Here is a 43,780-nt window from a genome sequence, read left to right as displayed (position 1 = left end):
GACCTACACTATACCGTCCAGCCGGTACAGTTCCTAACCCACGTACCCGTCCGCGTCGGTGATCCGTGTCGCACCCCGCCGGGTAGGCTCACGCCATGCCGCCGGCCGAGCGCTCCACCCGCGACCGTGTGCTCGACGCGTTCGAGACGCTCCTCGTCACCCAGGGCAGCCGCGCGGCCACGCTCGACGCCGTCGCCGCGCAGGCCGAGGTCTCCAAGGGCGGTCTGCTGTACCACTTCCACAGCAAGGACGAGCTCGTCGACGGCATGCTCACCCGGCTGCGCGAGCAGGGCGCACGCGACGCCGAGGCAATGAGCGAGGCGCCCGAGGGGCCCGTGGGCTACTACCTCGAGACGTCCGTCGACTCCGGCTCCGACTTCGACCGTGCCCTCATCGCCGCGGGTCGCATCGCGCAGGAGAACGACACCCGCGCCTCGGACGCGCTGGCCGACCTGCGCGAGGGGTGGTTCGTCGTGCTCCGCGAGCACCTCGGCGACGAGTCCCTGGCCCGCACCATCCAGCTCATCGGCGACGGCCTCTACTTCGACGACACCACCGGGCTGGCGGAGAAGAACGCCCTCCAGCACGTGCGCGACGTGCTGCAGCGCCTCGGCGCCCTCTGACCGTCATGTGATCGGCGACGCGATGTCGCCCGATGTTCACCCGCGGCGGCTGCCCTGGTGTCATGAAGCTGCTCGCTGTCAGTCTCGCCGCCGCCGGCGCGATCGCCACCCCCAGCGTCGCGGTCGCCACCCCGGTCGCGCCCACGCACGACAAGCCCGTCGTCCAGCACGGCAAGAAGCCGACCCGCACCGTCACCGTCTTCGCCCACCGCGGTGCGTCGGGCCACCGACCCGAGCACACGCTCGCCGCGTACGAGCTCGCCATCCGCCAGGGCGCCGACGTCATCGAGCCCGACCTCGTCAGCACCAAGGACGGCGTCCTGGTCGCCCGTCACGAGAACGAGATCAGCGGCACCACCGACGTCGCCTCGCACCCGGAGTTCGCCGACCGGCGCACGACCAAGGTGATCGACGGCGTCGACGTGACCGGCTGGTTCACCGAGGACTTCACGCTGGCCGAGCTCAAGACGCTGCGTGCGGTCGAGCGTCTCCCGCAGGTGCGGCCGGGCAACACCGTGTACGACGGGCGCTTCGAGATCCCCACCTTCGAGGAGGTGGTCGAGCTCGCGAAGCGCGAGAGCCGCGGCCGCCGCACCATCGCGGTCGCCCCCGAGACCAAGCACCCCACCTACTTCCGCTCCATCGGGCTCGACCTGAACCGTCCGCTCGTGCGCGCGATCCGCAAGGCCGGCTGGGACCGACGCAACGCACCGATCGTCGTCCAGTCCTTCGAGACCTCCAACCTCAAGGAGCTCGCCCGCTGGACCCGCGTGCCGCTCGTGCAGCTGACGTCGGCGTCGGGCGCGCCGTACGACCTGGTGTCGCGCGGTGACGACACGACCTACGCCGACCTGACGACGCCGCAGGGTCTGCGCTCCGTCGCCCGCTACGCCCGCTGGATCGGCCCCGACAAGAGCCAGGTCATCCCCCGCGACGCGAAGGGCGCGCACACGACGCCGACGTCGCTCGTGGCCGACGCGCACCGCGCCGGGCTCAAGGTCGTGGTCTACACGATCCGCAACGAGAACCAGTTCCTGCCCACCGACCTGCGCCTCGGCACCGACCCGAACGCCCCGGGCGACGTGCGGACCGAGCTGTTCCGCTACTTCGACGCCGGCGTCGACGGCGTGTTCGCCGACTACCCCGACTCCGCCGTCGCCGCCCGCGCCGCCTGGCAGAAGCGCCGCTGAGCCTCGCGCTCAGCCGGCGCGGCGACCCAGGACGTCGTAGTGCGCGACGACGAAGGCCCGGTTGCGGTCGACGTCGCGCAGGCGCAGGTCGAAGCGCGCCGGAAGCAGCGGCTTCCCTGACCCCAGCGTGACGGGCGCGATCGAGACGATCAGCTCATCGAGCACTCCCTCCCCGGCCAGGTCGGCGGCGAGCGCACCTCCCCCGACGACCCACACGTCCCGACCGTCGGCCGCTGCGACGACCTGCGGCCACCAGTCGGTCGGCGTGCCCTGGACGAGCCGCACGCTCGTCGAGGCGCGGTCGGGCGTCCGGTGGGTGACGACGAAGGTCGGCTGCGGGTACGGCCAGCGCTCGCCCGAGCGCGCGAGGTGCTCGACGACCCAGCGGTAGGTCGTCGCCCCCATCACGAGGGCGCCGGCACCGTCCATGTGCTCGTGCCCGCCGGGACCCTCGGGGTCGTGGTCCTGCTCCAGCAGCCAGTCCAGCGAGTCTTGCTCGTCGGCGAGGAAGCCGTCGAGCGTGGTGGCGGTGACGTAGCGGACGCGGGGACGTTCGGTCATCGGTGGAGGCCTCTCGGGTCGTCGTGCCCGGCACGGCGGTGCCAGAGGATCGGGTCGGGGTCGGGCAGGTCGGTGACGCCGGCCTGCGCGAGCATCCACCGGGCCGCGTGCCGACGCTGCGTGGAGAACGTCAGGACGTGCGACGCCACCTGACCGAGGCGGAACGACTCCGGGGGTTCGCACAGCGCGTCGACCACGGCGTCGCCCCAGGCGGAGCGTCGCTGTACGTCGCGGACCCAGGCGAGCCAACGCGGGGACAGCTCGTCGTGCCGGCCGACGAGGTCCGCGACGCTGGCGACGCCGGGGTCGGACGGCGCCGCCCCGCCCTCCAGGACGGCCAGCCACGGCTCGACGCCGAGGGCGAGGTGGGTGAGCACGGCGCGCAGGGTCTCCTCGGGCCCGTGCCAGTCGGTGACGCGGTGGCCCGGCATCCGCACGGCGTCCAGCGCCTGCGGCCCGAGCAGCCGCGACGCCCGCAGCAGCGCCCGGACGTCGTCGATGTCGTGCCGGACGAGCATCTCCAGGACGTCGCCGGCGGGGTGCTCCCGCGCCTCCCCCGCGGCGACGTAGAGCACCGACGGGCCGTGGAAGTGGATGCCGTTCGGTGCCGGGAGCCAGTGCCCTCGCTCCACGGCGGGCGGCAGCTGCGACGGCGGGTGTCCGAACGCGCGGCCGAAGGCGCGGGCGAAGCCGTCGACTGAGTCGTAGCCCGCGGCGAGGGCCACGTCGGTGACGCGGGCGCCGCGCTGCAGCTGCCAGGCCGCCCGCTCCAGCAGCACCCGGCGGCGCAGTGCGACGGGCGGCTCGCCGGTGGCCGCGCTCAGCTGGCGCGAGAGGTGGAAGGCTGACAGGTGCGCGCCTGCGGCCATGTCCGCCAGCCGGGGACGCTCGTCGGCCAGCACCGCGTCGAGCAGGGCGACGAGGCGGTCCGGTGCAGGAGCGGGCATGCGACCAGTCTGGACGCCACGACCCGGGCCGCGCCCGACCGTTCTTGCTGACCTACCGCCAGGTCTCGCCGACCGTCGAGACGTCGCCGCGTCCCGACGTCAACGAGGCGACGGTCGCGCTCACCTCGCCGTCGCGGTCCGGCTCGACGGCGAGCGTCAGCACCACGCGCGTCCCGTAGACGACGTCGACGACGTCCCACCCGGCGCGGAGCCGGTTCTCGACCACGCCGACGAGGTCCACCGGGACGGTCACGTCGACGAGGAACCGACGTCGACGCACCCGCGTGCCCGCGGCGTCGAGGGCGAGCATGGTCGCGTCGCCGTAGGCCCGCACCAGGCCGCCGACGCCGAGCAGCGTCCCGCCGAACCACCGCGACACGACGGCGACGACGTCGCTGACGCCGCGCCCCGTCAGCACCTCCAGCATCGGCCGGCCCGCGGAGCCGGACGGCTCGCCGTCGTCGTTCGAGCGGCGCAGCCGGGCGTCCGGGCCGACGACGAAGGCCGTGCAGTGGTGGCCGGCGGTCGGGTGACGTGCACGCACAGCGGCGACCACCGCACGAGCCGCATCCTCGTCGTCGACCGGGGCGACGTGCGCGACGAACCGCGAACGGCTGACCTCGAGCTCGACGTCGGCCGAGCCCGCAGGCACCAGGTAGTGGTCGGCGGTCAGCGGCGGCGCAGCTCGAGGAAGATGCTCGGACCGAAGTCGCGCGACGCGAGCCGCTCCTGCAGGGCCTTCTCGACCGAGACGAGCAGACCGGTCGGGAGCGCCTTCTTCAGCTTCTCGCTGCGCAGGTTCGAGACCGACAGCTTGCGCTCGAGGTGCAGCCCTGCGGATGCGAGCTGCTCGACGACGGTGTCGACGTTGTGGTTGACGAACGCGATCGCGTCGGGCTCCTCGGCCGTGGCCGTGCGGATGCTGACGGGCTCCTTCGGCAGGGCCTTGCCCTCCTTCTTGAACCGTCGACGGTTCTTGAAGTGGCCGTAGTTCGCGACCTCGATGAGGGCGGTGGCGCCGGGCTTCAGCACCCGCGCGATCTCGGAGAACTCGGTGGTCGGCTCGGGGATGTGGTGCATGACGCGCACCATCGTCAGCAGGTCGAGCGACGCGTCGTCGAACTGCAGGTCGTCGGCCTGCATCTGCACCTGCGCGATGTCGGTGCCGGCGAGCACACGCTCGGCCGCCTCGAGCTGAGTGCGGCTCGGCTCGGCGAGCGTGACGTGGTCGGCGTACTCGCGCAGCAGCAGGCAGAGCCGGCCGAAGCCGCCACCGACGTCGGCCGCCCGGCCGAAGTGACGGCCGTCCAGCAGACGACGGATCGCCGCCTCCTCGGCAGCGTGCTCGTAGTCGCGGTTGTCCCAGTAGGCCGTGTAGTCGTAGCCGCGGTCGTACTGGTCGGCAACCTTCTTGCGCTTCTCGTCCGTCACGCGCGCCAGCCTAACAACGCACCCCGCCCCCAGCCTGCGCGGTGCGCCCCTCCCCCGGGAAAGCCCGGAGTGGTCTCGATACGCCCGAAGCACGCTCGTCCCTCCCGGCTCCGCGCTCCTCGACCAACGGTAGGTTCCGCTGGTCGAGTAGTCCGAGCGAGCTTGCGAGGCTCGGACGTATCGAGACCACCCGGCAACGGCCCAGCGCAAACCGACCCCCAGCGACCGCTCGGAGTGGTCTCGCTCCGTCGCGGCTACGCCCTTGGTGCGACGGCTCCAGCACCTCCCCTCGCTGGCGCTCGTGGAGGCACTCGACCAGCGGAAGGTTCCGCTGGTCGAGTAGTCAGGACGAGCTTGCGAAGTCCTGACGTATCGAGACCACCCGGCAACGGCTCAGCGTCACCAGACCGGGCGTGCCTGGGTCTGGACACTGCCGAGGTCTCGATACAGCGGGACCGGCTCCGCCGGTGCACCACTCGACCTGGCTTCACCGTTCAGGCGCTGGGCGCCTTCAGGTTCAGCCAAACGTGCGGGGGCCGAACTCCGGCTGCTCGCGCTTCAGGCCCGCCTTGCGGGCGATCGCGGTGTTCGGGGAGCGGAACATGGCGAGCTGGTAGAGGCGCTCGCGGCGGAACGCGGAACGCAGGCCGCCGAGGCGCACCTGGTTGAGCAGCTTCTTGCTGGCGGCGACGGAGTCGGGTGACCGGGCGACGATCGCGTCGACCAGCTCCAGCGCCGGCTTCAGCGGGTCGTCGGCGACGCCGGACGCCAGGCCGATCTCCGCGGCCTCGGCACCGGAGACGGTCTCGCCGGTGATCGCGAGCCGCTTGGCGACGTCGGCTCCGACCAGCTCGACGAGGGGCACGGTGCCGCTCATGTCGGGCACGAGGCCCCACTTGGCCTCCAGCAGCGACCACTGCGCGTCGGGCGTCGTGAAGCGGAAGTCGGCGGCGAGCGCGAGCTGGATGCCCGCACCGAACACGTGGCCGTGCGTCACGGCGATCACGGGCACCGACAGCTCGCGCCAGGCCCACAGCGCCTGCTGGAACCCGTTCGTCGCCCGCCAGGGCAGGGTGAGGAAGAACCGGGCGACCTTCGCCCGCTGCGGCTGCACCGACGCGAAGTCGAGTCCGGCGCAGAACGAGTCGCCCTCGCCCTGCAGCACGACGGCCCGGACGTCGCGGTGACGGCGCACCTCGGCGGCAGCGTCGAGCAGACCCTGCAGGACGTCGAAGTCGACGCCGTTGAGCTTCTCGGGCCGGTTGAGGCTGACGTACGCGACGGGTCCGTCGATGCGGGTGAGGACGGCAGACGTGGTCATGGATCAAGGCTAGACCTCGCCCCGACGAGGTCGCGGTCAGCGCACGCGGTCGAGGACCTTGCGCACGGCGGTGCCGACGTCGGCGGCGACCTCGGGGGCCTCGGTGCCGTAGCGGATCCGCAGCTCGTCGGGCCAGCCGGGAGTGGCCCGGATGAAGGCGGCGCGTCCACCGTTCTCGACGTGGTGACGCACGATCCCCGCCGAGTCGCCCGGAGCGTTCCAGAGCACGACGACCGACGGTGACAGCCTCCAGGCGAGGTCGAGCACCTCCCGCGGGCCGATGTCGGGACCGATGACGCGCAGCACGACGTCGGCCTGCGCGAGCGCGGCCGCCCAGGCGACGAACGGGAGCGCCTGCGACTCCTCCGTGAACGTCGCGAGCAGCACCTGCGGCTTGAGCCCACCCTGGGCGGGCGGGGCGCTGGGCCCACGCACCTCGAGCAGCGCGTCGAGCACCGCCCGCAGCGTCAGGGACAGCGCGTCGCGCTCGAGGTTCCCGCGGGAGGCCTCCTGCGTGAGGCGGCTCAGGGTGGGAGACAGCACGTCGCGCCACGCCTCGAGCACGGACGAGGACTCCAGCACGCCGGTGACGAGCTGCTGCAACCGCGTCTCGTCGCTGGCGGTGGCCGCGGCGAGCAGGGAGTCGAGGACGTCGTCGGTCTCGACCGGAGCCGTGTGGCCGGTCTCGCCCCGCAACGCCGACGCGAGATCGTCGCGGTCGAGGTGCCGGGCGACGCGGGCGGCGTCCTGCGCGGAGACCCCGCGCGAGACCATGCGGCGGACCAGCTCGACGCGGGTGATGTCGCGCTCGGTGTAGCGGCGGTGCCCGCCGTGCGTGCGGTGGCTCGGACCGATGCCGTAGCGACGCTCCCAGGTGCGCAGGGTCGACGCAGCGACACCGAGTCGCGAGGAGACCGCTCCCACGCCCCACGTCAGGTCAGTGCCGGCGTCGGCGACGTCGCTCCACTGTCCCGCGGGCTGACGGGGTTCCTCGGGACGTCCTGGTGTTTCCTTCACCTACGCCACCTCCCAGCCTTCCTGGGTAGGTTGCTCATGTTACGGAGGATCCAGGATCTTGCCATTCTGCTTCAAGGTGCATAGATTGTGAGCAAGTTGTGTTTCTGGTCGGAGCCTCTCCGTCCCGGAGCCCATCAAGGTCGCCGGAGACTCCGACGCGACCGAGAGGGGGCACGAAATGGTCAACATCAGACGCCTGCCGATGCCGCTGCAGGAGACGTACGACTGGCAGTACGACGGTCTCTGCCGTGAGGTCGATCCGGAGAGCTTCTTCTCGCCGGAGGCCGAGCGCGGAGCGCCGAAGGCCCGCCGAGAACAGGCCGCGAAGGCGCTCTGCCTGCGCTGCCCGGTGATCGAGCAGTGCCGTGAACACGCGCTTTCGGTGCAGGAACCGTACGGTGTGTGGGGAGGGCTCAGCGAGGCCGAGCGGCGCGACATCCTCAGCCGCAGCCCGCACCCTCACCGCGCTGCCTGACCCCCACCGAGAGGACTCCCCGTGTCCGATGCATCCCTGTCCGGCAAGACGATCGCCTTCCTCACCGCCGAGATCGGGGTGGAGAAGCCCGAGCTCGAGGAGCCGTGGAAGGCGGTCGTCGAGGCCGGCGGCACACCCGTGCACGTCGCGCCCGAGGCCGGCACCGTCCAGTCGATGGTGAACGACACCGACAAGGACGCCACGTTCGAGGCGACGGTCGCCGTGGCCGACGCCTCGGCGTCCGACTACGACGCCCTGGTGCTGCCCGGCGGCACCGTGAACGCCGACAAGGTGCGCTCCGACGAGACGTCGGTCGCCCTGGTGAAGGCGTTCGTCGACGCCGGCAAGCCGGTGGCCGCGATCTGCCACGCCCCGTGGACGCTGGTCGAGGCCGGCGTGCTCCCGGGCAAGACGCTCACGTCGTTCCCGTCGCTGGCGACGGACGTCAAGAACGCCGGTGGCACCTGGCAGGACGCCGAGGTGTTCCACTGCCCGGCGAACGGCTGGGACCTCGTCACCTCCCGCAACCCCGACGACATCCCGGCGTTCAACGCGAAGCTCGTGGAGGTCTTCGCGGGCTGAGGCTCGCGATCCCGAACGACGACGAAGGCGCTGTCACCCGACCGGGGTGGCAGCGCCTTCGTCGATCGTGGGACTTTCGTCGTCCGCGAGGTGCGTCAGGAACCGGGCCACTCGCCGGTGACCTTCTCGAACGTGCGGGCGCCCTGGCGGTTGATGACCGCCTTGACGACGGCGTAGATCGCGCCCTGCAGCGCCGCCGCGACGAGGATCTCCTTGATCGGGTACTCGCTCTCCAGCGGACCGGGCGCGTCGGAGCGCTGGTCGCTGCTCGGGCTGACGCGCTTCCAGATCTGCTTGAAGATCAGGCTCGACAGCAGCCCGCCGAGGATCGAGCTGACGATCCCCACGGGCCGGTAGAGGAGCTTGGCCGAGGTGCTGGGCTGCTTCGAGGGTGCGCGACTGGGCATGGGACCGACGGTAGCCATCCGCACCGACGGCCGCACCCCGGCGACGGTCAGGCGTCGTCCCGACGGCGGACCACGTCAGGACGGGTGAACGCCGACCCGAGCAGCGCGGTGGCCACGACCTGCTGCACGCGCCGTCGGCGTCGGCCGTGCGCGGCGCGGCGTCGGTTCGCCGACGTGAACCGGTCCACGGCCTACTCCGTCCGCAGGTGCAGTGGGCGGGCCGCATCGACCGCCACAGGCCTGACGAGTCGGGCGGCCGCCCAGGCCGCGAGGCTGACGCACGCCCAGGTGCCGAGGATCCCGACGACGACCGCCACGAGCCGGGTCCCGCCGAGCGACTCCCCGACGAGCAGGAGGCCGGAGTAGCCGAGCGCGCCGATCGTCGCGCCGGTCACGCCGAGCGGGACGGCGACGAGCCGCACCTGACGCAGGAGCGCCCGGTCGAGGTCGACCTGGGTCGTGCCCGTGGCCGCGAGGAACGCGATCTCCCGCCGCGACTCCCAGATGGACTCGACGGCGTGCACGGCGAGGGAGCCCGCGAGCACCGCCAGCGCGACGAGGGCCGCCACGGCGGTCGCGACCGCGCCGATGTCGTAGGTTCCGTCAGCCTCCCACTGGCCCATCGCCATGACGTCGCCGGAGAAGACGGCCGTAGTGCCGAGCGCGAGGCCGATCGCGCCGACGCCTGCCGCCGCCCTGCCGGCGGCCCCGGGGGCCACGAGCACCCGCTGTGCCGCCAGCAGGTCGGGTGCCGTCCTCGCACGACGGACGACACGACGGGCGACGCCGTAGGCGACCCAGGGCGCGGAGCCGACCAGGCCGAGGACGATGAGGCCCAAGGCGAGTGCCCAGCGGGTCGTCCTTGCCCGCTCGCGCGCCGACACCGGCGCCGACCAGGGCGACGCCGACGAGGACGAGCGGGACGACCCACAGGGGTGGGAAGGACGTCGGGGCGAGGAAGCCCGGACCCGCGAGCAGGGACCGGAGCAGCAGGAACGTGGGGATGCCGAGCACTCCTCCGACGAGCGCAGGCAGCGCCACCTCGAGGGCCGCGAGGGCTCGCACGTCCCGCCGCGTGGCCCCGGCGAGCCGGAGGGCCGCGTCACGTCGCTGCCTGGAGGCGGCGCCCAGCCGCACCGCCTGGTCGAGCAGCAGCAGCGGGGGCAGCACGAGCACGATCGCGCCGAACAGCACGCCGCCACGCGTACCTGGGTCGGCGACGATCCAGTTGACGGACTCGAGGTCGGTGCCGTAGCCGCGGGCGTCGATGACCAGGTCCGAGGGAATGCGCTCGAACCAGAGCATGGCGATCGACGCGGCCGCCATGAGCACGGCGGTCGCGACCGCGGTCGCGGCGACCACGACGAGAGCGCGCGACCCTGCCCCGGCGCGCAGGAGCGCGGGGACGACGCTCCTCATCGCGCCGCCTCCTCGCTGACGACACGACCGTCGCGCAGCACGACCTCGCGGTCGAGGGCTGCGGCGACGCGGTTGTCGTGGGTAACCACGACGAGGGCCGCACCGGACTCCGCCGTAGCGGTGCGCATGACGTCGAGCACCTCCTCGGCGGTGACGGTGTCGAGCGCGCCGGTCGGCTCGTCGGCGAGCACGAGGCGCGGCGACGTGACGAGCGCGCGGGCGATCGCGACCCGTTGCTGCTCGCCGCCGGAGAGCTCGCCCGGTCGCTGACCGGCGAGGTCCCCGACCCCGAGCCGATCCAGCCAGTGGTGGGCGGCGGCCTCGGCCGCGTCTCGCGCCGACTTCTCGAGCAGCAGCGGGAAGGCCACGTTCTGCAGGGCCGTGAGCTCGGGGACGAGCTGCCCGAACTGGAGCACCAGACCGATCTCTCGCCGCCGCAGCCGCGTGCGCTGCGCGTCGTCGAGGGTGTCGAGGTCGTGCCCGACGACCTCGACCGTCCCCGACTGCGGCCTGAGGACACCCGCCAGGGCGAGCAGCAGCGTCGACTTGCCGGACCCGGACCGCCCGGTGACCGCCACCCGTTCGCCCTCCACCACCTGGACGGAGGCGCCTGCGAGGGCGAGGGAGCGGCCGTAGGACTGGTGCACCTCGTGGGCGCGTGCGACGACGGCGGGCGGGGTCGTGGTCATCGGGTGGCTCCTGCACTGGAGGGGCGTCGGGGTTCGAGGGAGGCTCGCGCGAAGCGGTCGGCGGCGGCCTGGAGCCACTGCAGGTCGGCGTCGAGGTGGGCGACGGCGTGGTCGACGCTGACGCGTGCGGCGACGTCGGTGGCGGCGTCGCGCTCTCGCACGAGTCGGCGCATGGCCTCCAGGTGGGCCTCGCGCTGTCGGCGGAGGTAGGCGACGGCGTCACCTCCGGCATGGAGGGCGGTGATCGTCTTGCGGACGACGTCGTCCGCGGCCGCAGGGGCGGGAGGTTCGACGTCGTCGAGCCACGCCTGCAGGCGGTAGCGACCTTCGTCCGTCAGGGCGTACGTGGTGCGCTCGGGACCGCCGGAGGGGTCCGCAGTCTCCACCACCTCGACCGCGCCGTCGTCCGACAGCTTGCCGAGCGAGGCGTAGACCTGCCCGTAGGCGAGCGGCTTGGCTGCCGGGAAGCGGGCGTCGTGGGCGCGCTTCACGTCGTAGCCGTGCGCGGGTCCGTCGGCGAGGATGCCGAGCAGCACGTGGGCGAGAGCCATGGCGCAACTATACACATCATGTATTCATGTGGTGAAGAGTCGCGCACGACCACGCGGACGCACGACGCCCTCCCACCCGCGGGGTGGGAGGGCGTCGACATCGCTGTGCGGCTCAGTCCTCGCTGACGCGGATGGCGAGCTTGCCGTGGACGTGGCCCTCGCGGCTGCGCGCGAACGCGTCGGCGAGGTCCTCGAGGTCGTAGACGTCGTCGACCTCCACGCGCACGGTGCCGTCGTCGACCAGGCCGACGAGGCGGCCGAGGTCGTCGGCGTCGGGGCGCACCCACAGCCACAGGCCGCCGTGCTCGAGCGCGTCGGGGTCGGCGATGGACGCCGACGCCGCCGCCGGCGCCGTGGACGAGCACGGTGTCCTCGGGGCCGACCTCGAGCCGCTCGAGCGCCTGGAACGCCGTGAGTCCGGCGAGCGGCAGCGACGCCGCCTCCTCCCAGGACAGGTCGCGTGGCTTGCGGGCGGCGGCTCGCACCGGCACCGTCGTCAGCTCGGCGAAGGTCCCGCGGTGCACGTAGTCCTGGCGGTTGTAGGCGACGACCTCGTCACCCACCGCGAACTCGGGGGTGTCGATGCCGACGGCGGAGACGACGCCGGCGACGTCCCAGCCCGGGACCACCGGGAAGCGGACGTCCATCATCGCGTCGAGGCCGCCACTCATCAGCTTCCAGTCGACCGGGTTGACCGAGGCGGCGCGCACCTCCACGAGGATCTCGCCCGGCCCGACCTTGGGGGTCGGCTGGTCGGTGAGCTCGAGGACGTCGTCGTCGCCGTACTGGGCATAGGTCATGGCACGCATGGAGGTGTCAACGGACGCGACCGGTGGACCATTCCGCGGCGTCTAGGCTCGGGGCATGGCCACCCCGGACTTCGTCCTCGCCCTGCGCGCCAAGATCGGCACGGACCCGCTCTGGCTGCCGGGCGCCATCGCCGTCGTGTGCAAGGACGATCTCGTACTGATGGTGCGCAGATCCGACACCGGTGCGTGGACGCCGGTGACCGGCATCATCGATCCCGGCGAGCAACCTGCTGCGGCAGCCGTGCGCGAGACCCTCGAGGAGACTGGCGTGGTCGCCGATCCGATCCGACTCGCCTCGGTCGACGTCAGCGGCGAGGTCGTCTACCCCAACGGTGACCGAACCCGGTTCGTCGACCTGACGTTTCGACTGGCTTGGGTCTCGGGCGAGCCCTACCCGGCAGACGGCGAGAACACGGAGGCTCGCTGGTTCCCGCGCGATGCGCTGCCCGAGATGACCGCGGAGATGCGCACGCGCGTCGACGCGGGGCTCTCGGACGAGGTGTCCGCTCGTTTCAAGACGTCGCCGCCCGACTGAACGTCGCTCGCGAGGACCGTCGGGGATCTCAACCCTCGGCGGCGAGGGCGGTCGCGAAGCCGAGCATGACCACGCCCGTGCCGCCGTCCACGCCGCGGCGGAAGCCAGGGCGGGCGATGCGCGACGCCGCGCCCGAGGCGGCCACGACGACCGCGAGCAGCACGACCGCGCCGACGACCACGAGCGTCAACGCGTAGGCCGCGAGCACCGCGACCCCCTGGTCGTGGCCGACGAACTGCGGCAGCACGGCCAGGTTGAACGCGAGCACCTTCGGGTTCGTCACGTTGCAGACGAAGCCCTGCCGGAAGGCAGTCCGGCGGCGCACCTGGGCGCGACCGGAGCCGACGGTCCAGGCCGACCCGTCGCGACGCAGCGCCGCGCGCAGGGCCCCGACGCCCAGCCACGTCAGGTAGACGACGCCGGCCCAGCGGATGGTCTGGAACACCGGCTCCGACGCGGCGAGCACCGCGCCGAGACCCATGGCGGCCAGCAGGCCCTGCAGCGCACCGGCCGTCGAGATGCCGGCCGCGGTGAACAGGCCCCGACGTCGTCCGCCGACCACGCTGGCGCGCAGGGTCAGGAAGGTGTCGGGGCCCGGCGCGACGGCGAGGAGCGCTGCGAACGCCAGGAAGGAGAGGTAGGTCGCCACCCGAGGATCGTAGGCCTCGCGGCCGGTCGCGCGGACCGCTTCACGACCTCGCGCGACTCGCCTCACACGACCCGCGCGGAACTCGACCCAGCAGTCGTTCGTCCCTCACACGTACCGTCCACGTACCTCGGGGGTTCCCATGTCCACCATCGCTCGCACACTCGACCACCGCCGACACGCCACCGCGCAGGACCTCGGCCTCCTCATCGGGCGGGCGGTCGTCGGCGTCACGTTCGTCGTCCACGGCTGGCAGAAGTGGTCCGGCGGCATCGGCGGGACGCAGGACGGCTTTGCCGCGATGGGCGTGCCGCTGGCCGACGTGGCCGCGGTCGCGCTGGCCACGCTCGAGGTGGTCGGTGGCGCCCTGCTGGTGCTCGGCGCGCTGACGACGGTCGTCGCCCCGCTGCTCGGGCTCGGCATGCTCGGCGCGGCCTGGTACGCCCACCGCGACGCGTTCCTGGTCTCCGACGGCGGGTCGGAGTTCGTGCTCGTCCTCGCGGCCGTGGCGTTCCTGCTCGCGCTCGTCGGACCCGGCCGCTGGAGCGTCGACGCGCTCGCCGCGCGTGGCCGCCGCTGAGGGCTACGGTGGGAGGGACCGACCAGGAGGAAGCATGACCACGATCGTCGCCGGATACGTCCCGACCCCCGAGGGTGAGGCCGCGCTCGCGTGGCTGGCGGAGGCCGGCGTCGAGGGCGACGTCGTGCACTTCCGCGGCGCCGGCGGTGCCGCCGACTCGATCCTCGACCACGCGAAGGGCGACGACGTGTCGCTCGTGGTCATCGGCCAGCGACGCCGCTCGCCGGTGGGCAAGCTGGTGCTTGGCAGCACCTCGCAGCGCATCCTCCTCGAGGCCGACGCGCCCGTCGTGGCCGTCAAGGCCTGACCCTGAGCGACGCGGGCCCCTCGGACGGCCCTGCCGAGGACGAGCACTACTTCGTCGTCAAGGGCCGACGCTGGCGCCGGACCGACCCCTCCCTGCCCGACGACGTCGTCGAGCGGCTGACGTCGCACCTGGGTCGCGGCCGTTCCGGCGTGCGCGTGGCGAAGAAGGCGGGCGACGACGACGCGGTGGCGGCCGCCCGGCACCGCGTCGGCCTGGCGAAGCATGGTCTCGGGGAGCGCGGACCCCGCTGGTGGGACGACGAGCCCGCCGCCCGCCTCGCCCGAGCCCGCGAGGCGCTCGACGAGCTGGACGCGCTCGACGACTGAGCGCCGGGACTCTCAGCCGCCGACCACGCGGGGCGACGTCGAGCCGACCTGAGCGAGGACGCGGACGAGTCGTTGGCCGGTGGTCGCGTCGGTCGATCCACCGAGGACGGCGGCGTGCACGCCGCGGACCCCGGCGACGATCCCGACGGCGAGGTGGTCGGGGTCGTCGTCCGGGCCGAGCTGGCCGAGCCGCTGCGCCTCGTGCAGGAGCCGCGCGACCACGTCGACGAACAGCTGGTGCCAGCGGCCGGTGTCGACGACCTCGCGCGGGAGGCCGACGTCGCAGAACAGCACGTGGGCGCCCTGGACGGCGTAGACGCATCGCGCCGCGACCACCAGGAGCTCCTCCAGCTGCTCCAGGGGCTCCGGGCTGAGGTGGCGAGGCGTCTCCTGCGCGATCCGCTCGATGATCTCGGTCGCGGCCGCGTCGACGGCGGCACCGAAGACGTCCTGCTTGGTGTCGAAGCGCTGGTAGGCGGACCGCACGGAGACCCCGGCGCCGCCCGCCAGCATCTTCATGGTGACGGCCGCGTACTCGTGCTCGCGCAGGAGCTGCTGGGCGCTGCGCACCAGCCGGCTCGACACGTCCTCGTGCCCGTCGGAACGCTGCTCGGCGCGGCTCCCGGTGAGCTCTCCCGCCCACCGGTAGATCGTGGCGGGGTGGACGTCGAGCTCGGTCGCGACCTGCTCGGGGCCCACCCCCTCGTCGAAGGCGCGGGCGACCGCGGCGCGACGTCGCGCGACGTCGAAGCGGGACGGTCGGCTCACGGGCTCAGCATAGGGACGACGACGACACTGACCGCCGGCCGTCAGACGGGGAACGCGAGACCCACCGCCTGCTCGGAGGCCGACCAGAGGCGCGCGGCGAGCTCCTCGTCGTGCGCGCGGGACGGCATGCGCACGAGGACGGGGCGGCCCCGGGTGTGGCCCGGCCACGAGGGTCCGACGCAGTCGCCCGACGAGAGCGTGGGGTCGAGGGCGGCTCGCAGGATCGGCTGGGCGCCGGCGTGCGCGCTCTGCAGACCGGGTCGGATCGCGCGGGTCAGGAGCCACCCGAGCACCGGGTGGCCCATCGCCATGCCGGTCTGCGTGATCTCGGTCGCGGCCAGGCCGGGATGCGCCGCCACGGCCGTCCGCGCGCTCGCGCCTGCCGAGAGTCGTCGGGCCAGCTCCCGCGTGAACAGCAGGTTCGCGAGCTTGGACTCCGCGTAGGCGCGCCACCGCCGGTCACGGCGTCGCGTCGACGACGCAGCCCACGCGTCGAGGTCGAGGCGTCGCGCGCTGGCGGCGGCGACCGAGCTCACCGTGACGACGCGGCCGGCGGGCGCCAGGTGGGTCCACAGGTGCGCGGTCCAGGCGAAGTGGCCGAGGTGGTTCGTCCCCATCTGCAGCGGGAGGCCGTCGACGGTGCGGACGTCGGGCGCGAGCATGATGCCGGCGTTGTTGACGAGGACGTCGACCGACGGCGTCCGCTCCCGGAGCTCTCGCGCCGCGCGCTCCAGCGACCCCAGGTCGGCGAGGTCCGCCTCGAGCAGCTGCATACGCGCCTGCGGGGCTTCTTCGGTCAGCCGCTCGACGAGCCCGGCGCCGCGGCGGAGGTCGCGCACGGTCATGTAGACCTCGGCCCCACGGTCCGCCAGCGAACGTGCCACGTGGAAGCCGAGGCCGCCGGTGGCACCGGTCAGCACGACGCGTGTGCCGGTCACGTCCGGCGGAGGTGTCCAGGTCATACGACGAGACGGTAGAGCAGATCCGTGAGTTTTGCGAATGACGTTTGCGTCGTGCATAGTTCGCATCAAGGAGCCCGCGGCCGAGGCCGCCAGAGGTGAAGGGTGGACGCCCATGTCGGACCTGATCGTCGTGACGAGCGCTGCGGGCGGGGTCGGTCGACCGCTCGTCGAGCGCCTCTCCGCCGCGGGCGAGCACGTCCGCGCCTTCGTCAAGAACGATCAACAGGCGGGCGTCGCGCGGCGGGCAGGCGCCGCCGAGGTCGTCGTCGGCGACCTGCGCGACGCGTCCGCCCTGACTGACGCGCTGCGCGGCGCTGGTCGCGCGTACCACGCGGCCCCGACGCAGATCATCGACGAGCAGCCGCTGCTCGACGCCTTCATCGACGCGGCGACGAGCGGCGACCTGCGGCACCTCGTGTTCCACTCGGTGGTCCACCCCGACCTGCACGTCCTCCCGCACCATCACCAGAAGGACGTCGCCGAGCAGCGGTTGAAGGAGTCCGGGATCCCGGTCACCGTGCTGCGGCCGTCGCACTACATGCAGAACTACCTCGAGCTGTGGGACTTCATCCGCGTCGGATCCATGCCCTACCCGGTGAGCACGCAGAGCGTCATGGGCGTGGTCGACGTCGAGGACGTGGCCGAGGCGGCCGTGCGGGTGCTGCGCGACCCGTCAGGTCACGTCGGGCAGACGTACGACCTGTCGGCGCAAGAGCTGACGCGCGAGGAGATGGCGACCGCCTGGTCGGAGGTCGTTGGGCATCGCGTCACGGCAGTGCGGATCCCGCCGGCGTCGATCACGAACCCGCTGCGGTCGGTGCACGTCCTCCCGCAGCTGGTCGCGGCCCTCCCCTCGCCGCGGGCGACGTCGGTGGTGCGTCTGCTCAAGGCGCTCGACGGTGCGCGGAACGTCCGGGGGATCAACACCTGGAGCAGGGACGCCGTCGACACGTACCGGACGATGATGAGCCACTACGACGAGCACGGCCTGCCGGCCGGCGACCTCTCGCACCTGCCGACCCTGCTCGACCGGGCGCCGACGTCGTACGAGCAGTTCGCGCGTCGCGAGGCCGCGCGCCGCGGCGTCTGAGGGAAGGGGCCGGGCGATGGGTCGCGAGGTCGAGTGGGAGAGCAGCGAGCGCACGGTGCAGGTGGGCGGCGCGGACCTGCGGCTGGTCGACGTCGGCGACCCGGACGCCGAGCGCGTCGTCGTGCTGCTGCACGGCATCGCGGCCAGCTGGCGCTGGTTCACGCCGGTCATCCCGGCCTTGTCCGAGCGGGCACGCGTGCTCGCCGTCGACCTTCCCGGCTTCGGGCGCTCGGCCATGCCGCCCGCCGGGCTGACGTTCGACGCCATGGCCGCCGCGGTCGACGAGCTGGCGGACCAGCTGGGGCTGGGCGCCGTCGACGTCGTGGGCCACTCGATGGGGTCGATCGTCGGCACGCGACTCGCCGTCGACCACCCGCGGCGGGTCCGGCGCCTCGTGCTCACCGGGGGTCCGGTGCTCGCCCTGACGGACCTCCCCCGGCACCCGCTGCGCACCCTGACCAGCGAGCCGCGCGCGGTGACCACCCTCGTCAAGCAGCTCGCGACCATCGGGCTCCCGCTGCCGTCGGCGGCGGCCGATGTCGTCGCGGAGTCGGCGTTCGTGCGGCGCGTCCTCATGCGCGGCTACGTCGCCCACCCCGAGGACCCTGTCGCCCGACGTCGCCCGCGACGTGATGCGCGAGCTGGGCGCCCGCGGATCGCTGCCGACGCTGCTGTCGGCGTTCACGAGCGATCCCTCAGCCGGCCTCGAGCACGTGTCCGCACCGACGCTGATCATCCGCGGCGCCCAGGACCCCCTCTCCACCGCCCGTGACGTCGAGCGCTTCGCCCGCACCGTCCCCGACGTCCGCGTCGTCACCCTCGACGGAGTCGGGCACCTGCCACGAAAGCTGACGGCAGATCATCGCTACCGAGCGTGCCGTCAGCGGCGCGCCCTCGGCGAGCGAGGCGGCTTTCCCAAGGCCCCCACGATTCGTGAAGTTGGTCCTGCCGCCGCCTCGATGCTCCGGACGACTTTCCGTTCCCGAGGCATCGACTGTCCATGGTCGAGCTCTGGGTCCCTGCGCAACCTTACTGCGGCTCGAGACCCGTCGGATTCTCAAGTCGCCCCAGCCTGAACGCGTCTAGTAGCGCCGGGAACCCTCGCCGCGGCGGTTCACAGTCTGGCAGGAAGTGCGCAAGCAGCATGCGTGCCACAGCAAAATGGCTGATGAGAATGATCCGCCGCTTCCCCTCGCAAGCAGTCAGCGTTGCTACCGCTTCGCTTAGGCGTCGAAGCACGGCATCACCGGACTCGCCGTTCGGAGGTGCTGCATTCAAGTTCCGTCCGGCTTCCCAGTCCCTGAGCAGGCTGGCGTGTTGATGTGTTCCTTCTGAACAGTCGTCGCGGCCCCAGTCCCCTGGGTCGACTTCCGCGAATCCAGAAACGATCGTGCTCTCAGACTCCGGGAAAAGGATGTCGGCGGTCTGGATGGCCCGAGCAGCAGGGCTGACGAATACTTCGTGCGGCGGCAGTTGAGCCCGCCAGTAGGCGCGTTTCGCCGTTGCGGCAGATCGTCCGGCGGCTGAGAGCGGTGGTCCTGGCACTCCGACGGCCATTCGTCCGACTTCGTTGGCGTCCGTGGCGGCGTGCCGCACGAAGACGATGGTCATAGAACTCGCTCCATGACAGCGAGCAGATCGTCGCCGAACGTCTCCACTGTCGGGAGGACTCGCGAGGATATGCCACCATCGATCGGCATCGAGCGGTTCAGTGCCAGCCGCATCGCGCCGTACAGGTGATCGAGCGCTCGGCGATAAGCACGTGAACCTTCCTCGGCACGGAGACCTGACTCGTTGAAATAGGAGGCTGCGGACCCGTAGATCTCTCGCATCGAGGTCTCGGAACCGACGAGGACCCGTGCCCCAGCCTCCAAGGCTTCCAACCCGGGGAACCCGAAGCCTTCGGAAACGGATGCCGACACGAAGAGATCGCACGACCGGTAGAGGTCGGCCAGCAACGCGTCTGATGCGTCTTCCAACAACGTCACCCAGTCAGCTCGTCTAGCGGCTTGTCTGACTGAGTCTGCATAAGCGGGGAAACTGGCTGTCGCACCACCCACCAGCACCAGGCGGAGATGGGGATGTTCGGACCGAAGCCGATTCGCCGCATTGATCAGTGCAAGCTGGTTCTTGCGCGGCTCCATCTTGCTGACCCCGATGATCATCGGGTCGCCTCTCGGGACCGGTGCGTTCGATGGCGCGAGGGTAGACGAGACGAACGGATAGGCAACGTGCCACCGTCCCTTGGTCTGGGGAAGGTATCTGACGAGGTCAGTTGCGCTGAAGTGGGATACCGTCATCAACTCGTCGGCGCTCTCGGATCCCTTCTCGTACATACGCTGGATGAGGTTCGCAACAGCGGAACGCGAGTCTCTATCCAGCCAGGCCGACTCGACGCCTAGTTCCCGTGCGAGGCCCAGGAGGACGTCCGCGCCATAGAGAGTCTCGAAGACGTCTCGGGATGGCGACGGGAAGTCACCCCAGAAGGGCTGAGCGTCGTGGAGGACTCTGACCAGTGGCACCACGTCGACCGGCGGCACGTAGTACTGCGGGGCGATGAACAGTCCGGCGCCGACGTCTTTCAGTGCTTGCGAAAGACCATTGCTCGCCCACGTGGAAAGAAGCGCCGCGTCCCAAGGGTACTGGGTCTGGCTCATGCGGGCCGAGGGGTTTACTAGTTCGACCAGCTCGAAGCGATGCCGGAGTGCTTCGGAGAATCGGAAGGCCTCGACCAGACACTGGGTGTATCGACCGATGCCGCTCGCGCCTGCTCGGCGCGCATCGACGGCCACCACAGTTCGCTTAGCCACGGACGTTCCATCCTTTCGCCTGTTCCGATTTCGCCACGTAGTACCGAAGGAGGGGACTGAGCGACTCCCATACCGGTTCGCGAGTCACTTGAGCGTGGATGTCATCGAGGACATCTTGTACGAGCGGAGTCGACTCGGGCAGTCGGGAAAGGTGGACCGACACGTTGAGAAGATTCTCGACCATCCATTGATGGGACCCACTGAGCCTTGCAAGTCGTTTAGTCAGATGGACGAAGCGGTCGGCTTCGACACCCGACATCATCTGTCGTTGCTCCAACGTGCGTGTCCCGTACAGCAGATCCCGGCACATAGCTGTGGCGAAATGGCTCGCACGGCTGGACTGCACACTGGAGCCGTCCGGGTCGGCCTCGAGGTCGTCGATCGCATCGTTGGCTGCACTCATTAGCTGCCGGTGCGCGGTGGACAGCGTCGCGTCGTCGCAATTGGGGTCTTTGAGAAGCGCTGAAAGATGTTCCAGCAGGACGAAGGACGCGAAGAAGGGTTCGACGACGTCCGAATGTCGGTCGCTGCCTCGGAGCTCGAGGTCGATTCCTTCGAGCAGAGTCACTACCGCTGCGGGTCCAGCCGAACGCGCTCGATCCAGTTCCGCTCGCAAAGATGCACGGCGGCTGAGCGGGGCCGTTGCGAGCGAACTCCAGGATTCTGCGGAGGGTCCGGTAAGTCTGCGAATCCATCGGCTGTCTACCCTTACACCGTCTGACAGACGTCTCACCTGCTCGGGTTCGTCCGAGAGCCGCACGGGTCGTCCGCTGACTTTGCTGAGTTCCCAGGAGAGCAAGAGATCTCCCCAGGTCTGTTGGTCGGCCGGACGAAGAAAGTCCTCGTAGCCCCCGACTCGGCAAAGGATCCACGCCAGGCGGGGGACCACGGGCCGGCATTGCGACCCAGCTCGGGAGTTCGGCTCTGCCCGCCAGGAACGTGCTTCACCGATCACGAATCCGTTGAGTGCTGTCAGTTCGTCCGGGTCGGTTTTCATCTGGAGATCCCGGACGAGTTGGAGAGTCAACCACTTGGAGAGCGAGTCCGAGTGCACTTGTGAGTTCTTTCGCACGAGCTCCACTACGCGTCTCACATGGTCGTCGTCGAGTTCCGGTGCCGAGAGTCCGAGACATTCGAGGGTACGGTGCCAGTTCGGTCGCGTCGGAGTTACGTGGAGTGTGTGGCTCTTCAACCACTCGCGTATCGCGGTCTTGCGGGCGACAAGCATCTGCTGCGCGCCGGGATCCGTAGATTCGACTCGCTTGGCCCTCATGAAGAAGTAGAGGGCGGCTACTGGGTCACTGCCGCAGGAGGAAAGGTCAACCGTTGAAGCGAATGTTCGTGACGATCGCCATGTCTCGCGCGCCACGGCAGTCTTGATACTCATCAGTTCGGCCGTGTCGTACTTATCGTCGTTTCCGTTGCGACTGGTGACGGCGTAGTCGACGTAACCGGCATCGTGACTGGTCCTGAAGTCGGTGAGTGCTTCGTTGAGCCTGCCCGCGAGGCGGACCAAGTCTTGCGACCTTCTCACCTTGAAGTTCCGGAGTCGCAGGTAGTTCCACCACGGCTCTTCAGCCGTCCCTCGCGTCTGCACGTACAAGGAACGCGGCGTATGGGATATCGCCCGCGAGACCTCCCGGATGACCGTGTCGAGGTTCTCGTCTTGCAGCCCGTATCCAAGAAAGAGGACGTCGCGTTGAGCGAGGTTGACTCTGAGTTCGTCCAGGAGAAGCCCGCGTGTCCATCCAAAACTCGCGTAGTCGTCGGAAGTCACGACAAGGGGAAGCTCGCGATCTAGGTGTACTTCGTCGATGCTGCCGTGAATCTTCACGATCTCGAGACGGTCGCCAGCCCGTTCAACTAGGTCGCTGGGCCTGCTCGTGACCTGATACGGGACGCCGATCGCCGCCAGCGTGGACTCGACGAGCGAGTCGTAGTTCGTCGTGTAGATGGATGACCATGGCAGGGACAGCAGCGGTGCCGCCGCCGTGACCGTCTCCAGGCTGAACGACTGGCCGGTCTCCTCGACAAGTAGCTCGACCAGGTCCTCTCGCGCCACCTCAGGATCGATGTTTCCGTACCGCACGAGTTCAGAGATGAAGAATTGGGACGCGAGTCGCAATTGATAGGTCCGCCTGCCGTCCTCGGTCAGGCTCGTGGTCGCGGCGATGACGCGCGCAGGGACGTGGGAGCTCCCGTCGAGTCGTTCGATCAGCGACTTCACAATCGACTCGCCGAGTTCTGAGGCTGTCTTCACGTTCTCGCCGCCGACGCTGCTGAATGCGCTCGTGAATCCCGCACCCAGGAACAGAACGCAGGTCCCGTCCGCGATTGACGCGATCAGCTCCCCGTCGAGGAGATCGTCTTGTGGCGTTGTCATGTGCTGATCCTGGCTCTGCCGGAAGGCCGGGAAACGAAGAATGACAGAAATAGTCGTTCGAACAACGATGAACGCCCTTGTGACGCATGCACTGAGACCAGGTCGCCGTCTAAGCCGCGCGTTCACTACCCCACGTAGCCACATCGAGCATCGAGAAAGCACTGGAGACACTAGCCCCCGATCGGCCGTTCGAGCGTGGAGGCGGATCCGCGTCGGTCTCTGTCCGGTTCGAAGCGATGCTGGGCAGACTTCGATAGCTTAAGGCTTTTTCACCGGCACCGACTGAAACGGCATGCCGTCGGTCTCGGTCGTGTTGGTCGGTATGGCCACCCCACCTCGGCCTGGCACACCGGGACCGACCACAATGTGACGATGCGCCATCTAAGATATGGATGAGCCAACGTGCGCCTCATGCAGCCACCGCGCTGCTCGCGACAGACCAAGGGACTGCTGCACCGATAGGTGACATCTGATCTGTGGTGCCGTGAGGTGCCGCTGGAAGGATGTGCACCATGCCCAAGCCCTATCCCCGTGATTTCCGCGAGGACGTCGTGCGGGTCGCCAGGAGCCGCGAGCCAGGAGTCCTGTTGAAGGACATCGCCGCTGACTTCGGGATCAGCGAGTCGTGCCTGGCCAACTGGATGAAGACTGCGAACGTCGAGGACGGCCTCAAGCCCGGAACCACCGCGGCAGAGAACGCCGAACTGCGCGAGGCGAAGAAGCGGATCCGCCTGCTCGAGCAGTGGGGGCACCTCCCGCTCGCGGGGGCGAACGAGGTCCTGCGCCGCGCGGCGGCCTACCTGTCTCAGGCGAATCTGCCGGGAAAAGGCTCTTCCCACTCGTGAGGGAGCTCGCGGCTGACGGGATCGGAGTCTCGCTCAGCTGCCGCGTGCTCGGGCTGTGTCGCCAGCAGTACTACCGCTGGCTCGCTGCCCCGGTCACGACCTCAGAGTGGGACAACGCCCACCTGGCCAACGCCGTCTTCGACGCTCACGACCAGGACCCCCAGTTCGGGTATCGGTTCATGGTCGATGAGGTCCGCGAGGCCGGGTTCGGACCGGCCGAGCGGACCGTTTGGCGGATCTGCTCAGACAACCAGTGGTGGTCCTCCTTCGGAAAGAAGCGCGGCAGGAACGGCAAGAAGCCCGGCCCGCCGGCCCACGACGACCTGCTCAACCGGGTCTTCCAGGCCGGGAGGGCGAACCAGATCTGGCTGACCGACATTCCCCCGAGCACTCCGTGCAGGGAGGTGCCCCCACCGAACACCCCACCCATGAGGGAAAGGTCTACCTCTGCGCGATCAAGGCCACTGGTCCAACCGGATCGTGGGCTACTCCATCAGCGACCGCATGACCTCCCACCTCGCCGTCCGAGCCTTGGAGAACGCTGTCGCCCGCCGCGGCGACGTAGCCGGCTGCATCGTGCACTCAGACCGCGGCAGCCAATTCCGAAGCCGCCGCTTCATCGCCGCACTCGCCCGCCACGACATGGTCGGATCGATGGGACGAGTCGGCGCAGCAGGAGACAACGCCGCCATGGAGTCCTTCTTCGCCTTACTGCAGAAGAACGTCCTCAACACCCGTCACTGGACCACCCGCGAAGAGCTGCGGATCGCGATCGTGACCTGGATCGAACGGACCTACCACCGCCGACGCAGACAAGCCGTCCTCGGCCGATTGACCCCCATCGAGTGGGAGACCATCATGAACCAGACCGTCGCCCTGGCGGCCTAACCCCACCTGTCACCCATCGGTGCAGCAGTCCCCAAGGCCATAGCTGCGTCTGGAGAGGGACCGGTCCACTCTCGTCCGTTGGAGATCTAGCTGTAGATCCCGCACGCGCGCTCGCCCGGAGCAGTTGGCCTACTCCAACCGACCTGTGTGGGAGAGGTGATCCATAAACAACTCGTGGAGTCCCGCTGCCAAGATCTCGCCCTCTGCGTCAGTGAGCCCATCAACTCGCGCCCGCTGGCCGATTCCACACTTTTTCCGGTCAGACCGAGCGAGACATTGAAGTCAGGTCGCAGAGCTTCTCTCTTCCTCGCCCTATGGATCTGCATCCGAGACTGGCCTTCGTTTCCCCTGACCTCCCGGTCGAGGCGGGGCATCAAGTCTCTGGAGACTCGCTCTCCTGGGTGCGCAGGTACCACGAATACGGCGGGCCGAGGCTAGAACTTGATCAGTGCCTGAAAAGCCAGGTCCCGCAGACGCGCCCACTCCGGGGAGTCAGGCACGGAGTCGAGGTGCCAGAAGTCCTCATGAACCGAACCGCTCCACTCTCCGAGCACAGCATCCAGTGCTTCGGCAGCATGGCGAGCGGTCAGTCGCGACCCAGCCGGCTCGTTCGAACTGCGGCAGCAAGAGCACGCCGCTCTCGAGCGCGAGCTCATCGGCGTATGGAGGAGCACCCAGGCCCAGCGACTCGAGCCAAGCGATCTAGCGCTTGCCGGCATTGCCAGCAGAGCGACACTCCTCACGAACATCGCGAGAACACGCGGATGGAGGTTTGTCACTGGTGGGAATCTTACTGTGCCACTGGCTCCGCTAGAGACCTTCCAGTACGGCACGCCGCCGAGTCGGCTACGGCGACGCGTTCGCCTTCAGCGCAGCCTTCAAGCGACTGCACGCCGTCAGTCCCGCACACTTCCGGCGTGCGAGCGCACCCGGACGAGTTGCCGCACGTCTAATCAGTGCACCGATCCGGCGGCGCGGGCCCTCGCACCGTGGGCGATCCCTCTAGGCACGATGAGAACCGCGTCGACAGGCACGCTCGTCTCGACGAAGCCCCGGTCCGGAGGATCCCCCATCGCGACAGGTGCACACCCCAGACGGCCACCCCGAGCACGACGCCCTGGATCGAGCGGGAGCGCCCCTCGACCATCCACTCTGCTGCGTGCGATCAGCTTGGCCAGGGGAGGGTCATATCCGGATGGGGGCACCGTCCGATCAACGTAGAGATGAACCCGAGGATCTGCGGGCTACCACTGACGACGCCAGAGGCACCCGGCACCATGCGCAGGTGACGCGTTGACGGTTCGCTGTAAGCGTTGAGACTGAATGGGCCGTAGCGCACTTCCCGCCCTGCTTCGATCTTGTCGAGTATCCAGTCATACGCTTCGCGCGAGGAGAGGATGAGCTCGACATCTTTGACCAGGAGAGCCGTGGTCGGCAGGATGGGAAGAACTCCGGTGGCGGGTTCATTGCCCACGACTGATCCGCCGGTTGAGATGACGGTGCCGCGTCCGATGCTCTGCGCTGACCACTTCCATAATCGGCTCGAGAAGACAGAGGAGTCCATCCACGGTCGGACGATCGAGATCCGTTTCATCGAGCATGACAGGAAGAACGGACTCTCCGCGCCGCTCGCCGCTGGGCCTGCTTCGTCCATCCCGCTCTCGACGTGTCGAGCGGCAAGGATGGAGGACTGCCGGTTCCACGCAGGCATTCGCCCTGGAGATACTTCGTCTCCTGAGCGGACGCTGCAGCAACATCTGCCGTCGCACCCTCGCATCCCTGTCCCACCTGAGCGGGGTTGGTTGGCGAAGTCGTCCGGGTCGAAGCGGAACGGAGTCCACTGTTCATCGCGAAACCAGTCCTTGTAGCGCGGCACGCTGTCCACGACCTGGAACGCACTCCCATTCGCGAGCCGTTCGGTGCCTGTGTCGAATCGGTCTGCCAGCTGCTGCCAGTACACGTAGGGTTCACGGGCCTGCAGCTGCTTCACGGTTGCCAGAGCGGTCTCGACCTCTTCTCTGTGACCATGCTCGTCCCAGGCCTGACGAGCCTCGCGGTAGCGAGCGATCACCTCTGGCGGGACGAGAGGTCCGCCGTTCTGTTCAGTCGCGCGAGCCTCGAAGAGCAGATCCTGCGCCGCGTAGAAGACCGCCTCGTACTCGACGTAGTCACGCAGCTGCGGGCTCGGCTCACCGTCCACCTCGAGGTAACCCTCAGCTTTCGCCAACTCAGCCTTCTGCTCCGGCGAGAGTCCGATCTCGGGAGTCTCCTTGCCGTTGAGGATCAGCTGATAGATGTCGGAGACCAGGCCGGCCTTCGGTGTCACGACGTAGTTGCACTCCAGTGCCGCGTTGAGCAAATTGCTGACCATGTACTTGGTCTCGGGGTCGTCAGGGTCGAGGTGCGGCGTGACGACGATTCCCGGCCACTGGATGCTGAGGAGCGCATCGGGACTCTGCCCGACCACCCCGGAGACCGCCAACGCCTGGGCAATCTTGCTGTACAGCTGGACGAACTCGGCTGAATCGGTTCGGCTCATGCCGGCGTCGCCCTCTCCCATGGCTGAGAAGCGCTCTGCCACGCCCCAGCACCCATCACGCGGGAGCCCACGGGAGGTTCGGGTCGGGGTTCGGCACCTGAGGAAGAACCTGGCTGATCGCGGCGATGATCTGCGTGTTGTTGATCGAGATTTTGTTCTCAGCGAACGTCCCCTTGATGCTTTCGCGGCGGTCCTTGTACTGCACCGAGCCAGCGATCGAGAACGGTCCGATGCCGAGACTGGCCTCAGCCTCGATCTCGCGCTTCATGCGTTCCTCGACGGTGTTCTGGAACTTGCCGAGGATCTCGACGTTGCGCGCCAGGATGACGGTCGTCGGGATGGCGACGAAGGCGCCCGTCGGGACGATCTTGTCCTTCAGGCTCCCGCCAGACGACAGCTCCGCAGCGGGTGCCGTGGGCTCGAACTTCCACGCCCGACTGTTGAAGACCAATGGGTTCATCCAGTTGCGACTGATGGTGACCCTCATCAGCTCGCACTTGAAGGAGAGACTGGTCTCCTCGACCTTGATGTACTCCTTGTCCTCCTGATAGCTGCCGGAGCCAGAGATAGTGACGATGCCGAACTTGCCATCGAGGTTGCCGGCGACACCGATGTTGGTCGACGTCGACTGGTTGTTGAGGTCTTTCTCGACGAACTCGAACTTCGTCCATCCTTCGTCCTTGAACCAGCTTGCGTACCGGGGCGCGAGAGTGGCGGGGGGAAAGCGCAGACCACTCGGCAGCTCGCGCTCGTTCTCGGCGAACCGCTGGTCGAGCTTGTCCCAGAACGCCGACCCGTCTCGGCCCTGGAGCTGCTTCATGATGGCGAGATTGGTCTGCTGCTTGATCTTGCCAGCCGCGACCCACTTGTCCATGGCCGACTTGACCTTGGCCTTGAGGGCCGCCGACGGTGCCGGCCCGGTCTTGTTCTCGTAGTTGGCCTGCGCGGCGTCGTACTCAGACACCACGGCCCAGTACGCGGTCTCGGCGGCGTCGCACTTCTCTTGACGCTCCTCGTAGTCTTTCTCAGCCGCTGCGAGCTTCGCCTTCTCCTTCTCGCTCAGATCGGCGATGGGGTAGGTCTTGAGGTCGAGAATGCTCTTGTACGCATCGGAGACGCGCAGAGCACCGGGCGTGTAGGTGAAGTTGAACATGGGCGCCGTGTCGAACAGCTGCGAGATCTCCTGGTCGTCGTCCGCGTTGTTGACCGGGTCGAGGTTGACGGGCAGGTACTGACCCGGGTTGTAGATGGAGAGGAGAGACTCTCCGATGGTTCCCGGATTCTCCTTCGAACCGGCACCGACCGCGATCGCAAGCTTGGAGTACAGCTTCTCGTAGAGGGTGGCATTGTAGTCAGTCATGGTTCCATCGCCTTTATCGTTGATCGATCATGCGAACTGATTCCCTCGTTCGCGGCAGGGTCAAGCTGTAGAAAACTGAGATCACGAACGCGAGCACGGATCCTCGCGCGACTCGTCGTTGGGAAGCACGGCAGGTTCCTAGAGCCACGTCTCGATGGTCCTGATGACGTCGCTGGTCAATCTGACGGCAAAGTTGGACTGCAGCTCGCTGCTGCCGGCCACGTGGATGCCTACGATCCGAGGAACGTCGCCTTCCTCGTCCTCTTCGAAGGTGCACCTCACAGCCGCGCCACTCTGACCGTTGAACGTGCTGATGCGGTACCACAGGAACTCAGCAGCGGGCGGCGGCGTCAAGGGGCCAGCCGCGTTCCACATGGTGCCGGCCGTCTTGTCGCCCGGGTACCCAGCGATATCAGCGGTTCGATCCACGAGAGTCTCGTCGCTGGCGTCGTACAGGAAGGGGAAGGCACCTTCCGCGGGGTCGAGTCCTGTCTGCAGGGACACCACGCCAAAGTCGTAGAGGTACCGGGAGTAATCACGAACCACTCCGCCGGTCGCGGCGGGGTCCGCGGGCGACAGCGTCCTGTACTCCTCACTCACGTGAGCATCCCTGAAGCCGACCGGAGGGTACGGCCGGTCCGTGCCGTTCTGCGCGAGCGAGAAAATGACCGAGCTCGCCCTCCCCCCGCGCCTGTCTTGATAAAGGTTGTGACCGCAGGTGAGCACCCGGTCTCGGTCGATGAGCGTGCCGGTTCCGGTGCCGCGGCTCCCGTCGGGAAAGGTGATGGCGAGCTGGCCGACCCACGAGAACGGCGTGACGGTGGTCGGATCCACCCGGACACGTCCGTCTGGGGGAAAGACACTGTTGAGGATAGGCGCACCTGTCCGAGACTGATCTTCCATGCGAAACACCCCTGACTGATCGATCATGAAAACTGATAGATAAAACCGTGCAACCCATCCCAGCGAAGACTCGAAATCCCCAAGATCCCTACGCTGCCGGAGGGGCCATCGCTGAACTCGTGGCGAGGAAGTTCAGAATCGGGATGCACTGCCACCTCGTCAATGGACGGGGCGATAAATGGGACGTACAACCCGCCGAACCCGATCGAGACGCGAAAAAGGGGCTCTCGATAGTTCCTGCGAACTACGGCGTCACGCTTCGGCCGGCTAGACGTTGCAGGACAGGAACGTGATGACGCGGGGCAGCGTGACTCGTTCAGAGCCCAGGAGCTCGACGACCTCCGTCAGCGTCGGAGTCCACGCCTGAACCCGCCTCCTCCGCGTTGCCGACGCCCCAGGTCGTGAAGGTTGATCACCTCATGACTCGGCGAGATGAGGGCATTCGCCTTCGCTTTCGTGGCAAGCGGGTTAGCGTCCGACATCCCTCTCACGATCTGGACCGCTCATGCCCAAGGACACCCCGCTTCTTCGACCACTCAGACTTCCTCGGCCGTCGACGACGACCGAACCCGTCCTCAACGTCGCCATCTACCCCTACCTGCCCCGCCCCCTCCAGTTCGAGGACGCGATCCGAGCCCAGTGGCAAGCGGTACGACCCGACGGCCCAGAGCTCAACTTCGTCGACTACGACTGCTACTCCGCCGATCCACCGAGCACGCTCGACGTGTTCACCTTCGACGCGATCTTCATCAACCACTTCCAGACAGCCGGCTACCTCCTGCCGATCAGCGAGCCCCTCGACGGCGACTTCATGGACTTCGCCCAGCGAGCGGTCACCGTCGAAGGGCAGGTCGTCGCCTACCCCCAGCTCGGCTGCCTCAGCTCCCTGATCGTCCGCAGCCTCGACGTCGACCTGCTCGACGCTGTCGGCAGCGACGGCATCCTCGACGTCCTCGGCGTCGCCACGGACCCCACCACACCCCAACCGCCGACCGACTCGGGCCTGCTCCTGGACTACACGGGCCGCACCACCGACGCCTGCGAGTACGCACAAGCACTCCAGCAGCAGGACCACGGCTACGACGTGCCGTTCCAGCCGCCACCGACGGTCGATGAGAACGCCATCGCCTCCCTGCTGAACTACACCAAGGCCGCAGGCCGCGCGCAGGCTGGATACGAGGATCCCGCCTCCCAACGGCTGCAGTGGTTCACGACCGGATCAGGGCGCGCCCTCGCCGGCGTCACCGAGAGCCTCGCGACGTTCCCCGTCGATCAGATCCAGAACTACCCCGTCCGAGCCAAACCACTCGCCCCCGCGAGCGCCCAGGGCGAGAACTGCTTCTTCGTCGACGGAGTCGGCATCAACCCTCGGACACCCGACACCGCATCAGCACAGGCGTTGGCGCAGGTAATGACGTCCCTGCAGGTGCTCGGGCAGGGCTGCAGAGCCCGCGCCGCAGACGAGAACCCCCAGTACCTCATCCCGGCGCGCCAGTCCGTTCTCGACGACCTCGCCAACCAGTACCCCCTCTACAGCACCATCCGCACCATCGTCTTGGGCTCCCCCCGCCACGCCTTCACCGTCGACGCGAGCGTGCGCGACTGGCTCACCGCGCAAGGCGCGGTCATCCGCGACCAGCTCCTCGAGAACACCGTGCCCGAGAACGACACCATCGTCGTCGACGACCACCCCATCCACCCCTCGCTCGCGCACCTGCCAGTGAATCTGGCACGCAAGAGGTGAACACCGCGGCAGACTCCGAGACCCGGGTCCTGCACGTTGCGTCGACGACGACGGATCGGTGCGCCAGGGCGTCCTCGAACGCGCCTGCGCAACAATCGGAGACGGGCACGACGGGGGCCTGTCCCTGCTCGTCCAGCCCGACATCGATGCACGAAAAAAGCCGCCGGCGTTGCCGCCCACGGCTCTCTCGTTCTTCCTCGTGCTTCTCGTCTGGTGCGCGAGGGGGGATTTGAACCCCCACGCCCTTGCGGACACTGGCACCTGAAGCCAGCGCGTCTGCCGTTCCGCCACTCGCGCGTCGTTCCCTGAGGAACAGTCGCCGAGTCTAACACCACGGCTCCCACGCGCCCGCACCCGCCCGTCGGTGGCTGGGCAACCGCAGCAGGGCTCCTGGGGGTGCTGGGGCACCGATGCCGGCGCGCGGGTTGATGAGCCACCGATGGAGAGGGCGGCGGGGCTGGGGTGGGGCAGGAAGAATGGAACGCGTTCCCACGTCAATTCGCGTGCGTCGTGCCTGCCGATACCATCGTCGGGACCACCGACGACCCCACGCACGTGACCCGGCAGGAGGCGAGAACCGATGGCAGGTGTGCTCAGCCGCTTCGAGCAGCGGCTCGAGGGCGCAGTCACCGGCGCGTTCGCCCGAGCCTTCCGCAGCGCCGTGCAGCCGGTGGAGATCGCCGCCGCGATCCAGCGCGAGGTCGACAACTCCGCCCACGTGCTCTCGCGCCAGCGGATGCTCGTCCCCAACGACTTCACCGTCGAGCTCTCGCCCACCGACCACGGCCGGCTCGCCCCCTTCGGCGACACCCTCACCACCGAGCTCGCCACGCTCGTGCAGGAGCACGTCACCGAGCAGCGCTACACCCTCGCCGGGCCCCTGCGCATCGAGCTCGTCGAGGCGCCCGACCTCGGCACCGGACGCTTCCGCGTGCGCAGCCGCACCAACGCGGCCGTCCGGCCCGTCGAGGGCGCCCGCATGACCGAGACCGCCGTGCGCAGCTCGCAGGTCGTGCTCGAGGTCAACGGCCTCAAGCACCCCCTCACCCCGCCCGGCGTCGTCGTCGGACGCGGCAGCGAGGCCGACCTGCGCATCGACGACCCCGGCATCTCCCGCCGGCACGCCGACATCAAGGTCCACGAGTCCGGCGGCAACACCACCGTCACCATCACCGACCTGCAGTCGACCAACGGCGTCGTCCTCAACGGGCACCGCGTGCAGACCGCCTCGGTCGGCAACGGCTCGGAGATCCGCCTCGGCAACACGGTCCTCACCATCCGCATCACGACGAGCGAGGACCGATGACGGACCTGACCCTCACCCTCATCAAGATCGGCTTCCTCGCCGTCCTGTGGCTGTTCGTGCTGTCTGCCGTGTCGGTCATCCGCTCCGACATCTTCGGCGCGAAGGCACCGAACCAGAAGCCCGCCAAGCAGCCCCGCGCCGCAGCCGCCGCGAAGCCCGCCAAGAGCCGCAAGCAGCGCACCCCGCGTGGCGCGCCCACCAAGCTGCAGGTCGTCTCCGGCCCCAACTCCGGCCAGAGCGTGCCGCTCGGCGACGGACCCGTCCTCCTCGGCCGCGGCACCGACGCGGCCATCCGCCTCGACGACGACTACGTCTCCACCCGCCACGCCCGCTTCGCCACCAACGGCGAGCAGTGGTTCGTCGAGGACCTCGGCTCCACCAACGGCACCTACCTCGGCAGCCAGCGGATCACGTCCCCCACCCCGATCGGCCTGAACATCCAGGTCCGGCTGGGCAAGACCATCGTCGAGCTGCGGAAGTAGGACGATGTCCCTCACCCTGCGCTACGTCGCGCTGACCGACGTCGGCCTGCGCCGCTCCAGCAACCAGGACTCCGGCTACGCGAGCAGCCGCCTGATCGCCGTCGCCGACGGCATGGGCGGCGCGGCCGCCGGCGACCTCGCCTCGGCCGAGACCATGAACGTCATCCGCCAGCTCGACCGCGAGCTGCCCGAGATCGACCCGCTCGAGGCGCTCCAGAAGGCCGTCGCCCATGCCAACCAGCGCCTCGGCGAGCTCGTCGCCGAGGACCCGTCGGTCGAGGGCATGGGCACCACGCTCGAGGCGATGCTGTGGGACGGCGAGCGCTTCGCCACCGCCCACATCGGCGACTCGCGCGCGTACCTCCTGCGCGACGGCGAGCTGACCCAGATCAGCACCGACCACACGTTCGTGCAGAGCCTCGTGGAGGAGGGGAAGCTGACGCCCGAGGAGGCGCGCGTGCACCCGCACCGCTCCCTCCTGCTGCGCGTCATGCTCGGCCGCGACGACAACGACGCCGACCTCGAGTGGTTCGAGGGGCAGGTTGGCGACCGCTTCCTGCTGTGCAGCGACGGTCTGTCCGACATGGTCGACGACGCCACCATCCAGCAGCTGCTCAGCGCCGAGACCATCGACCAGGCCGCGTCCGACCTGGTCCGCACCGCGCTCGAGAACGGCGGCTACGACAACGTCACCGTCGTCATCGGCGAGCTCGTGCCCTCCGGTGCCGTGTCGGAAGAGGAGCTCTCGTCGGCCGACGGACGCCCGCAGCTCGTCGGCGCGGCCGCAGAGGGACCCCGCCCCCGCACCGGCAACGCCTCCGGTGGCTCCGGGAAGGCCCGCTCGCGCGAGGAGCGCAAGGAGCGCAGGCGCGAGAAGGAGGTCGACCCCGAGGAGCTGCGCTACGCGCCGCGCCCGCCGAGCAAGTGGCGCTGGGTGCGCCGCCTCGTCGCCCTCGCCGTCGTCGTCGGCATCGTCGCCGCCGGCGCGTTCTACGCCTACCGCTGGTCGCAGGACCAGTACTACGTGGCCTCCGCCGACGGCAAGGTCGTCATCTACCGCGGCGTCCAGGCCGACCTGCCGCTCGTCACCCTCAAGCACGTCGACGAGGTCACCGACGTCGAGCTCGACACCCTGCCCACCTTCCGCGCGCAGCAGGTGCGCGGCGGCATCGAGGCCGACAGCCGCGCCGACGCCGAGCAGATCGTCGAGAACCTGCGCGGCCTCGCCGAGGAGCCCGAGCCGTCGCCCTCGCCGAGCCCCTCCCCCTCGCCGTCCCCCTCCGCGTCGCGCACCGCCGACCGGGAGCGGTCCGCATGAGCACACCCACCCTGGTCCCGCGCAAGCGACGCGGGGCCGAGCTCACCCTGACCCTGCTCGCCGTGCTCATCGGCGTCGGCGCCTACTGCGCCGTCGGCCTCGGCGCCGAGGGTCGCGTGCCGGCCGACGCGCTGCGGCTCGTGATCTTCCTGGTCGCGGCCGCCGTCGCCACGCACCTGCTCGTCCGCAAGGTCGCGCCCTACGCCGACCCCGTCCTGCTGCCGCTGGTCATCTGCCTCAACGGGCTGGGACTGGCGATGATCTACCGCATCGACCTCGGCTACCAGGCGATGGGCAACGACGCGTTCGGCCCGCTCGCCACCAACCAGCTGATGTGGTCGGGCATCGGCATCGCGCTGTTCGCCGTCGTGCTGCTCGTCATCCGCGACCACCGCCGCCTGCAGGCCTACACCTACACGTTCGGCTTCGTCGCCCTCGCGCTGCTGGTGCTGCCGCTGCTGCCCGTCATCGGCCAGAACATCCGCGGCGCGCGCATCTGGATCAACATCGGCCCGTTCAGCTTCCAGCCCGGCGAGGCCGCCAAGATCTGCCTGGCCATCTTCTTCGCCGGCTACCTCGTCGTGAAGCGCGACGCCCTCGCGCTCGCCGGCCGACGCTTCGCCGGCATCGACCTGCCGCGCGGTCGCGACCTCGGCCCCATCGGCGCGGCGTGGCTGATCAGCATCGCCATCCTCGTCTTCCAGCGCGACCTCGGCTCGTCGCTGCTGTTCTTCGGCCTGTTCGTCGTCATGCTCTACATCGCCACCGAGCGGCCCGGCTGGCTCGTCGTCGGCGGCAGCCTGTTCGTGGCCGGCGCCTACTTCGGCTACCTCGCGTTCGGGCACGTGCGCGTGCGCTTCGACGCCTGGCTCGACCCGTTCTCCGACCCCGACCGCAACGGACAGATCATCAACGGCCTGTTCGGCATGGCCTACGGCGGCGTGCTCGGCACCGGCTGGGGGCAGGGCAGTCCGCAGCTCACCCCGTTCGCGTTCTCGGACTTCATCGCCTCCGCGATGGGCGAGGAGCTCGGACTCACCGGACTCATGGCGATCCTCGTGATCTACGGCCTGGTCGTCGAGCGCGGCATGCGCATCGCGCTCACCTGCCGTGACGCGTTCGGCAAGCTGCTCGCGGCCGGCCTCGCGGTCTCGATGGCCCTGCAGATCTTCGTGGTCATCGGCGGCGTCACCCGCCTCATCCCGCTGACCGGCCTGACCACGCCGTTCATGGCGCAGGGCGGCTCGTCCGTGGTCATGAACTGGGCGATCATCGCGCTGCTCCTGCGCATCAGCGACCAGACCCGACGCCCCGCGCCCGAGGTGTCGCAGTTCGACCACGACGAGGAGACCCAGGTGGTGAAGCTGTCGTGAACAAGCCCATCCGCAACCTCGCCGTCGCCTGCCTCGTGCTGTTCGCGGCGCTGCTGATCAACGTCAACTACGTGCAGTTCGTCGAGGCCGGCGACCTCAACGCACGCCAGGGCAACAAGCGCGTCATCGACGCCGACTTCAGCCGCGACCGCGGCGCGATCCTCGTGGGCGACGAGCCCGTCGCCGAGAGCAAGCCGAGCAAGGACCAGTACAAGTTCCAGCGGGTGTACCCGCAGTCGACGCTGTACGCCCCGCTCACCGGCTACTTCTCCTACATCTACGGCAGCGCCAACCTCGAGCGCTCGCAGAACCAGGTGCTGTCCGGCAGCGACAACCGACTCTTCGTCAGCCGTGTCGTCGACCTGCTGGCCAACAAGAAGCCCCAGGGCGGCAGCGTCGAGCTGACCATCAACCCGCGCGCGCAGAAGGTCGCCGCGAGCGGCCTGGAGGCGCTCGGCGAGGGCACCAAGGGCGCGGTCGCCGCGCTCGACCCGAAGACGGGCGCCGTGCTCGCGATGGTCAGCCAGCCCTCCTACGACCCGAACGTGCTCGCCAGCCACGACTTCTCGAAGGTCACCGAGGCGATGAAGCGTCTGCAGGCCAACGAGGACGACCCGCTGACCAACCGCGCGACGCAGCAGATCCTGCCGCCCGGCTCGACGTTCAAGCTCGTCACGGCCGCCGCGGCGCTGGAGGACCTCAACCTCAAGGCCGACAGCCGCGTGAAGGGTGGCGCCAGCCTCTCCTTCCCCGGCATCCAGTACACGCTGCCCAACGAGAACGGCGGCAACTGCGGCGGCGACCCGATCACCTTCGAGCAGGCCCTGCAGGTCTCCTGCAACGTCTCCTTCGGCGACCTGGCCGGCAAGATCGGCCAGGACAAGCTCGACGAGCAGGCCCGCAAGTTCGGCTTCGGCACCGACCCGCTCGAGGGCCTGGCCAGCAACGCCAGCCAGTTCACGGCCGAGGGCACCGACCTGGAGGCCCCGCAGCTCGCGCAGAGCGGCATCGGTCAGTTCGAGGTCGCGGCCACCCCTCTGCAGATGGCGATGGTGGGCGCCGGCATCGCCAACGACGGCGTCGTCATGAAGCCGCAGGTGGTCAAGTCGGTCCGCTCGCCCAGCCTGCGCGTGCTCGACTCGCTGGAGCCGGAAGAGCTCGACCGCGCCATGAGCGCCGACAACGCGGCGATCCTGCGCTCGATGATGGTGGCGACCGTCCAGTCGGGCACCGCCACGTCGGCGCAGATCCCCGGTGTCCAGGTGGGCGCCAAGACGGGAACCGCGCAGTCGACCCCCGACCGCCCCCCCTACGCCTGGTTCGTGGCCCTCGCCCCGGCGAACGACCCCAAGGTCGCCGTCGCCGTGGTCGTGGAGTCCTCGAGCACGGCCCGCAACGAGATCGCCGGTGGACGCCTCGCCGGCCCCATCGCACGCTCCGTCATCGAGGCGGTGCTCGGTGAGTGACTTCGACCCCCCTAGGGAGAGTGACCCCATGACCGGATCCGGCGACGAGCCCATCCTGCTCGGCGAGCGCTACGAGCTCGGCGGGCTGCTCGGTCGCGGAGGCATGGCCGACGTCCGCGTCGCGCGCGACCTGCGCCTCGGCCGCACCGTGGCCATCAAGCAGCTGCGCGCCGACCTGTCCTCCGACGACACCTTCCAGGCCCGCTTCCGCCGCGAGGCGCAGTCGGCTGCCGCACTGAACCACCCCGCGATCGTCGCCGTCTACGACACGGGCGAGTCGACCGACAAGCACGGCAACCACATCCCGTACATCGTCATGGAGTACGTGGAGGGCCAGACGCTGCGCGAGATCATGCGCGACGACCGCAAGATCCTGCCCGAGCGCGCCCTGTCGATCACGGCCGACGTGCTCAGCGCGCTCGACTACTCCCACCGCTCCGGCATCATCCACCGCGACATCAAGCCCGCCAACGTCATGCTGACGCCGTCGGGCCAGGTCAAGGTCATGGACTTCGGCATCGCCCGCGCGATCGCCGACTCCTCCAGCGCGATGACGCAGACCGCCGCGGTCATCGGCACCGCCCAGTACCTGTCACCCGAGCAGGCCCGGGGCGAGACCGTCGACGCCCGCTCCGACATCTACTCCACCGGCTGCCTGCTGTACGAGCTGCTCACCGGACGTCCGCCGTTCGTCGGCGACAGCCCCGTGTCGGTCGCCTACCAGCACGTCCGCGAGGACGCCCGACCGCCGTCGCAGCTGAACCCCGAGGTGACGCAGGCCGTCGACCACATCGTCGCGAAGTCGCTCGCGAAGCGCACCGACGACCGCTACCAGTCGGCCGCCGACATGCGCAAGGACCTCGAGCGGGCCATCGCCGGCCAGCAGGTCGAGGCCCCGACCGCGGCCACCTCGGTCGTGCCGGCCGCGACCGCCGTCGCCCCGGCCGTGGCGGCCGCCGCGGCCACCGGCACGCAGCCCGCCGTCGAGGACGAGGAGGAGCGCAAGAACCGCAAGCCGCTGTACTGGGCGCTCGCGATCCTGCTGCTCCTGCTGCTCGCCGGCATCGGCCTCTACGCCTACAACCAGGCCAACCAGCCCCCGCCGGCGCCCGCCCAGGTCGAGGTCCCCGACGTCACCGGCCAGGACGCCGTCGCGGCGCAGCGGACGCTCGAGCGCGACGGCTTCACCGTGCAGACGCAGGAGCGCGCCGACGGCGACGTCGAGGAGGGCAACGTCGTCTCCCAGGACCCCGAAGGCGGCACCGAGGTCGACAAGGGGACCGAGGTGACGCTGGTCGTCTCCACCGGACCGGCGCAGGTCCAGGTGCCCAACGTCGTCGGCTACACCTTCGACGAGGCGAAGGCCGCGCTCGAGGGGCAGGGGCTCAAGGTGAAGCGCGAGGAACGCGCGTCCGACCAGAGCCGCAACTCCGTCATCAACACCAACCCCGCGGCCGGGGTCAGCGTCGACGCCGGCACGACGGTCACCGTCATCGTGTCGCAGGGCGAGGTACAGGTGCCCAACCTGGTCGGCATGACGCAGGAGGAGGCGGAGAAGACCCTGCAGGAGGCCGACCTCGAGGTCTCGGTCACCGAGGACCCGACCGCCACCGCACCGAAGGGCCAGGTCACCAACCAGGGCACGCCGGCGGGCACGTCGGTGCCGCCGGGCACCACCATCGAGATCACGGTGTCGAGCAACGAGGGCGACGACCAGGGCGGCGACCAGGCCGACGGCAACGGTGACGCCCCGGACGGCAACGGCGACGGCGCCGCCGACCTCGACCTCACCCCCGGGCAGTAGCCGGACTCTCCTGACCGGCGGCCACGCCGGTCAGGAGAGCGCCGACGCGTACCGCAGGACGGTCGCGCCACCGTAGGGCGCGACCACCAGGTCGTCGCCCGTGGTGACCTTCAGGCCGAGCCGGAACTTCGTCACGTAGCGCTCGAAGTTCGCCACCTCGGGGGACGAGCCGAGCGAGTAGGTCATGCCGGGCACGTCGCCCACCGCCTCGATGACGTACGGCGGCGAGAACGGCCGCCCGTCGATGATGACGTTGGAGCCGACGCACACGATCGCGGTCGTCGACACGAGCCGCTGGCCCTGCAGGCTCACGGCCTCGGCGCCCCCGGCCCACAGGGCGTTGACGAACGCCTGCAGGTCCTGCTGGTGCACGACGAGGTAGTTCGGGTCGATCCCGGCGGAGTCGGCGTCGCGCGGGGCGTCGGTCAGCGTGACCCGCATGCCCGGCCCGCGCACCGTGCTGAGCCCGGCCAGGTCGCGCAGGGTGCGCAGCCGTCGCACGATCGCCTCGACCCCGCTGGCGTCGTCGGCAGCGGCGGTCGCGGCGTCGATCTCGCGCTGCAGGTCGACCACGTCGGCCTGTCGCTGCTCGACCCGACGCTCCCGCTCGCCGACCAGCGACGCGACGTCGCCACCGGCCGGTCGCAGGTCCTGGCCGTCGGACGTGCGGTGCGCGGCCGCGGCGGTGAGGCCGGCCACCAGGCAGACCCCGAGCACCGCGACGGACCAGCCGCGCGACGACCTCGTCCGCGAGCGTGCACGCGTCCCCGACATGCGAGCACCTCTCCCCACTCCGACACCGTCCGCGACGCCGACTACGCTAGCCCAGAACCTGCAGACGGCCCAGAACCTGCAGACGGCACCGAAAGAGATCCCCGTGGCCAAGAACAGCACCCCGAGCACGGTCCGCACGCGCCGAGGCGGCTGGGCGCACCCGCTCGCCTTGCTGCTGCTGGTGGTGGCCGTCGCCTGGGCGGTCGGCGCCTTCTTCACGGTCTCCGACCGCTCGTTCCCGAAGATCGGCGCGATCCCGGGCCTGTTCGACCTCGGCGCCTGGAACTTCGCGATCGCCGCGGTCATCGCGTTCGCCGCCTCGTCGGTCGCCTCGCGCACCCGCCCCGAGCCCGAGCCCGGCACGCCCACCGGCAGCCGGTTCGCCGCGCCGCTGATGATCGCGTCGGCCGTCGTCGGCCTGCTGTGGATCGTGGTCTTCTACGTCATCTCCGGCACCGACATCACCATCCCGGTCTACTCCGACCTCGGCGACTGGAACATCGTCATCGGCATGGGCTTCATCGTGGCCGCGTTCGGCTTCGCGATGAAGTGGGAGTGAGCCCTACCGGAAGGTGACCTGGTCGGCGGGCACGTGGCCGTGCTCGTTGTAGGTGAGCAGCCGCGTGCCGCCGCGCCCGACGATGAGCGTGGTCACCGACGCGTTCACCACCACCCGGTTGAGCGGGATGAACAGCGACGCGTCACCCGCCAGCAGGTGCGACGCGACCAACGCGATCGGCCCGCCCGACGTGAACACCGCGACGCGTCGGCCCGACCCGGCCTGCGCGACGGCCTCGTCGAGTGCGCGCAGCACCCGGGCGGAGAACTCCGCGAACGACTCGACCGGTGACGGCGCCCCGCTGACCCACGCGCCGAGCGCGGCGTCGAGGTGCGCCTGGAACTCGCGAGGGTCCGTCGTCGGCGTGACCGTCTCGCCGGCCAGCGCGAGGTGGTCGTACTCGTCCCACCCGGCGTCGACGTCGTAGAGGTCGCCGTCGACCGCGTCGAGCACCGCGACGGCGGTCTGGGCGTGCCGTCGCAGCGAGCCGGCCACCGACCAGTGCGGCCGGAAGTCGGCCGCCTCCCAGGCGAGCCCGAGGCAGCTCCCCTGACGGGTGCCGAGGGCGGAGAGCTGGTCGTAGTCGTCGCTGCCGAACGAGGCCTGGCCGTGCCGGATCAGATGGATGGCGCCCACGGTCGCAGGCTAGCGGGTGTCGGGCGGGCCCGTCGCCGGGCGGACCGGCGGCGTGTCCGAGAGGATGGAGGGGACCCAGGGGACGGAGGCGGCACCGCGATGACCGCGATCGAGAGCGAGCAGGACCTGGTCGTCCTGCTGGACGACGACGGCACACCCACCGGCACGGCGCCGCGCCTCGACGTGCACGGCGCCGACACGCCGCTGCACCAGGCGTTCTCGGTGCACCTGTTCGACGACGCCGGCCGGGTGCTCCTGACCCGCCGGGCGCTCTCGAAGCGGACCTGGCCCGGCGTCTGGACCAACTCGTGCTGCGGGCACCCCCGGCCCGGCGAGGCGGTCGAGGACGCCGTGCGTCGGCGCGTCCGCGAGGAGCTCGGAGTGGAGGTGCGCGACCTGCGTCTGCTGCTGCCCGACTTCCGTTACCGCGCCGTCGACGCCAGCGGTGTGGTCGAGAACGAGGTCTGCCCCGTCTTCGTCGCCCGCGCGGACGGGCCCCTCTCGCCCGACCCGGACGAGGTCGGCGAGCACGCCTGGGTCGCCTGGTCCGACCTCGTGGCCGCCGCGCGTGCCACGCCGGCCGTCTACAGCCCGTGGTCGGTGCTTCAGGTGCCGCAGCTCGACGCCGAGCGTGCCCGGCTCCCCCTCGGCCCGCCGCCCGCGGGCCGGCTCGAGTCGTCGGACGCCGACGCGCCGGTGCGCGTCACGCTCGACGCCGTCAGCGACCTGCTGTCGGCCGAGCTCGCCTGGATGGGCACCGTCTGGGAAGGCCTCGCGCCGGCGGGCACCCCCGGACCCCTCGCCGACGACCTGCCCGGATGGCTGCACACGCTGCTGCAGGGTCGGGGCAAGCGGCTGCGTCCGCAGATGTGCCACTGGGGCTTCGTCGCCGCCGGCGGGACGCTCGCGACACCCGCCCACGACGACGTCGTCCGCGTGGCTGCCGCGCTGGAGACCCTGCACCTCTTCGCGCTGGTGCACGACGACGTGATGGACCAGTCGGGCGAGCGACGCGGCGCTGCGGCCGCGCACGTCGTCGCCGCGGCCCAGCACCGCGCAGCACGGGCGCACGGCGACGCCGCCCGCTTCGGCGAGAACGTCGCCATCCTGCTCGGCGACCTGGCCCACCACGAGGCCGACCGGCTCGTGCACACGCTGCCCGCGGTCCTGCGCGAGTCCTGGTACCAGCTGACCCTCGAGCTGATCGCCGGCCAGCGGGCCGACCTCACCGGGGCGGCCAGCCGTCGGACCGACCTCGCGCACGTCGAGGCGGTCGCGGTGCTCAAGTCCGGCGCGTACACCGTGGCCCGACCGCTGCAGCTCGGCGCGATCGCCGCCGGTGCCACCGCGGCGCAGCGCGAGGTGCTCGACCGCTTCGGGCTGCACCTCGGCCGCGCGTTCGCCTGGCGCGACGACGTGCTGGGCGTCTGGGGCGACCCCGACGTCACCGGCAAGCCGTCGGGCGACGACCTGCGCGAGGGCAAGACCACCATGATCTGGGCGCTCGGTGCCGAGCGGCTCACGGGCGAGGCCGCCGCCGCGATGACGCGGGTCGGCACGGCCGAGGCACGTCCCGGCGACGTCGCCCTGCTGCAGCGCGCGCTCGAGGAGTCCGGCGTCCGCCAGGACGTCGAGCAGCGCATCGTCGACGAGACCGAGCGTGCCGAGCAGGCCCTCGTCGGCTCCCCCCTGACCGCGGCCGGCGTCGCCGGACTGCGCGCGGTCGCCCGCACCGTCTCCTGGAGGTCCGCATGAGTCACGTCGTCGTCGTCGGAGCAGGGCTCGCCGGCCTGGCCGCCGCCTGCCACCTGGTGGGCGACGGCCACCGCGTGACGGTGCTGGAGCGCGAGGACGTGCCCGGCGGTCGGGCCGGCATCCTGCAGCGCGACGGGTTCACGTTCGACACCGGACCGACCGTGCTGACGATGCCCGACCTGATCGACCGGCCGCTGCGCGCGGCAGGGTCGAGCCTGGCCGAGCGGCTCGAGCTGACGCTGCTCGACCCCGCCTACCGCGCGTTCTACGCCGACGGGTCGACCCTGGAGGTGCGGCACGGCCACGAGGCCATGCGCGCCGAGATCCACCGCGAGTGCGGCAGCGTCGACGCCGCCGCGTTCGATGAGTTCGTCACCTGGCTGCGGCGGCTGTACCTCACGGAGATGCCGCACTTCATCGACCGCAACTTCGACCGGCCGACCGACCTGCTGTCGCGTCCGGCCGCGGCGGCGCGGCTGCTCGCGATGGGCGGCTTCGGGCGGCTGGGGCCGATGATCCGGCGTCGGTTCGCCGACGAGCGCCTGCACCGCCTGTTCTCCTTCCAGGCGATGTACGCGGGGCTCGCCCCGGACGACGCGCTCGCCCTCTACGCCGTGATCACCTACATGGACTCGATCGAGGGCGTCTACTTCCCGAAGGGCGGCATGCGTGCCGTGCCGCGGGCGCTCGCCGACGCGGCCACCGACGCCGGCGCGGAGATCCGCTACGGCACGACGGTGACGGCGCTCGTGCGCGACTCCGGGGGTCGGGTGCGTGGGGTCGCGACGGGGGAGGGCACGGTCGCCGCCGACGCCGTCGTGTGCACCATCGACCTGCCGACCGCGTACACGTGGCTGCTGCCCGACCTGCGCCCGCCGCGTGCGGTGCGGGGCGTCGGCGGACGCCTGGGCGGCGACTACTCGCCGTCGTGCGTCGTCTGGCACGTGGGCGTCAAGGGCGTGCCGGAGGGCAAGGCGCACCACAACATCCACTTCGGCCAGCAGTGGAACGAGGCCTTCGAGGACCTCATGAAGCGCGGCACGCTCATGCGCGACCCGTCGCGGCTGGTGACGGTGCACTCGCTCGACGACGACGAGGCCGCGCCCGAGGGTCTCAGCACCCTCTACGTGCTGGAGCCGACGCCCAACCTCGACGTCGGACGGCTGGACTGGAAGGCCGAGCGCGAGCCGATGCGCGAGCGGCTGCTGGCGTTCCTGGAGCGGTCGGGCTACCCGACCGACGTGGTCGTCGACGAGCTCGTGACCCCGCTGGAGTGGCAGGAGCAGGGCATGGCCGCGGGCACCCCGTTCGCGCTGGCGCACACGTTCGCCCAGACGGGCCCGTTCCGTCCCGCCAACGTCGACAAGCGGGTCCCCGGCCTCGTCTTCGCCGGCTCGGGCACCGTCCCCGGCGTCGGCGTCCCCATGGTCCTCCCGTCGGGCCGCCTGGCGGCCGAGCGCGTCAACCAGCTCGTCCGCTGAGCACCCCCCCCCACCCCACCCCACCCGACTTTTGGACACGTCCGGGGCACTTCCGGTGCCCCGGACGCCCCGCAACTGTCCAAAAGTCGGTGGGGGGTGGGTGGGGAGGGGCTAGGGG

Annotated in this window: 44 protein-coding genes, 1 tRNA gene and 3 pseudogenes; 22 read left to right on the top strand and 26 right to left on the bottom strand. The window is 70.0% G+C overall.

All coding sequences use genetic code 11. The features are described from left to right. The first annotated feature begins 95 nt into the window (after positions 1-95). Together A6Q79_RS03560 and A6Q79_RS03555 are read left to right on the top strand one after the other, a co-directional pair. Complete coding sequence (locus A6Q79_RS03560; protein ID WP_067860816.1) at positions 96-623, top strand: TetR/AcrR family transcriptional regulator; 528 nt, start codon at positions 96-98, stop codon at positions 621-623. Positions 624-685: 62 nt separating this feature from the next. After that, positions 686-1,813 (top strand): glycerophosphodiester phosphodiesterase, encoded by a 1,128-nt coding sequence (locus A6Q79_RS03555; protein ID WP_286690970.1) that lies wholly within the window; start codon positions 686-688, stop codon positions 1,811-1,813. 9 nt (positions 1,814-1,822) lie between these two features. On the opposite strand, the gene A6Q79_RS03550 is transcribed toward A6Q79_RS03555, so the two are convergent. The 6 genes from A6Q79_RS03550 to A6Q79_RS03525 all read right to left on the bottom strand — a co-directional run bounded on the left by A6Q79_RS03550 (position 1,823) and on the right by A6Q79_RS03525 (position 7,090). Continuing rightward, positions 1,823-2,374, bottom strand: coding sequence for a dihydrofolate reductase family protein (locus A6Q79_RS03550; RefSeq protein ID WP_286690969.1), 552 nt, complete (start codon positions 2,372-2,374; stop codon positions 1,823-1,825). After that, the gene (locus A6Q79_RS03545; protein ID WP_286690968.1) at positions 2,371-3,321 is read right to left on the bottom strand and encodes a helix-turn-helix transcriptional regulator; all 951 of its coding nucleotides are present in this window, start codon (positions 3,319-3,321) and stop codon (positions 2,371-2,373) included. The genes A6Q79_RS03550 and A6Q79_RS03545 overlap by 4 nt, the downstream gene beginning before the upstream one ends. Positions 3,322-3,373: 52 nt before the next feature. Then, entirely contained in the window at positions 3,374-3,973 is a 600-nt protein-coding gene (locus A6Q79_RS03540; protein WP_286690967.1) for a YigZ family protein, read from the bottom strand. A 17-nt stretch (positions 3,974-3,990) separates the two neighbouring features. Beyond that, complete coding sequence (locus A6Q79_RS03535) at positions 3,991-4,752, bottom strand: class I SAM-dependent methyltransferase (RefSeq protein ID WP_067860826.1); 762 nt, start codon at positions 4,750-4,752, stop codon at positions 3,991-3,993. 517 nt (positions 4,753-5,269) lie between these two features. Beyond that, positions 5,270-6,073: a crotonase/enoyl-CoA hydratase family protein gene (locus A6Q79_RS03530; RefSeq protein WP_286690966.1), complete on the bottom strand. Its 804-nt coding sequence runs from the start codon at positions 6,071-6,073 to the stop codon at positions 5,270-5,272. 36 nt (positions 6,074-6,109) lie between these two features. Then, positions 6,110-7,090: a MerR family transcriptional regulator gene (locus A6Q79_RS03525; RefSeq protein ID WP_286690965.1), complete on the bottom strand. Its 981-nt coding sequence runs from the start codon at positions 7,088-7,090 to the stop codon at positions 6,110-6,112. Positions 7,091-7,268: 178 nt separating this feature from the next. Here A6Q79_RS03525 and A6Q79_RS03520 point away from each other — a divergent pair, with 178 nt between their 5' ends. After that, complete coding sequence (locus A6Q79_RS03520; RefSeq protein WP_067860831.1) at positions 7,269-7,565, top strand: WhiB family transcriptional regulator; 297 nt, start codon at positions 7,269-7,271, stop codon at positions 7,563-7,565. Between the two features lie 36 nt (positions 7,566-7,601). Next, positions 7,602-8,147 (top strand): type 1 glutamine amidotransferase domain-containing protein, encoded by a 546-nt coding sequence (locus A6Q79_RS03515; protein ID WP_317696333.1) that lies wholly within the window; start codon positions 7,602-7,604, stop codon positions 8,145-8,147. 95 nt (positions 8,148-8,242) lie between these two features. Here the strand turns inward: A6Q79_RS03515 and A6Q79_RS03510 are convergent, their stop codons facing one another. From A6Q79_RS03510 to A6Q79_RS18565, 8 genes and pseudogenes are all read right to left on the bottom strand, one after another. Further along, positions 8,243-8,554 carry a DUF4235 domain-containing protein gene (locus tag A6Q79_RS03510; protein ID WP_067861961.1) on the bottom strand — a complete coding sequence of 104 codons (312 nt, stop codon included), beginning with the start codon at positions 8,552-8,554 and terminating at the stop codon, positions 8,243-8,245. 47 nt (positions 8,555-8,601) lie between these two features. Continuing rightward, positions 8,602-8,742, bottom strand: coding sequence for a hypothetical protein (locus tag A6Q79_RS03505; RefSeq protein ID WP_158509224.1), 141 nt, complete (start codon positions 8,740-8,742; stop codon positions 8,602-8,604). Between the two features lie 3 nt (positions 8,743-8,745). Beyond that, positions 8,746-9,177: a hypothetical protein gene (locus tag A6Q79_RS03500; protein WP_317696317.1), complete on the bottom strand. Its 432-nt coding sequence runs from the start codon at positions 9,175-9,177 to the stop codon at positions 8,746-8,748. After that, positions 9,158-9,973 (bottom strand): ABC transporter permease, encoded by an 816-nt coding sequence (locus A6Q79_RS03495; protein WP_317696314.1) that lies wholly within the window; start codon positions 9,971-9,973, stop codon positions 9,158-9,160. The genes A6Q79_RS03500 and A6Q79_RS03495 overlap by 20 nt, the downstream gene beginning before the upstream one ends. Continuing rightward, on the bottom strand, positions 9,970-10,662 hold the full coding sequence (locus A6Q79_RS03490; RefSeq protein ID WP_286690962.1) for an ABC transporter ATP-binding protein: 693 nt from the start codon (positions 10,660-10,662) through the stop codon (positions 9,970-9,972). The genes A6Q79_RS03495 and A6Q79_RS03490 overlap by 4 nt, the downstream gene beginning before the upstream one ends. Next, on the bottom strand, positions 10,659-11,213 hold the full coding sequence (locus A6Q79_RS03485) for a PadR family transcriptional regulator (RefSeq protein WP_286690961.1): 555 nt from the start codon (positions 11,211-11,213) through the stop codon (positions 10,659-10,661). The genes A6Q79_RS03490 and A6Q79_RS03485 overlap by 4 nt, the downstream gene beginning before the upstream one ends. A 112-nt stretch (positions 11,214-11,325) precedes the next feature. Then, positions 11,326-11,496, bottom strand: coding sequence for a zinc-binding dehydrogenase (locus A6Q79_RS03480; protein WP_317696310.1), 171 nt, complete (start codon positions 11,494-11,496; stop codon positions 11,326-11,328). A gap of 265 nt (positions 11,497-11,761) precedes the next feature. Next, positions 11,762-12,013 (bottom strand): annotated as a pseudogene (locus tag A6Q79_RS18565) (alcohol dehydrogenase catalytic domain-containing protein); the annotation flags it as partial. A gap of 64 nt (positions 12,014-12,077) precedes the next feature. Here A6Q79_RS18565 and A6Q79_RS03475 point away from each other — a divergent pair. Beyond that, entirely contained in the window at positions 12,078-12,557 is a 480-nt protein-coding gene (locus A6Q79_RS03475; RefSeq protein WP_067860843.1) for an NUDIX domain-containing protein, read from the top strand. Between the two features lie 28 nt (positions 12,558-12,585). Here A6Q79_RS03475 and A6Q79_RS03470 read toward each other — a convergent pair whose 3' ends face one another. Continuing rightward, entirely contained in the window at positions 12,586-13,206 is a 621-nt protein-coding gene (locus A6Q79_RS03470) for a LysE family translocator (RefSeq protein ID WP_067860844.1), read from the bottom strand. A 139-nt stretch (positions 13,207-13,345) separates the two neighbouring features. On the opposite strand from A6Q79_RS03470, the gene A6Q79_RS03465 reads away from it, so the two are divergent. From A6Q79_RS03465 to A6Q79_RS03455, 3 genes are all read left to right on the top strand, one after another. Further along, positions 13,346-13,783, top strand: a complete 438-nt coding sequence (locus A6Q79_RS03465; protein WP_286690959.1) for a DoxX family protein — start codon at positions 13,346-13,348, stop codon at positions 13,781-13,783. Between the two features lie 34 nt (positions 13,784-13,817). After that, positions 13,818-14,090, top strand: a complete 273-nt coding sequence (locus A6Q79_RS03460; protein ID WP_317696305.1) for a universal stress protein — start codon at positions 13,818-13,820, stop codon at positions 14,088-14,090. Between the two features lie 155 nt (positions 14,091-14,245). After that, a complete protein-coding gene (locus A6Q79_RS03455; RefSeq protein ID WP_202967686.1) occupies positions 14,246-14,416 on the top strand; it encodes a hypothetical protein in 171 nt (56 codons plus the stop codon). A gap of 12 nt (positions 14,417-14,428) precedes the next feature. Here the strand turns inward: A6Q79_RS03455 and A6Q79_RS03450 are convergent, their stop codons facing one another. After that, positions 14,429-15,184 carry a TetR/AcrR family transcriptional regulator gene (locus tag A6Q79_RS03450; RefSeq protein WP_067860850.1) on the bottom strand — a complete coding sequence of 252 codons (756 nt, stop codon included), beginning with the start codon at positions 15,182-15,184 and terminating at the stop codon, positions 14,429-14,431. 41 nt (positions 15,185-15,225) lie between these two features. Then, complete coding sequence (locus tag A6Q79_RS03445) at positions 15,226-16,122, bottom strand: oxidoreductase (protein ID WP_317696298.1); 897 nt, start codon at positions 16,120-16,122, stop codon at positions 15,226-15,228. Positions 16,123-16,258: 136 nt separating this feature from the next. Between A6Q79_RS03445 and A6Q79_RS03440 the strand changes: the two genes are divergently transcribed. Next, positions 16,259-17,236, top strand: coding sequence for an SDR family oxidoreductase (locus A6Q79_RS03440; protein WP_202967688.1), 978 nt, complete (start codon positions 16,259-16,261; stop codon positions 17,234-17,236). 16 nt (positions 17,237-17,252) lie between these two features. Next, positions 17,253-18,008 (top strand): alpha/beta fold hydrolase, encoded by a 756-nt coding sequence (locus A6Q79_RS03435; protein ID WP_286690957.1) that lies wholly within the window; start codon positions 17,253-17,255, stop codon positions 18,006-18,008. A gap of 257 nt (positions 18,009-18,265) precedes the next feature. On the opposite strand, the gene A6Q79_RS18560 is transcribed toward A6Q79_RS03435, so the two are convergent. Genes A6Q79_RS18560 through A6Q79_RS03425 form a run of 3 tightly spaced genes read right to left on the bottom strand, consistent with a single transcriptional unit; the run spans position 18,266 to position 22,429 of the window. Next, positions 18,266-18,847, bottom strand: a complete 582-nt coding sequence (locus A6Q79_RS18560) for a histidine phosphatase family protein (RefSeq protein ID WP_083516520.1) — start codon at positions 18,845-18,847, stop codon at positions 18,266-18,268. Beyond that, positions 18,844-20,046, bottom strand: a complete 1,203-nt coding sequence (locus A6Q79_RS03430) for a glycosyltransferase (RefSeq protein WP_144433834.1) — start codon at positions 20,044-20,046, stop codon at positions 18,844-18,846. The genes A6Q79_RS18560 and A6Q79_RS03430 overlap by 4 nt, the downstream gene beginning before the upstream one ends. Beyond that, positions 20,039-22,429 (bottom strand): SIR2 family protein, encoded by a 2,391-nt coding sequence (locus A6Q79_RS03425; RefSeq protein WP_286690956.1) that lies wholly within the window; start codon positions 22,427-22,429, stop codon positions 20,039-20,041. The genes A6Q79_RS03430 and A6Q79_RS03425 overlap by 8 nt, the downstream gene beginning before the upstream one ends. A 512-nt stretch (positions 22,430-22,941) precedes the next feature. On the opposite strand from A6Q79_RS03425, the pseudogene A6Q79_RS03420 reads away from it, so the two are divergent. Continuing rightward, positions 22,942-24,162 (top strand): annotated as a pseudogene (locus A6Q79_RS03420) (IS3 family transposase). A gap of 1,165 nt (positions 24,163-25,327) precedes the next feature. On the opposite strand, the gene A6Q79_RS03415 reads toward A6Q79_RS03420, so the two are convergent. The 3 genes from A6Q79_RS03415 to A6Q79_RS03405 all read right to left on the bottom strand — a co-directional run bounded on the left by A6Q79_RS03415 (position 25,328) and on the right by A6Q79_RS03405 (position 28,895). Beyond that, the gene (locus tag A6Q79_RS03415) at positions 25,328-26,743 is read right to left on the bottom strand and encodes a hypothetical protein (RefSeq protein WP_144433835.1); all 1,416 of its coding nucleotides are present in this window, start codon (positions 26,741-26,743) and stop codon (positions 25,328-25,330) included. A gap of 13 nt (positions 26,744-26,756) precedes the next feature. Beyond that, positions 26,757-28,061 carry a hypothetical protein gene (locus A6Q79_RS03410; protein WP_067860864.1) on the bottom strand — a complete coding sequence of 435 codons (1,305 nt, stop codon included), beginning with the start codon at positions 28,059-28,061 and terminating at the stop codon, positions 26,757-26,759. A 138-nt stretch (positions 28,062-28,199) separates the two neighbouring features. Next, complete coding sequence (locus A6Q79_RS03405) at positions 28,200-28,895, bottom strand: serine protease (RefSeq protein WP_067860866.1); 696 nt, start codon at positions 28,893-28,895, stop codon at positions 28,200-28,202. Positions 28,896-29,469: 574 nt separating this feature from the next. Here A6Q79_RS03405 and bcmE point away from each other — a divergent pair. Next, complete coding sequence (gene bcmE, locus A6Q79_RS03400; protein WP_317696289.1) at positions 29,470-30,708, top strand: thiamine pyridinylase; 1,239 nt, start codon at positions 29,470-29,472, stop codon at positions 30,706-30,708. A gap of 211 nt (positions 30,709-30,919) precedes the next feature. On the opposite strand, the gene A6Q79_RS03395 is transcribed toward bcmE, so the two are convergent. After that, positions 30,920-31,005, bottom strand: a tRNA-Leu gene (locus tag A6Q79_RS03395). A 283-nt stretch (positions 31,006-31,288) separates the two neighbouring features. Here A6Q79_RS03395 and A6Q79_RS03390 point away from each other — a divergent pair. Genes A6Q79_RS03390 through pknB form a run of 6 tightly spaced genes read left to right on the top strand, consistent with a single transcriptional unit; the run spans position 31,289 to position 38,457 of the window. After that, positions 31,289-32,014: a DUF3662 and FHA domain-containing protein gene (locus A6Q79_RS03390; protein WP_067860870.1), complete on the top strand. Its 726-nt coding sequence runs from the start codon at positions 31,289-31,291 to the stop codon at positions 32,012-32,014. Then, complete coding sequence (locus A6Q79_RS03385) at positions 32,011-32,496, top strand: FHA domain-containing protein (protein ID WP_286690954.1); 486 nt, start codon at positions 32,011-32,013, stop codon at positions 32,494-32,496. Before A6Q79_RS03390 ends, A6Q79_RS03385 begins: the two co-directional genes overlap by 4 nt. Before the next feature lie 4 nt (positions 32,497-32,500). Then, the gene (locus A6Q79_RS03380; protein WP_067860874.1) at positions 32,501-33,814 is read left to right on the top strand and encodes a PP2C family serine/threonine-protein phosphatase; all 1,314 of its coding nucleotides are present in this window, start codon (positions 32,501-32,503) and stop codon (positions 33,812-33,814) included. Continuing rightward, a complete protein-coding gene (locus A6Q79_RS03375; RefSeq protein WP_067860876.1) occupies positions 33,811-35,187 on the top strand; it encodes an FtsW/RodA/SpoVE family cell cycle protein in 1,377 nt (458 codons plus the stop codon). The genes A6Q79_RS03380 and A6Q79_RS03375 overlap by 4 nt, the downstream gene beginning before the upstream one ends. Then, the gene (locus A6Q79_RS03370) at positions 35,184-36,653 is read left to right on the top strand and encodes a penicillin-binding protein 2 (protein ID WP_067860878.1); all 1,470 of its coding nucleotides are present in this window, start codon (positions 35,184-35,186) and stop codon (positions 36,651-36,653) included. Before A6Q79_RS03375 ends, A6Q79_RS03370 begins: the two co-directional genes overlap by 4 nt. 28 nt (positions 36,654-36,681) lie before the next feature. Further along, positions 36,682-38,457, top strand: coding sequence for a Stk1 family PASTA domain-containing Ser/Thr kinase (gene pknB, locus A6Q79_RS03365; RefSeq protein WP_289016723.1), 1,776 nt, complete (start codon positions 36,682-36,684; stop codon positions 38,455-38,457). 30 nt (positions 38,458-38,487) lie between these two features. On the opposite strand, the gene A6Q79_RS03360 is transcribed toward pknB, so the two are convergent. Then, positions 38,488-39,231, bottom strand: a complete 744-nt coding sequence (locus tag A6Q79_RS03360; protein WP_067860879.1) for a DUF881 domain-containing protein — start codon at positions 39,229-39,231, stop codon at positions 38,488-38,490. Between the two features lie 103 nt (positions 39,232-39,334). On the opposite strand from A6Q79_RS03360, the gene A6Q79_RS03355 reads away from it, so the two are divergent. Next, positions 39,335-39,790, top strand: a complete 456-nt coding sequence (locus A6Q79_RS03355; RefSeq protein ID WP_067860881.1) for a cell division protein CrgA — start codon at positions 39,335-39,337, stop codon at positions 39,788-39,790. Positions 39,791-39,793: 3 nt separating this feature from the next. On the opposite strand, the gene A6Q79_RS03350 is transcribed toward A6Q79_RS03355, so the two are convergent. Next, positions 39,794-40,426 carry a histidine phosphatase family protein gene (locus A6Q79_RS03350; protein WP_286690952.1) on the bottom strand — a complete coding sequence of 211 codons (633 nt, stop codon included), beginning with the start codon at positions 40,424-40,426 and terminating at the stop codon, positions 39,794-39,796. Positions 40,427-40,525: 99 nt separating this feature from the next. Here A6Q79_RS03350 and idi point away from each other — a divergent pair. The 3 genes and pseudogenes from idi to crtI form a co-directional block, all read left to right on the top strand. Beyond that, positions 40,526-41,047: pseudogene (idi, locus tag A6Q79_RS03345) on the top strand (isopentenyl-diphosphate Delta-isomerase); the annotation flags it as partial. Between the two features lie 129 nt (positions 41,048-41,176). Continuing rightward, positions 41,177-42,181, top strand: a complete 1,005-nt coding sequence (locus tag A6Q79_RS03340) for a polyprenyl synthetase family protein (protein WP_286690971.1) — start codon at positions 41,177-41,179, stop codon at positions 42,179-42,181. Then, positions 42,178-43,662 (top strand): phytoene desaturase family protein, encoded by a 1,485-nt coding sequence (gene crtI, locus A6Q79_RS03335; protein WP_286690951.1) that lies wholly within the window; start codon positions 42,178-42,180, stop codon positions 43,660-43,662. Before A6Q79_RS03340 ends, crtI begins: the two co-directional genes overlap by 4 nt. The last annotated feature ends 118 nt before the right edge of the window (positions 43,663-43,780 follow it).

Origin of the sequence: Aeromicrobium sp. REDSEA-S32_B7 (assembly GCF_001626145.1) — a bacterium.
Classification (GTDB): Bacteria; Actinomycetota; Actinomycetes; order Propionibacteriales; family Nocardioidaceae; genus Aeromicrobium; species Aeromicrobium erythreum.
Note: the sequence above shows the minus strand (reverse complement) of the source record. Positions and strands in the feature narration are given on the sequence as shown.

Coding starts and splice junctions, on each gene's coding strand:
- A6Q79_RS03485 (WP_286690961.1), bottom strand. CDS start 11,213: ATGGCTCTCGCCCACGTGCTGCTCGGCATCCTCGCCGACGGACCCGCG.
- A6Q79_RS03545 (WP_286690968.1), bottom strand. CDS start 3,321: ATGCCCGCTCCTGCACCGGACCGCCTCGTCGCCCTGCTCGACGCGGTG.
- pknB (WP_289016723.1), top strand. CDS start 36,682: ATGACCGGATCCGGCGACGAGCCCATCCTGCTCGGCGAGCGCTACGAG.
- A6Q79_RS03410 (WP_067860864.1), bottom strand. CDS start 28,061: ATGACTGACTACAATGCCACCCTCTACGAGAAGCTGTACTCCAAGCTT.
- A6Q79_RS03490 (WP_286690962.1), bottom strand. CDS start 10,662: ATGACCACGACCCCGCCCGCCGTCGTCGCACGCGCCCACGAGGTGCAC.
- A6Q79_RS03460 (WP_317696305.1), top strand. CDS start 13,818: ATGACCACGATCGTCGCCGGATACGTCCCGACCCCCGAGGGTGAGGCC.
- A6Q79_RS03555 (WP_286690970.1), top strand. CDS start 686: ATGAAGCTGCTCGCTGTCAGTCTCGCCGCCGCCGGCGCGATCGCCACC.
- A6Q79_RS18560 (WP_083516520.1), bottom strand. CDS start 18,847: ATGACCATCGTCTTCGTGCGGCACGCCGCCACGGACGCCAACGAAGTC.
- A6Q79_RS03425 (WP_286690956.1), bottom strand. CDS start 22,429: ATGACAACGCCACAAGACGATCTCCTCGACGGGGAGCTGATCGCGTCA.
- A6Q79_RS03495 (WP_317696314.1), bottom strand. CDS start 9,973: ATGAGGAGCGTCGTCCCCGCGCTCCTGCGCGCCGGGGCAGGGTCGCGC.
- A6Q79_RS03550 (WP_286690969.1), bottom strand. CDS start 2,374: ATGACCGAACGTCCCCGCGTCCGCTACGTCACCGCCACCACGCTCGAC.
- A6Q79_RS03435 (WP_286690957.1), top strand. CDS start 17,253: ATGGGTCGCGAGGTCGAGTGGGAGAGCAGCGAGCGCACGGTGCAGGTG.
- A6Q79_RS03560 (WP_067860816.1), top strand. CDS start 96: ATGCCGCCGGCCGAGCGCTCCACCCGCGACCGTGTGCTCGACGCGTTC.
- A6Q79_RS03385 (WP_286690954.1), top strand. CDS start 32,011: ATGACGGACCTGACCCTCACCCTCATCAAGATCGGCTTCCTCGCCGTC.
- A6Q79_RS03510 (WP_067861961.1), bottom strand. CDS start 8,554: ATGCCCAGTCGCGCACCCTCGAAGCAGCCCAGCACCTCGGCCAAGCTC.
- A6Q79_RS03520 (WP_067860831.1), top strand. CDS start 7,269: ATGGTCAACATCAGACGCCTGCCGATGCCGCTGCAGGAGACGTACGAC.
- bcmE (WP_317696289.1), top strand. CDS start 29,470: ATGCCCAAGGACACCCCGCTTCTTCGACCACTCAGACTTCCTCGGCCG.
- A6Q79_RS03390 (WP_067860870.1), top strand. CDS start 31,289: ATGGCAGGTGTGCTCAGCCGCTTCGAGCAGCGGCTCGAGGGCGCAGTC.
- A6Q79_RS03530 (WP_286690966.1), bottom strand. CDS start 6,073: ATGACCACGTCTGCCGTCCTCACCCGCATCGACGGACCCGTCGCGTAC.
- crtI (WP_286690951.1), top strand. CDS start 42,178: ATGAGTCACGTCGTCGTCGTCGGAGCAGGGCTCGCCGGCCTGGCCGCC.
- A6Q79_RS03375 (WP_067860876.1), top strand. CDS start 33,811: ATGAGCACACCCACCCTGGTCCCGCGCAAGCGACGCGGGGCCGAGCTC.
- A6Q79_RS03340 (WP_286690971.1), top strand. CDS start 41,177: ATGGGCACCGTCTGGGAAGGCCTCGCGCCGGCGGGCACCCCCGGACCC.
- A6Q79_RS03380 (WP_067860874.1), top strand. CDS start 32,501: ATGTCCCTCACCCTGCGCTACGTCGCGCTGACCGACGTCGGCCTGCGC.
- A6Q79_RS03475 (WP_067860843.1), top strand. CDS start 12,078: ATGGCCACCCCGGACTTCGTCCTCGCCCTGCGCGCCAAGATCGGCACG.
- A6Q79_RS03360 (WP_067860879.1), bottom strand. CDS start 39,231: ATGTCGGGGACGCGTGCACGCTCGCGGACGAGGTCGTCGCGCGGCTGG.
- A6Q79_RS03500 (WP_317696317.1), bottom strand. CDS start 9,177: ATGGGCCAGTGGGAGGCTGACGGAACCTACGACATCGGCGCGGTCGCG.
- A6Q79_RS03465 (WP_286690959.1), top strand. CDS start 13,346: ATGTCCACCATCGCTCGCACACTCGACCACCGCCGACACGCCACCGCG.
- A6Q79_RS03440 (WP_202967688.1), top strand. CDS start 16,259: ATGTCGGACCTGATCGTCGTGACGAGCGCTGCGGGCGGGGTCGGTCGA.